The sequence below is a fragment of the Luteimonas rhizosphaerae genome, assembly GCF_002849595.1.
In the GTDB taxonomy this organism is placed as follows: domain Bacteria; phylum Pseudomonadota; class Gammaproteobacteria; order Xanthomonadales; family Xanthomonadaceae; genus Luteimonas; species Luteimonas cellulosilyticus.
Map to the genome: position 1 here is coordinate 168,593 of NZ_NRQR01000018.1, position 49,927 is coordinate 218,519.

The 49,927-nt window shown below is 69.8% G+C and carries 41 protein-coding genes, 2 pseudogenes and 1 riboswitch (1 of these 44 only partly in view); of the genes and pseudogenes, 19 read left to right on the plus strand and 24 right to left on the minus strand.

The window, feature by feature from the left end; all coding sequences use genetic code 11:
* The 3 genes and pseudogenes from ilvG to CJ022_RS09290 all read right to left on the minus strand — a co-directional run.
* A pseudogene (ilvG, locus tag CJ022_RS09280) lies at window positions 1-166 on the minus strand (acetolactate synthase 2 catalytic subunit) (it extends 1,560 nt beyond the left edge of the window).
* Window positions 166-1,170, minus strand: a complete 1,005-nt coding sequence (gene ilvC, locus CJ022_RS09285; protein ID WP_101926365.1) for a ketol-acid reductoisomerase — start codon at window positions 1,168-1,170, stop codon at window positions 166-168. The pseudogene ilvG and the gene ilvC overlap by 1 nt, the downstream one beginning before the upstream one ends.
* A 331-nt stretch (window positions 1,171-1,501) precedes the next feature.
* The gene (locus CJ022_RS09290) at window positions 1,502-2,590 is read right to left on the minus strand and encodes a DNA topoisomerase IB (protein WP_101926366.1); all 1,089 of its coding nucleotides are present in this window, start codon (window positions 2,588-2,590) and stop codon (window positions 1,502-1,504) included.
* A gap of 128 nt (window positions 2,591-2,718) precedes the next feature.
* Between CJ022_RS09290 and CJ022_RS09295 the strand changes: the two genes are divergently transcribed.
* Together CJ022_RS09295 and CJ022_RS09300 are read left to right on the plus strand one after the other, a co-directional pair.
* Window positions 2,719-3,081 carry a BON domain-containing protein gene (locus CJ022_RS09295; RefSeq protein ID WP_101926367.1) on the plus strand — a complete coding sequence of 121 codons (363 nt, stop codon included), beginning with the start codon at window positions 2,719-2,721 and terminating at the stop codon, window positions 3,079-3,081.
* An 85-nt stretch (window positions 3,082-3,166) separates the two neighbouring features.
* Entirely contained in the window at window positions 3,167-4,195 is a 1,029-nt protein-coding gene (locus CJ022_RS09300) for an SDR family oxidoreductase (RefSeq protein WP_101926368.1), read from the plus strand.
* 209 nt (window positions 4,196-4,404) lie between these two features.
* Here the strand turns inward: CJ022_RS09300 and CJ022_RS17245 are convergent, their stop codons facing one another.
* From CJ022_RS17245 to CJ022_RS17640, 7 genes and pseudogenes are all read right to left on the minus strand, one after another.
* Window positions 4,405-6,021, minus strand: a complete 1,617-nt coding sequence (locus CJ022_RS17245; RefSeq protein ID WP_199171473.1) for an efflux RND transporter permease subunit — start codon at window positions 6,019-6,021, stop codon at window positions 4,405-4,407.
* Between the two features lie 49 nt (window positions 6,022-6,070).
* Window positions 6,071-7,510: pseudogene (locus tag CJ022_RS17775) on the minus strand (efflux RND transporter permease subunit); the annotation flags it as partial.
* Window positions 7,511-7,513: 3 nt separating this feature from the next.
* Window positions 7,514-8,683 carry an efflux RND transporter periplasmic adaptor subunit gene (locus CJ022_RS09310; protein ID WP_101926369.1) on the minus strand — a complete coding sequence of 390 codons (1,170 nt, stop codon included), beginning with the start codon at window positions 8,681-8,683 and terminating at the stop codon, window positions 7,514-7,516.
* Between the two features lie 307 nt (window positions 8,684-8,990).
* On the minus strand, window positions 8,991-10,286 hold the full coding sequence (gene thrC / locus CJ022_RS09315; RefSeq protein ID WP_101926370.1) for a threonine synthase: 1,296 nt from the start codon (window positions 10,284-10,286) through the stop codon (window positions 8,991-8,993).
* Window positions 10,283-11,254, minus strand: a complete 972-nt coding sequence (locus tag CJ022_RS09320) for a homoserine kinase (RefSeq protein ID WP_101926371.1) — start codon at window positions 11,252-11,254, stop codon at window positions 10,283-10,285. Before CJ022_RS09320 ends, thrC begins: the two co-directional genes overlap by 4 nt.
* On the minus strand, window positions 11,251-13,773 hold the full coding sequence (gene thrA, locus CJ022_RS09325) for a bifunctional aspartate kinase/homoserine dehydrogenase I (protein WP_101926372.1): 2,523 nt from the start codon (window positions 13,771-13,773) through the stop codon (window positions 11,251-11,253). Before thrA ends, CJ022_RS09320 begins: the two co-directional genes overlap by 4 nt.
* 89 nt (window positions 13,774-13,862) lie before the next feature.
* A complete protein-coding gene (locus CJ022_RS17640; RefSeq protein WP_255407559.1) occupies window positions 13,863-13,985 on the minus strand; it encodes a hypothetical protein in 123 nt (40 codons plus the stop codon).
* Window positions 13,986-14,087: 102 nt separating this feature from the next.
* Here CJ022_RS17640 and CJ022_RS09330 point away from each other — a divergent pair, with 102 nt between their 5' ends.
* The 7 genes from CJ022_RS09330 to CJ022_RS09355 all read left to right on the plus strand — a co-directional run bounded on the left by CJ022_RS09330 (window position 14,088) and on the right by CJ022_RS09355 (window position 25,607).
* Entirely contained in the window at window positions 14,088-15,941 is a 1,854-nt protein-coding gene (locus CJ022_RS09330) for a methyl-accepting chemotaxis protein (RefSeq protein ID WP_101926373.1), read from the plus strand.
* 45 nt (window positions 15,942-15,986) lie between these two features.
* Window positions 15,987-16,082: riboswitch (TPP riboswitch) on the plus strand.
* A 110-nt stretch (window positions 16,083-16,192) separates the two neighbouring features.
* Window positions 16,193-18,073, plus strand: coding sequence for a phosphomethylpyrimidine synthase ThiC (gene thiC, locus CJ022_RS09335; protein WP_101926374.1), 1,881 nt, complete (start codon window positions 16,193-16,195; stop codon window positions 18,071-18,073).
* Between the two features lie 112 nt (window positions 18,074-18,185).
* Window positions 18,186-18,794 carry a DUF4136 domain-containing protein gene (locus tag CJ022_RS09340; RefSeq protein WP_101926375.1) on the plus strand — a complete coding sequence of 203 codons (609 nt, stop codon included), beginning with the start codon at window positions 18,186-18,188 and terminating at the stop codon, window positions 18,792-18,794.
* Window positions 18,795-19,279: 485 nt separating this feature from the next.
* A complete protein-coding gene (locus CJ022_RS17705; protein WP_233671468.1) occupies window positions 19,280-20,779 on the plus strand; it encodes a winged helix-turn-helix domain-containing protein in 1,500 nt (499 codons plus the stop codon).
* Window positions 20,780-20,792: 13 nt separating this feature from the next.
* Window positions 20,793-21,656 carry a TolB family protein gene (locus CJ022_RS17710; protein WP_343125137.1) on the plus strand — a complete coding sequence of 288 codons (864 nt, stop codon included), beginning with the start codon at window positions 20,793-20,795 and terminating at the stop codon, window positions 21,654-21,656.
* 52 nt (window positions 21,657-21,708) lie between these two features.
* A complete protein-coding gene (locus tag CJ022_RS09350; RefSeq protein ID WP_101926376.1) occupies window positions 21,709-22,608 on the plus strand; it encodes a helix-turn-helix domain-containing protein in 900 nt (299 codons plus the stop codon).
* A gap of 167 nt (window positions 22,609-22,775) precedes the next feature.
* Window positions 22,776-25,607, plus strand: coding sequence for a TonB-dependent receptor plug domain-containing protein (locus CJ022_RS09355; protein ID WP_101926377.1), 2,832 nt, complete (start codon window positions 22,776-22,778; stop codon window positions 25,605-25,607).
* Window positions 25,608-26,039: 432 nt separating this feature from the next.
* On the opposite strand, the gene CJ022_RS09360 is transcribed toward CJ022_RS09355, so the two are convergent.
* Both CJ022_RS09360 and ppa read right to left on the minus strand, forming a co-directional pair.
* Window positions 26,040-27,185, minus strand: coding sequence for an HDOD domain-containing protein (locus CJ022_RS09360; RefSeq protein ID WP_425490824.1), 1,146 nt, complete (start codon window positions 27,183-27,185; stop codon window positions 26,040-26,042).
* A 90-nt stretch (window positions 27,186-27,275) separates the two neighbouring features.
* Entirely contained in the window at window positions 27,276-27,809 is a 534-nt protein-coding gene (gene ppa / locus CJ022_RS09365; protein WP_101926378.1) for an inorganic diphosphatase, read from the minus strand.
* Window positions 27,810-28,009: 200 nt separating this feature from the next.
* On the opposite strand from ppa, the gene CJ022_RS09370 reads away from it, so the two are divergent.
* Window positions 28,010-29,578 carry a M91 family zinc metallopeptidase gene (locus tag CJ022_RS09370; RefSeq protein ID WP_158238384.1) on the plus strand — a complete coding sequence of 523 codons (1,569 nt, stop codon included), beginning with the start codon at window positions 28,010-28,012 and terminating at the stop codon, window positions 29,576-29,578.
* A gap of 136 nt (window positions 29,579-29,714) precedes the next feature.
* On the plus strand, window positions 29,715-30,260 hold the full coding sequence (locus CJ022_RS09375; RefSeq protein ID WP_101926380.1) for a hypothetical protein: 546 nt from the start codon (window positions 29,715-29,717) through the stop codon (window positions 30,258-30,260).
* 337 nt (window positions 30,261-30,597) lie between these two features.
* Here CJ022_RS09375 and CJ022_RS09380 read toward each other — a convergent pair whose 3' ends face one another.
* Both CJ022_RS09380 and CJ022_RS09385 read right to left on the minus strand, forming a co-directional pair.
* Complete coding sequence (locus CJ022_RS09380; protein ID WP_101926381.1) at window positions 30,598-32,649, minus strand: sodium-translocating pyrophosphatase; 2,052 nt, start codon at window positions 32,647-32,649, stop codon at window positions 30,598-30,600.
* Between the two features lie 269 nt (window positions 32,650-32,918).
* Complete coding sequence (locus CJ022_RS09385) at window positions 32,919-34,175, minus strand: 6-phosphofructokinase (protein WP_101926382.1); 1,257 nt, start codon at window positions 34,173-34,175, stop codon at window positions 32,919-32,921.
* Between the two features lie 118 nt (window positions 34,176-34,293).
* Between CJ022_RS09385 and CJ022_RS09390 the strand changes: the two genes are divergently transcribed.
* The 3 genes from CJ022_RS09390 (at window position 34,294) to CJ022_RS09400 (ending at window position 37,029) form a co-directional block, all read left to right on the plus strand.
* Window positions 34,294-34,872, plus strand: a complete 579-nt coding sequence (locus tag CJ022_RS09390) for an adenylate kinase (RefSeq protein ID WP_101926383.1) — start codon at window positions 34,294-34,296, stop codon at window positions 34,870-34,872.
* Between the two features lie 174 nt (window positions 34,873-35,046).
* Window positions 35,047-36,411, plus strand: coding sequence for a UDP-N-acetylmuramate:L-alanyl-gamma-D-glutamyl-meso-diaminopimelate ligase (gene mpl / locus CJ022_RS09395; protein WP_101926384.1), 1,365 nt, complete (start codon window positions 35,047-35,049; stop codon window positions 36,409-36,411).
* A 36-nt stretch (window positions 36,412-36,447) separates the two neighbouring features.
* Window positions 36,448-37,029, plus strand: a complete 582-nt coding sequence (locus CJ022_RS09400) for an LON peptidase substrate-binding domain-containing protein (protein ID WP_101926385.1) — start codon at window positions 36,448-36,450, stop codon at window positions 37,027-37,029.
* Here the strand turns inward: CJ022_RS09400 and CJ022_RS09405 are convergent.
* Window positions 37,009-39,015 (minus strand): bifunctional DedA family/phosphatase PAP2 family protein, encoded by a 2,007-nt coding sequence (locus CJ022_RS09405; protein WP_101926386.1) that lies wholly within the window; start codon window positions 39,013-39,015, stop codon window positions 37,009-37,011. The genes CJ022_RS09400 and CJ022_RS09405 overlap by 21 nt on opposite strands.
* A gap of 115 nt (window positions 39,016-39,130) precedes the next feature.
* Between CJ022_RS09405 and CJ022_RS09410 the strand changes: the two genes are divergently transcribed.
* Window positions 39,131-39,814 (plus strand): protein kinase family protein, encoded by a 684-nt coding sequence (locus CJ022_RS09410; protein WP_101926387.1) that lies wholly within the window; start codon window positions 39,131-39,133, stop codon window positions 39,812-39,814.
* Between the two features lie 13 nt (window positions 39,815-39,827).
* Here the strand turns inward: CJ022_RS09410 and CJ022_RS09415 are convergent, their stop codons facing one another.
* Window positions 39,828-40,466, minus strand: a complete 639-nt coding sequence (locus tag CJ022_RS09415; protein WP_101926388.1) for a hypothetical protein — start codon at window positions 40,464-40,466, stop codon at window positions 39,828-39,830.
* 120 nt (window positions 40,467-40,586) lie between these two features.
* On the opposite strand from CJ022_RS09415, the gene CJ022_RS09420 reads away from it, so the two are divergent.
* The gene (locus CJ022_RS09420; RefSeq protein WP_101926389.1) at window positions 40,587-41,405 is read left to right on the plus strand and encodes an SDR family oxidoreductase; all 819 of its coding nucleotides are present in this window, start codon (window positions 40,587-40,589) and stop codon (window positions 41,403-41,405) included.
* A 19-nt stretch (window positions 41,406-41,424) separates the two neighbouring features.
* Here CJ022_RS09420 and rrtA read toward each other — a convergent pair whose 3' ends face one another.
* Both rrtA and rhlP read right to left on the minus strand, forming a co-directional pair.
* A complete protein-coding gene (gene rrtA, locus CJ022_RS09425) occupies window positions 41,425-41,934 on the minus strand; it encodes a rhombosortase (RefSeq protein WP_143703928.1) in 510 nt (169 codons plus the stop codon).
* Between the two features lie 17 nt (window positions 41,935-41,951).
* Entirely contained in the window at window positions 41,952-42,836 is an 885-nt protein-coding gene (gene rhlP / locus CJ022_RS09430; RefSeq protein WP_101926391.1) for a rhombotarget lipoprotein, read from the minus strand.
* 239 nt (window positions 42,837-43,075) lie between these two features.
* Between rhlP and CJ022_RS09435 the strand changes: the two genes are divergently transcribed.
* Together CJ022_RS09435 and CJ022_RS09440 are read left to right on the plus strand one after the other, a co-directional pair.
* On the plus strand, window positions 43,076-44,323 hold the full coding sequence (locus CJ022_RS09435) for an acetylornithine transaminase (protein ID WP_101926392.1): 1,248 nt from the start codon (window positions 43,076-43,078) through the stop codon (window positions 44,321-44,323).
* A gap of 71 nt (window positions 44,324-44,394) precedes the next feature.
* Window positions 44,395-44,655 carry an HIT domain-containing protein gene (locus CJ022_RS09440; protein WP_233198668.1) on the plus strand — a complete coding sequence of 87 codons (261 nt, stop codon included), beginning with the start codon at window positions 44,395-44,397 and terminating at the stop codon, window positions 44,653-44,655.
* Here CJ022_RS09440 and CJ022_RS09445 read toward each other — a convergent pair.
* Genes CJ022_RS09445 through thiE form a run of 4 tightly spaced genes read right to left on the minus strand, consistent with a single transcriptional unit; the run spans window position 44,640 to window position 48,141 of the window.
* Window positions 44,640-45,260, minus strand: a complete 621-nt coding sequence (locus CJ022_RS09445) for an HAD family hydrolase (protein WP_101926393.1) — start codon at window positions 45,258-45,260, stop codon at window positions 44,640-44,642. The two genes, CJ022_RS09440 and CJ022_RS09445, sit on opposite strands and share 16 nt — an antisense overlap.
* Complete coding sequence (locus CJ022_RS09450; protein WP_101926394.1) at window positions 45,257-46,153, minus strand: ion transporter; 897 nt, start codon at window positions 46,151-46,153, stop codon at window positions 45,257-45,259. Before CJ022_RS09450 ends, CJ022_RS09445 begins: the two co-directional genes overlap by 4 nt.
* Window positions 46,150-47,445 carry a glutamate-1-semialdehyde 2,1-aminomutase gene (hemL, locus tag CJ022_RS09455; protein WP_101926395.1) on the minus strand — a complete coding sequence of 432 codons (1,296 nt, stop codon included), beginning with the start codon at window positions 47,443-47,445 and terminating at the stop codon, window positions 46,150-46,152. The genes CJ022_RS09450 and hemL overlap by 4 nt, the downstream gene beginning before the upstream one ends.
* A 51-nt stretch (window positions 47,446-47,496) precedes the next feature.
* Entirely contained in the window at window positions 47,497-48,141 is a 645-nt protein-coding gene (gene thiE, locus CJ022_RS09460; protein WP_101926396.1) for a thiamine phosphate synthase, read from the minus strand.
* 73 nt (window positions 48,142-48,214) lie between these two features.
* On the opposite strand from thiE, the gene CJ022_RS09465 reads away from it, so the two are divergent.
* The gene (locus CJ022_RS09465) at window positions 48,215-48,406 is read left to right on the plus strand and encodes a rubredoxin (RefSeq protein ID WP_101926397.1); all 192 of its coding nucleotides are present in this window, start codon (window positions 48,215-48,217) and stop codon (window positions 48,404-48,406) included.
* A gap of 16 nt (window positions 48,407-48,422) precedes the next feature.
* Here CJ022_RS09465 and CJ022_RS09470 read toward each other — a convergent pair whose 3' ends face one another.
* Both CJ022_RS09470 and CJ022_RS09475 read right to left on the minus strand, forming a co-directional pair.
* Window positions 48,423-49,262, minus strand: coding sequence for a SirB1 family protein (locus CJ022_RS09470; protein WP_233198669.1), 840 nt, complete (start codon window positions 49,260-49,262; stop codon window positions 48,423-48,425).
* 46 nt (window positions 49,263-49,308) lie between these two features.
* Window positions 49,309-49,758, minus strand: a complete 450-nt coding sequence (locus CJ022_RS09475; RefSeq protein ID WP_101926399.1) for a DUF192 domain-containing protein — start codon at window positions 49,756-49,758, stop codon at window positions 49,309-49,311.
* Window positions 49,759-49,927: the final 169 nt, after the last annotated feature.

A 49,927-nucleotide genomic window follows, 5' to 3' on the forward strand; every position in this document is an offset into this window, starting at 1 on the left:
CGTTCGCGGCGAAGGCCGCGCCCTGCTCGTGGCGGACGAGTACGTGCTTCAACGACGCGCCGTGCAGCGCGTCGTAGAACGGCATGATCGCGCCGCCCGGATACCCGAAGATCGTCTCGACGCCTTCGGCTTCCAGGGCCTGCACCAGCCAGCGCGCGCCGTTCATCAGGCGGCCTCTTTCCGCGCGTCGGGCTTGGCGGCACCGGCAGCCGCGTCGCCGTTGAGCCAGACCATCTTGGCGCGCAGTTCGCGGCCGACCTTCTCGATCGGATGATCGAAGTCGGCCTGCTTGAACTTCGTGTAGTTCGGCAGGCCCGCTTCGTACTCGGCGACCCAGTTCTTGGTGAAGGTGCCGTTCTGGATGTCGGTCAGCACGTCCTTCATGCGCGCCTTGACGCTGGCGTCGATGACCCGCGGGCCGCTGACGTAATCGCCGTACTGCGCGGTCTCGGACACGAATTCCAGCATGCGGGTGATGCCACCTTCGTAGAACAGGTCGACGATCAGCTTCAGCTCGTGCAGCACTTCGTAATACGCGATCTCCGGCTGGTAGCCGGCTTCGACCAGCGTCTCGAAGCCGGCCTGCACCAGCGACGACGCGCCGCCGCACAGCACGGCCTGCTCGCCGAACAGATCGGTCTCGGTTTCTTCCTTGAACGTGGTCCTGATGATGTTGGCGCGCGCGCCGCCGAGGCCCGCGGCATAGGCCAGCGCCAGCGCTTCGGCCTTTCCGGTCGGATCCTGGTGCACCGCATAGATGCACGGCACGCCGCGGCCGATCTCGTACTCGCGCCGCACCAGTGCCCCCGGGCCCTTGGGCGCGACCAGCACCACATCGAGATCGGCGCGCGGCGCGATCATGTCGAAATGCACGTTGAGTCCGTGCGCGAACAGCAGGCACGCGCCTTCTTTCATGTGCGGCGCCAGCACGTCGGCATACAGCTGCTTCTGGACCATGTCGGGCGTCAGCACCGCGACCAGATCGGCGTCGGCGACGGCTTCGGCGGGCGGCTTGGCGATGAAACCGTCGGCCTTGGCTTTCTGTTCGGTCGGGCCGCCTGGGCGAAGCCCGACGGTGACGTCGAAGCCGGAGTCGCGCAGGTTCAGCGCGTGCGCGCGCCCCTGGCTGCCGTAGCCGACGATGGCGATGGTGGGTCTGGACTGGGACATGGACGCGTTCCGGTTGGTGGGTGAAGGCGGGTCGGGGACTGCGGCGCGGACGAAAAAAAACCCCGCGCCTGGGGCGCGGGGTTTCGGTTCTTTCGACCTAGAGGTGATGCGTTTCTAGCTACGCACTCCCCATCCCCGCGCCTGGCTGGACGGTAATAAGGAGGCCTACGAGAAGGTTGGACGCGCGACGCGCTGCCGGGGCGCCGGAAACGGCGGCCTGCGGGATGCGGAAATGGATGGTGCGATGCGTCATGGGGACCGAGAGAACCACGCGGCAAAACACGTGTCAACAGTTACGTCGTGAACCATTGACGCGCGGGGTCACGGGCCGTCAGCGCCTGCCTGCGCTGCGATGCGCGCGTCGCAGCAGCTTGAGTGCGGCGTTTTCCCACTTGCGCGCGCCGCGTGCATCGCCGGCCGCGCGCTGCAGGCGGCCATCGCGCCACGCGGCATAGAGCACCGGATCGATATAGGCCTTGCGGCACACCGCGACGGTATTGCCGAGCGCATCGGCGACGTCGGCGACGACGATCTTCTCCTGCGTCGCGAGCGCGCGTTCGCTCGGTTCGCGACCCTGCTTGCCTTCGGGCAACGGCATCGCGGCGAAACGACGGAACGCCATCAGCGTGCCGCCCCAGGTGCGGAAATCCTTGGCCGTGAACGGCCCGCCCATCGCCTCGCGCAGGTAGTCGTTGACCATGCCGGAATCGATGCCGTGACGCTCGCCGTCGTCGTCGAGATACTGGAACAGCGCCTGGCCCGGCAACTGCTGCACCGTGCTGACGAGCTTCGCGAGCCTGGCGTCGTCGAGCGTGATCTCCTGCTCCTGCCCGCTCTTGCCGCGGAATTTCAGGCGCGCGCGTCCGGCGCGGGCCAGCTCGAAGTGCCGGTTGCGCAACGTCGTCAGGCCGAACGAGCCGTTGCTGCGCGTGTAGCTGTCGTTGCCGACGCGTACGAAGGTCTGCGCCATCAGCGAGACGACAATCGCGAGCACCTTGTCGCGCGGCAGGCCGGGCAGTTTGAGATCACGACGCAACGCGCGACGCAGGCGCGGCAATGCGGTCGCGAACGCGACGATGCGGTCGAACTTGCCGTCGCCGCGGACCTCGCTCCAGTCGGGGTGGTAGCGGTACTGCTTGCGCCCGCGTGCGTCGCGACCCGTCGCCTGCAGGTGGCCGTTGGGTCGTGCGCAGATCCAGACGTCGGTATACGCCGGCGGCACCGCGAGGCGGCGCGCGCGCGCCAGCGTGTCGGCGTCGCGCACGGCCTTGCCATCTGGGTCGCGATACGCGAATCCCTTGCCGGCGCGCACGCGCCGGATACCGGGTTCGGTGTCGCTGACCCATCGCAGGCCGGCGGCGCGTGCGATGCGTACGGGATCGTTCGAGGGGTCGGGGAGGATCGGGCGGGTGTCGGACATGCGCAGCTGGATAGCAGCGCGCCGATCAGCGTTTCGTGAACGGAATCGTCGCACTCCGGGCAGCGCTTCACCTCCCTGGCACGGGAGCGCGCGGAGACTCGGCGCCACACAACCTCTGGAGCACGACGATGAAGACCACCTTTGCCCGCAAGAGCCTGCTCGTGAGCGCGATTGCCGGTGCGCTGCTGTTCGCAGGCAGCGTGTCCGCGCAGGAAACGGCCGATCGCTCGGAGATGACCACCGCCGCGAACACCGAGTCCGCGCAGCCGATGTCCGACACCTGGATCACCACCAAGGTGAAGGCCGATCTGCTCGCCGAGAGCGACGTGTCGGGTCTCGACATCAGCGTGGAAACCGCCAACGGCACCGTCAGCCTGTCGGGCGACGTCGACAACCAGGCGCAGATCGATCGTGCGACCGCGATCGCCCGTGAGATCGAAGGCGTCAAGAGCGGCGATGCGAAGCAGTTGAAGGTCAAGCGCGGCATGTGATGCCGGCGCATGACGCCTCCCGGTCCATGAGGGTCGGGAGGCGTTTTTCATTTGTGGCACGCCAATTCGAAAAGAGGATTCCCCCATGTCATCGAACACGCCTCGAGCCGACACGTCCGCCGATGCCGCGCTGCGCGATGCGCGCCAGCAGGCCGAACGCGCGGCGGACGCGCAACGCAGGATCCAGTCCGATGCGACGGAACGCGCCCGGCAACGCGCCGATGCGGCGGAGGACGACGCACCCGTGCAGGCAGGCGCGCGCGAGCAGCCCGAGAATCCGATGCCGGCCCAGCATCTCGACAAGCCCGGCAACGAGCACGCGCTCGATCTCGCGCCGCGTTTCCTCGCGCCCGACTATCGCGGCAGCGGCAAGCTCGACGGCATGCGCGCGGTCGTGACCGGCGGCGACTCCGGCATCGGCCGCGCGGTCGCGGTGCTGTTCGCGCGCGAAGGCGCGGATGTCGCCATCGTCTATCTCGACGAACACGAGGACGCGGCGACGACCGTGTCGCACATCGAGGAGGAAGGCCGGCGCGGCCTGGCGATCTCCGGCGACGTCAAGGATCCCGCGTTCTGCCGCCAGGCCGTGCAGGCGACGGTCGATGCCTTCGGCGGCCTCGACATCCTCGTCAACAACGCGGCGTTCCAGCAGCACGTCGACCACATCGAGGATCTCGCCGATGCGCAGATCCTGGAGACGCTGCACACCAACATCGCCGGTTACATGTACATGGCGCGCGCCGCACTGCCGCACATGCGGCAGGGCGCGAGCATCATCAACTCCGGGTCGGAGACCGGCCTGTTCGGCAGCAGCGCGCTGCTCGACTATTCGGCGACCAAGGGCGCGATCCACGCGTTCACCAAGGCACTGGCGAGCCAGCTGCTGCCGCGCGGCATCCGCGTCAATGCGGTCGCGCCGGGGCCGGTGTGGACGCCGCTGAATCCGGCCGACCGCTCGGCGGACGAGATCACCGGGTTCGGCAAGAAGAGCGACATAGGCCGCCCCGCGCAGCCCGAGGAAGTCTCGCCGGCGTACGTGTTCCTCGCGTCGCCCGTGACCGCGTCCTACGTCAACGGCGTCGTGCTGCCGGTCATGGGCGGTCCGACCGGCTGATCCGCACATCCGCGCGGGCCTGTGCAACGCAGGCCCGCGTGTCGTCCGGGACCGTCTTGCAGTCGGTATCCAGTCGGTACGCAGGCGGACAGGCGGCCTGCGCGCCCGCCGGCAGCGATGCCTCTGGCGGCCACTGGACCTGCGGGACCCGCCGATCGCCGTTCCACGTCAGTTCCGAGGACGCCATCAGCCGCGTCGCGAATGGGACGTCAGCGGCGCAGCAGCGTCCCCACGCGTCCGCGCAGGCCGAGCGTCATCACCAGCAGGCACGGCAGGAACGTGAGCGTCACCACCGTGGAGCAGGCGAGGCCCGCGAGCACGATCACGCCCAGCCCCCGGTAGAGCTCGGTGCCCGCGCCCGGGATCAGCACCAGCGGCGCGAGGCCGAACAGCGTGGTGCACGTCGACATCAGGATCGGCCGCAGCCGGATGCGCACCGCGTCGGCGACCGCCTGCACCGCGTCGACGCCGTCCTCCTCGATCCGCGCGAACGCCTCCGACACCACCAGGATCGGGTTGTTGACCACGGTGCCCAGCAGCACCAGGAACCCGAGCAGGGTGATCATGTCGAACGGCTGCGACACGCCGCCCAGGCCCAGCATCCCCAGCACCCCGCCGACGCCGTTGAGCAGTGCCAGCCCCAGGATGCCGCCTGCGATGCCCAGCGGCACCGTCGCCATCACGTACAGCGGCCGGCCCCAGTGGCGGAAGATCGCGACCAGCAGCAGGTACGACAGCAGCAGCGCGATCGCGAAGTTGCCGGCCACCGCCTCGCGCGTCGCGGTGAGCTGGTCGCTGGCGCCGGAGATCTGCATGGTCACGTCGGGCGGCAGCTCGCCGTCGGCGGCCATCGCCTCGAGCAGGTCGCGGGTCACCGTGTCGACGCCGGTCTCCAGCGCGACCTCGCGCGGCGGCACGATGTTGAGCGTGACCGTGCGCCGGCCGTCGAGGCGGCGGATGCTGTCGGTGTTGGCGGACTCGCGGAAGTCGGCGAGCGCGGAGACCGGCAGCACCGCGCCCGACGGCGTCGCCACCGGCAGGTCGCGCAGCCGCTCCAGGCGCTGCTCGCTGCCGGCGCTGCTGAACAGGTACACGTCGACCTTGTCGTCGCCGAGGATCAGCTCGTCGACGAAGGCGCCGTCGCTGAGCGCGGCGACCGAGAACCCGAAGCTGTCGGCGTCCAGGCCGGTCTCCGCCAGCCGGTCCCAGCGCGGTTCCAGCTCGACCAGCGGCTGGTCGAGGCTCAGCGAGGTCGGGTCGGAGTTGATGCGCGCGCCCTCGAACAGGTCCTGCGCGCGCGCGTAGGCGACGCCCGCCACGGCATAGAGTTCGTCGAGGTCGACGCCGGAGATGTCGACGTTGATGCTGCGCGTGCCGCCGTCGTTGCTGGAGATGATCGAGCCGCGCGACGAGAACGCACGCATGCCGGGATACGCTTGGAAGCGCGCGTCGAGCGCGTCCATTACCGCATCGATGTCGGACGGTTCCTTGGGCTCGGTGATGATGCGCAGCCCCTGCGGATTCACCGACAGGTTGAAGTACGCCAGCGCCGGCATGTCGGTGTCGCCGTCGGCGAACTTGTCCGGCGATTCGTCGAGGTGTGGCAGCAGCCCGTCGCTGATCTCGCGCGCGATGCCGGCCATCTCGGTGAGGTTGTAGCCGGCCGGCGCGATCAGCTGCGAGAACGTCTTCGGCTCCTCGCCTTCGGGCAGGTACTCCGCGGGCGGGGTCAGCAGCCACAGCACGAGCGCCGCGGCGACGACGGTGCCGGCGACCAGCCGCCCAGCGGTCGAAGAACGCCGTGCCCGGCGCGTCGGCGTCGACATCACCCGTCGCCAGGCGCGCGCCCAGCGCCGGCACCACGGTCACCGCGATCAGCATCGAGGCGAAGATCGAGGCCGAGATCGCGATCGCGATGTCGGAGTACAGCTGGCCGGCCTCCTCCTCGATCAGCAGGATCGGCGCGAACACCAGGATCGTGGTCAGCGTCGACGCCAGCACCGCCTTCCACACGCGCTGCACGCCTTCGACCGCCGCCTCGAAGCGTTCCAGCCCGCGCCGCCGCGCCTGGTCGATGCTCTCCAGCACGACGATGGTGTTGTCGACGGTCATGCCGATCGCAAACGCGACGCCGGCCATCGAGATCACGTTGAGCGTGCGCCCGGCCAGCAGCAGGCCGACGAACGCGGCGATCGTGCAGATCGGAATCGCGATGACGCCGGTCAGCGTCGCCCGGCCCGAGCGCAGGAACGCGAACATCACCAGCGTCGCCAGCAGCGCGCCGAGCGCGAGGTTGGTCCAGACATTGGCCACCGAGTCCTCGACGTAGCGCACGTCGTCGCTGGACAGCGTCATCTCCAGCCCCAGCGGCGCCAGCAACTCGGCGTTGATGCGCTCGACCTCGGGCAGCGCCGCGTACTTGATGTCGATGACGTTGGACCCGGGCTCGCGACGGATCGACAGGCTCAGCGCCGGCTGGCCGTTGTTGAACGACAGGTCGCGGCGCTCGAAGTGGTCGAGCGAGACGGTGCCCACGTCGCGCAGCCGCACCAGCGCGCCGTCGCGCTCGGCGATCACCAGCTGGTCGACGGCGTCGACCTCGGTGAAGCGGCCGACGGTGCGCACCAGGTAGCGGCGCTTGCCGGCGTCGAGGTCGCCGGCGGAGCTGTCGACGTTGCGCAGCCGCATCGCGTCGCGCACGTCGGCCATCGACAGGCCGCGCGCCGCGAGCCGCGCGGGGTCTAGCTCGATCCGCACCTGGCGCTCGCTGCCGCCGCCGACCTCGACCAGGGCGACGCCGTCGACGCGCTCCATCCGGGGACGGACGTTGTCCTCGACGTAGTCGCGCATCATGTCGAGGTCGAGGTCGAGCGCGCTGTCGGCGCGGCGACCGATGCGGAAGTACATGAACGCGTTGTCGGAGAACGAGCTGGTGGTCAGCGCCGGGTCGTCGACGTTTTCCGGGTAGCCCGATACCTGGCTGAGCGCGTTGTTGGTGCGGACCAGCGCCTCGTTGATGTCGACGCCGAACGGGAACTCGAGTTCGATCGTCGCGCGCCCGGTGGTGGCCGTGGACACCATGCGTGCCAGGTTGGGCAGGGTGCGCAGCACCTGCTCCTGCTCGATCACGATCTCCTTCTCGACGTCCTGCGGCGTCGCGCCGGCCCAGCGGGTGTCGACCGAGATCGTGCGCACCTCGAGGTCGGGGATCATCTGCACCGGCACGCGCAGCGCCGACGCGATGCCCATCACGCAGACGATCAGCACCGCGACCGTGATCAGCGTGCCCTGGCGCAGGACCGGCGCGAAACCCATCCTCTAGCGCTCCGGCGCCACGCGCACCGGCTGGCCGTCGGACAGCGCCTCGTTGCCGCGCACCACCACGCGCTCGCCGGCCGCCAGCCCCTCGCCGACCGCGACCTCGTCGCCCTGGTCGCGCAGCACGCGCACGCTGCGCTGTCTCGCGACGAGAGTGCCGGGGGCGACGGCGGGCGGGGCGTCCGCGTCGGGATCGCCACCGTCGTCGTCGTTCGCAGCGGCTTGGCTATCGTTCGCCGCGCCGGCCGCCTCGACCACGAACAGGCTGTAGCTGCCGTCGGGCTGTCGCAGCAGCGCGTCGCGCGACACCGCCAGCGCGGGTTCGCGGGCGGGAAGTGCGATCTCCGCGCGCGCGGACGTGCCCGGCAGCAACCGGTCCTGCGGGTCGTCGACGAGCAGCCGCAGCAGGAAGGTGCGGGCGCCGGCGTCGGTGACGGGCACGCGTGCGCCGATCGTCGCGCGCAGCGCCTCGCCGCCGAGTGCGTCGGCGAACACGCGCACGTCGGCGTCGTCGCCGAGAGCGGTGTAGCGCTCCTGCGGCACCTGCACGTCGAGGCGCACCCGGTCGGTCGCGACCAGGCTCAGCACCGGCGTGCCGCGCTGGACCCACTCGCCTTCCTCGGCGAGCTTCTCGGCGACGACGCCGTCAAACGGGGCGGGCAGCGCGTGACGCTCGACGAGTTCGGCCTGCTCGCGTTCGCTGGCGCGCGCGGAATCGAGCGCGGCCCGCGCCAGCCGCAGCTCGGACTCGCGCGCATCGATCTGGCTGGCGGCGATGAACTGGCCTTCGCCCAGCCGGCGCGCTTCGGAGAACAGGCGGTCGGCCTCCTGCGCCGCCGCCTCCGCTTCGGCGGCCTGCGCGCGCACGCGGGCCAGGGCCTGCCGGCCCACGGCGGGGTCGAGTTCGACCAGCACCTGGCCGGCCGTGACCCGGTCGCCGGCATCGACGTGGACCCGCGCCACCAGCCCGTCGACCCGCGGGGACAGGCGGGCGTCGCGCTCCGCGGTCAGCGTGCCGGTCAGCGAGAAGCGCTCGCCGAACGTCGCCGGTTCCGCCACGGCCACGGCGACCTGGGGTGTGGCGTCGTCGCCCGATTCCTCCTCGGACGAGGTGTCGCAGGCGGTCAGCAGCAGGAAGGCGGCGGAGAGAATCCCGGTTCTGGCGGTCATGGCGTCCTGGCGGTGGCGATCGGGCGCGTGCGCGCAGCTGGCGCGGGATGCGCGTCGGCGCGCGACACGAGGTCAGCCCTCACCATACGTGGCTGCGCCGAATCCGGATGCGTTCGAGCGACACGCGGCGGACGCTGATGGGACCGCGATCATCCCGGATGGCGTGGGTGACGCGACGAGATGCCGCGGCCCGAGCGGCTGCGGCTGCGAACACATCGGACCACGATCGCGCGCGCTGATCCCCCTCTCGTGGGCGCCGTGTCCGCGGATACGCGACGCCGCGGCAGCGCCGGGGTCGCGCGGCCCCTCAGGCGTCGGGCGCCAGAAGGCGGTCGCGCAGCGCGGCGTCGTTCGCCGGCAAGGAGTCCCAGGCGGCCGGACGCGCGAGACACGCCGCCAGCGATGCGGGCACCGCGACGGGTCCGCCGATCAGCGGTTCGACGATGCTGTCGAACTTCGCCGGATGCGCGGTCGCCACGACCGCCCAGTCGCGGGTCTCGCCGGCGGCGCGTCGCGTCTCGAGCACGTGCAGCGCGGTCGCGGTGTGCGGGCAGGCGACGATGCCGTGGCGCGCGGGGGCCGCGGCGAGGGTGGCGCGGATCGTCGCATCGTCGACAGCGGTGGCCTGCAGCGCGGCGCGCAGCGCGGCATCGTCGTCGAACCAGTGCCGCAGGCGTTCGACGTTGCTCGGCGCGCCGACGTCCATCGCATTCGCCAGCGTCGCGCGCGTCGCCTGCGGCACGTACTCGGCGCCGCCGAGGAAGCGCGGCAGCGTGTCATTGGCGTTGCAGGCCAGGTGCAGGTCGCCGAGCGGCGCGCCCATGCGTCGGGCGACGAGCGCGGCACAGGCGTTGCCGAGATTGCCGGTCGGCACGATCACGTGCAGACGGCGGCCGGTCGCCGCGTGATGCCGCGCGGCGGCGTGCGCGTAGTACGCCGCCTGCGGCAGCAGGCGCCCGAGGCTGATGCTGTTGGCCGAGCCCAGCGGCCGCTGCGCACGCAGAGTCTGGTCGGACAGCGCCTGCTTGGCGAGGCGCTGGCAGTCGTCGAAGGTGCCGGCGACGCGGAAGGCGCGCACGTTGTCGCCCCAGCATTCGAGGCCGTGTGCCTGCCGCGGCGAGACCTTGCCGTCGGGATACAGGATCGCGACGCGGAAGCCCGGCCGCCGGTGGAAGGCGGCCGCGACCGCGGCGCCGGTATCGCCGGAGGTCGCGACGACGATCGTGGTGTCGGGCGCATCCGGTGCACGCAGCGCGCCGAGTGCGGCGGCGAGGAAGCGCGCTGCGTAATCCTTGAACGCCGCGGTCGGCCCATGGAACAGCTCGAGCACGTGGTCGCCGGTGCCGCGCAGGGGCCGCAGCGGCGCGTCGAACGCGAACGCATCGGCGCACAGCGCGGGCAGCCGCGCACGCAGCGCGGAGTCCGCGAGATACGGTGCCAGCACGGCCTCGGCGGTGGCCGCCAGCGTGGCGCGGGGCGTGACCAGATCGACCTGCGGAATCTCGACCGGGACGTACAGGCCGCCGTCCGGCGCGAGGCCTGCCACCAGGGCGGTATCGAACGGCGTCGGCGGCACGCCACCCCGGGTGCTGACGAACATCATGCGGCGGCTCCGGCGGGGGAAGGGCCGGGCTGCAGGGGGTCGATGACCTCGGCACGCGGCCCCGCGACCGGCGAGACGTAGGCGCGTGCGTCGACGCCGGCGTCGACGAAAGCCGCACGCATGTCGTTCGCCGCCGCGCCCGCCGCGGCCGCGCTCGCGAACCACGCGAACACGCTGGGACCGCCGCCGGAGATGCTGGCGCCGATCGCGTCGTGCGCGAACGCCGCCGCCTGCACCGCGCGGAAACCGGGAATGAGGTCTGCCCGCCGCGGTTCGACCAGCACGTCGCGCAGGCCGGCACGCAGCAGGTCGAGATCGCCGCGCTGCAGGCCGGTCAGGAACAGACCCAGATGCGTGCTGTGCGCGACCACCGTGTGCAGGTCGTACGGCGCGGCGCGCACGGCGCGCGAGCGTCGGGTCTCGAGCACCTGGTCGGGATGCACGACGACTGCGTACAGCCAGGCGGGCGCGTCGAGCCGGAGCGCGCGGTCGCTGGTCGCCAGGGCGACGCCGCCGAGCAGCATCGGCGCGACGTTGTCGCCGTGGCGGCTGCCGCTGGCGACCGCTTCGCCGTCGAGCGCGAACGGGTACAGCGCCTCGCGCGACAGCGGCACGTCGAGCAGCGCGTTCGCCGCGACCAGCGCCGCGACGCAGGACGCCGCCGAACCCCCGAGTCCCGACCCGAGCGGAATGCCCTTGTCGAGCGCGAGGTCGAAGCCGTGGTCGAGCTTCAACGCATGCTGCAACGACAGCAGCGCCTGGCCCGCGGTGTTGGCGGCCGCCGCGAGCGGCAGCCGGTCGACGCCCGCGACCGCGCCGCGGATCGCGGTGATGCGCACCTCGCGGGTCGTCGTGCGGGTCACGGTCGCGACGTCGCGCGGGCCGTCGATGACATGCCCCAGCAGGTCGAAGCCGACGCCGATGTTGCCGACGCTGGCCGGCGCGAATGCGGTGGCGCTGTGGCTCATGCGGCGCTCCGCGGGCCGGCGCCGAGCGACTGGGCGATGGTCAGCACGTCGCCGAACACGCCCGCGGCGGTGACCTGCGGTCCCGCGCCCGGGCCCTGCACGACCAGCGGATTCTCGGCGTAGCGGGTGGTGGTGAACTGCACCAGGTTGTCGGTCAGGCGGGTATGCATGCACGCATGATCGGCGGGAAGCGCCTGCACGCCAACCGTCGCGCGACCCTCGCGGTCGAGTTTGGCGATGTGGCGCAGGCCGCAGCCGGCGGCACGCGCGGCGTCGAGCCGGGCCTGCATCGGCGCATCGAGTTCGCCGGCGCGGGCGAGGAAGGTATCGACATCGACGTCGCGCAGCGCCGCCGGCACCAGGCTTTCGATCGCGACGTCGGCCAGCGACAGCGGGCGGCCGGCCTCGCGCGCCAGGATCACCAGCTTGCGGGCGACATCGAGGCCCGACAGGTCGTCGCGCGGGTCGGGCTCGGTGTAGCCCAGCGCCTGCGCCTCGCGCACCAGCGCCGAGAACGGCCGGCTGCCGTCGTAGCTGTTGAACAGCCAGGCCAGCGTGCCCGACAGCATGCCGTCGATGCCGTGCAGGGTGTCGCCGGTGTCGATGAGGTTGCGCAGCGTCAGCACGACCGGCAGGCCGGCGCCGACAGTGGCCTCGTACAGGAAGCGGCTGCTGCCGGCGCGCCCGGCGTCGACGATCGCGGCATAGCGCGCCCAGTCGCCGCTGCCGGCGTGCTTGTTCGGCGTGACCACATGGATGCCGGCGGCCAGCCAGCCGGCGTACTTCGCCGCGACCGCGTCGCTGGCGCTGCAGTCGACGATCATCGCGTGCGGCAGATGCCCGGCGCGGACGTGCGCGGCGAAGGCGTCGAGATCGCAGGGCACGGCCTCGTCGGTCTGCAGGTGCGTCGCCGCCGCGGCCGGGTCCATCGCCCGCGGCGCGAGCACCATGCGCCGGCTGGAGGCGACGCCGCGCACGCGCAGGTCGACGCCGGAGCGGGCACGCAGCCCCGGCAGCACCTCGGCCAGCTGGGCCAGCAGCGCCTTGCCGACATGGCCCGGCCCGATGACGCCGACCGACACCGTCTGCGGCGACAGCCAGAACGCCGCGTGGGCCGCCCGGAGTGCGCGCGTCGCCTGCTCCTGGGCGATGACGACCGAGATGTTGCGTTCGCTGGCGCCCTGGGCGATCGCACGGATGTTGACGTGGGCCTGCGCCAGGCCGGCGAACAGGCGTGCGGCCACGCCCTGGCTGCCGACCATGCCGTCACCGACGGCGGCCAGCACGCACAGATCCTGCTCGATGCGCACGCCTTCGACCTGGCCGCCGGCGATGGCATCGGCGAAGGCCGCCTCGATCGCCGCCCGGCCGCGCCCGGCCTCGTCGCGTCGCACGACGCAGCAGATGGAATGCTCCGACGAGCCCTGCGAGATCATCGTCACCGAGACGCCGGCGCCGTGCAGCGCGGCGAACAGGGTTTCGGCCACGCCCGGCACGCCGGCCATGCCGCTGCCGGTGAGCTCCAGTACCGCCATCGCGTCGACGATGCTCAGGCCCTTGACCGGCGAACGCGCCGGTTCGCCGTGGCGATCGATGCGCGTGCCCGTCGTCTCGGGCGCCAGTGCGTTGCGGATCCACAGCGGAATGCCGCGCGCCTGCAACGGGGCGATGGTCCGCGGATGCAGCACCTTGGCGCCGAAGTACGCCAGTTCGCAGGCCTCGGCGTACGACAGCGACGCCAGGCACACCGCATCGGGCACCAGCCGCGGGTCGGCCGACAGCACGCCGTCGACATCGGTCCAGATGGTCACTTCGGTCGCATCGAGCAGGTCGGCCAGCAGGGTCGCCGAGTGGTCGCTGCCGTTGCGGCCGAGCGTCGTCGCGTGCCCGTCGGGCGTGCGCGCGACGAAGCCGGTCGCGACGACATGCCGCTGCGGATGGCGCGCCTGCCAGGCGTGCAGGCGTTGCAGGCTGGCATCGCGGTCGACGTGCATGCCGATCTCGCCGGCGCGCACGACCAGCACGTCGCGCGCGTCCAGCCGTGCCCAGCCGGCGGCCTCGCCGCCCAGTGCGGCGTGCATCAGCCAGGCGCTGCACAGTTCGCCGTGGCCCCAGATGCGTTCGGACAACCGCGCGACCGCGTCGCCTTCGGCCTCGGCCAGCGCGGCGAGGTCGCGCCCGAGCGCGGCCGCTTCGTCATCGAGCCGCGCGCGCAGCGCATCCGTGCCGTCACCGCCCAGCGCGACGGCGGTCGCGCGGTGCCGGTCCTGCAGCGCCTGCAAGTCTGATCGCCAGCCGGCGCCGGCGCGGGCGGCGTCGACCAGGGCGACCAGCGCATCGGTGACGCCCCGCATCGCGGACACCACGACCACGCTGCGGTCGTGACCGGTCGCCGTCGCGAGGCGTGCGGCCGACGCGATGCGGGCGGCGTCGGCCAGGCTGGTGCCGCCGAACTTGTGCAGGTGCAGCCGGGCGGACGGAGAGGGCGGTGCGAGCGGGGAAGACGGGACGGCGGACATCGTGGGCTCCTTCGATCGAGAGGCCCCGCGGCGCGTTCCGGGTCAGGCGGCGTGCCCGCACCCGGTTCGGGTGCGGAGCGGCGTGCTGGTCAGTCGGACACGCCCGTCCACACCCGCTGGCGGGTGGTACCGGTCGTAATGGTCGTCGCGCGCGCGCCGGCATCGGCCGCCGGAGCGGCAGCGGAAGGCAGGCGGGTGGCGGTCGACATCATGACCCGAGCTTCCACCCCGATGGTGCGCCGCGTCAAGCGTCAGGCTCAACGTGGCCGGATCGCGGCCGATACCGGAAGCGGGATGGGCGCGGGATACGGGTGATGGCGGAGATGCAGGACACGACGCAAGCAACGGCGGACACGCCGGTCGCGACGCAGGCGCAGGCCTTGCCGGACGCGCCCGTGGGCCTCCTGCGGCTCGACGGCGAGGGTCGCCTGGTCGCGGCGAACCGGGTCGCGATCGACGTGCTGGGGCTGACGCCCGATGCACTCGACGGGCAGGCCTGCGGCGTGCCCTGGGGGCTGGCGGTCGAGGCGCTGGCCGAGGCCGACGGCGTGTGGATCGCGCCCGGCGACGACCCGGCGGCCCGCGTGTACTACCAGGCCGATCGCGACCAGGGCGGCTGGATGCTGTCGCTGCCGCATCCCGACACCGCGGCGCTGCTGCGCGAGACCGCGGCCCTGGTGCGTGGCGACGGCGGTGCCACCGTCACACTGTTGCAGCCGCTGGCGCGCGAGCTCGACGACGCGCGCACCGCGCGGCGACTGCTCGACGGCATCGGCGGCCTGCTGACGCGCTGCGATCTCGACCTCGCCGCGCTCTGCGATGCCGACGACGACGATCCGCAGATCCGCCGGATCTCGGCCGGCTTCGGCAACCTCGCCGAGGCGATCCGCCAGGCGGTGGCGCTGTCGGTGCAGATCGCCGACGAGGTGCCGCGCCTGGTCGGCGACAACGACGAGCTGGTGCGCCAGTCGCAGGCACAACTCGACGCCCTCGTGCCGGTACAGGACGCGAGCCGGCGGCTGCTCCAGGACCTGCAGGCGGTGTCGGGCGAATTGCAGGCGGTGCGCGACGTCGCCGGGCGCGCCGATGCCAGCGCCCGCGACGGCATCGAGGCTTCGCGTGCGCTGGCCGAGGCGATGGCGGCCGTGCAGCAGCGTTCGGCACGCGCCAACGAGGTCATCGAAGTCATCGACACGGTGGCCTTCCAGACCAACATCCTGTCGATCAACGCCAGCATCGAAGCGGCGCACGCCGGGGATGCAGGCCGCGGCTTCGCGGTCGTCGCGGCCGAGATCCGCCGTCTCGCCGACCAGGCCGCGAGCGCGGCGCGCGACGTGCGCGGCATCGTCGGCGAGACCATCACCGCCGCCGGCGAGGGCGCGGCGTCGGCGCAGCGCACCGGCCAGGTGCTCGACGGTATCGGCGATCTGCTCGGCGGCGCCGGCCGCGCGATGGCCTCGGTGGCCCAGCGTATCGACGCGCAGAGCGGCGAGATCGCCGCCATCGACCAGGCGGTCGAACAGGTGGTCGACCTCGGCCGCAGCAATCTCGATCACGCGGCGCACGTGGCCGAGCGCAGCGACGCGCTGGGCCGCAACGCGGCGACGCTGCACGACGGCGTCGGCCTGTTTCGCCTGCCGCCCGATCCGCTGGCGACCCCGCGGCATGCCTGCGTGCTGGATCTCGCGCAGGCCGCGGCATCGCGCATCGGCGACGCGCTGGGGCAGGCCGCGCGGCGCGGCGACATCGCGGCCGATGCGCTGTTCTCGCGCGACTACGTGGCGATCGAGGGCGTCGCGCCGGCCAAGTACCGGACCGCGTTCGATGCGCTGTGCGACGAGGTGCTGCCATCGCTGCAGGAGCCGGTGCTGGCGGCGCAGCCGTGGATCGTGTTCGCGATCTGCGCCAATCCCGACGGCTACGTGCCCACCCACAACCAGCGTTTCAGCCAGCCGCTGACCGGCGACCACGCGCGGGATCTCGTCGGCAACCGCACCAAGCGCATCTTCGACGACCGCGTCGGCCACAGCGTCGGCGCCCATACCGATCCCTGGCGCCTGCAGGTCTACCGGCGCGACACCGGCCAGATCATGTTCGACCTGTCGGTGCCGGTGTACGTGGCCGGTCGGCACTGGGGTGGCTTCCGGGTCGGCTACACCCTGGAGTGACGCGCACGCCGGCGCTGGCATCGCCCGGGGCTTCGCGGTCTAATGGCCGCGAAGCGGGGGTACCGGCAGTCGCCGGTTGAGACAGTCCCTTCGAACCTGATCCGGTTGATACCGGCGTAGGGAAGCTTCGCAGCACGTGATGCGTTGCCCGGGCGCCAGCCGACCTCCGCTGGCCTGCGACCGTCCCGTCTGCGCCTTCGCTTCGTTCGCGGCGCGCGAATCCCTCGCGGCCCAGCCACAGGACGAACGCCATGAATGCCGTGCCTTCCACGCTGCTGCAGCAGACCGACCAGCTGTCCGAATCGGTGACGCGCCCGATCCCGGGATCGCGCAAGATCCACGTCGAGGGCTCGCGCCCGGACCTGCGCGTGGCGATGCGCGAGATCGTGCAGACGCGCACGCCGACGCTGTTCGGCGGCGAGGAGAACCCACCGATCACGGTCTACGATCCGTCGGGTCCGTACACCGACCCGGACGTCACCATCGACCTCGCCGCGGGCCTCGCGCCGCTGCGCGCGCGCTGGATCGAGGAACGCGGCGACACCGAGGCGCTGTCGGCATTGAGTTCGGCATTCGGGCGCGGCCGCGAGCACGATCCGAAGCTCGCGCACGTGCGCTTTCCGTCGCGCACCTTGCCGCGCGTCGCGAAGGCCGGCGCCAACGTCACCCAGATGCACTACGCGCGCCGCGGCATCGTGACGCCGGAGATGGAATACGTCGCGATCCGCGAGAACCAGCGTCTTGAACTGGTGCGCGACGCACTGCTGCGGCAGCAGCATCCGGGCGAAGCGTTCGGCGCGCACATCCAGCAGGTGATCACGCCGGAATTCGTGCGCGACGAGATCGCCCGCGGCCGCGCGATCCTGCCCAACAACATCAACCACCCCGAAAGCGAGCCGATGATCATCGGCCGCAACTTCCTGACCAAGATCAACGCGAACATTGGCAACAGCGCGGTGTCGTCGGGCATCGCCGAGGAAGTGGAGAAGCTGGTCTGGTCGATCCGCTGGGGCGGCGACACGGTGATGGACCTGTCGACCGGCAAGCACATCCACGAGACGCGCGAGTGGATCATCCGCAACGCCCCGGTGCCGATCGGCACGGTCCCGATCTACCAGGCACTGGAGAAGGTCGACGGCCGCGCCGAGGAACTCACCTGGGAGATCTTCCGCGACACGCTGATCGAGCAGGCCGAGCAGGGCGTCGACTACTTCACGATCCACGCCGGCGTGCTGTTGCGCTACGTGCCGCTGACCGCGAAGCGCGTGACCGGCATCGTCTCGCGCGGCGGCTCGATCATGGCCAAGTGGTGCCTGGCGCATCATCGCGAGAGCTTCCTCTACACACACTTCGAGGACATCTGCGAGATCATGAAGGCCTACGACGTGGCGTTTTCGCTCGGCGACGGCCTGCGCCCGGGGTGCATCGCCGATGCCAATGACGCCGCGCAGTTCGGCGAGCTGGAGACACTGGGCGAGCTCACGAAGATCGCGTGGAAGCACGACATCCAGACCATGATCGAAGGCCCCGGCCACGTGCCGATGCAGCTGATCAAGGAGAACATGGACAAGCAGCTGGTCGAGTGCGGCGAGGCGCCGTTCTACACGCTCGGGCCGCTGACCACCGACATCGCGCCGGGCTACGACCACATCACCAGCGCGATCGGCGCCGCGATGATCGGTTGGTACGGCTGCGCGATGCTCTGCTACGTGACGCCGAAGGAGCATCTCGGCCTGCCGAACCGCGAGGACGTGCGCGACGGGATCATGGCCTACAAGATCGCCGCGCACGCCGCCGATCTCGCCAAGGGTCATCCCGGTGCGCAGGCGCGCGACAACGCGCTCAGCAAGGCGCGCTTCGAGTTCCGCTGGCAGGACCAGTTCCACCTCGGCCTCGATCCCGAGAAGGCCGAGGCCTTCCACGACGAGACCCTGCCGAAGGACGCGCACAAGGCCGCGCACTTCTGCTCGATGTGCGGCCCGCATTTCTGTTCGATGAAGATCACCCAGGACGTGCGCGAGTACGCCGACGCGCAGGATGTTGCCGCGGATGCGGAGGCGCTTGCGGCCGGCATGGCGGAAAAATCGGCCGAGTTCCGCGCGGCAGGCGCCGAGGTCTACCATCGCGAATGAGGGGGCTGAACCGTTCATCCTGCCGTCGCATCCGGTCGACGGAAGGCTGCGTATGTTCAGGACAGGTATCGGGCGCCACTGGCAGTGTCCGCCTACAACTGGGAGAACCGAAATGAGCAGCAATCTGAACAGGTCACGACGCCTCGCCGTCTGGCTTGCGGGCCTGTGCGCACTGGTGCTGCTGGCCGGCTGCGCGACCGGACCGCGCATCACCACCGAAGCCGATCCGCGCGCCGACTTTTCCGCCTACCGGACGTGGTCGTTCTACACGCCGCTGGCGATCGAGAAGGAAGGGTACGAAACGCAGACCAGCGAGGTCGCAAAGGCGGCGGTCCGCGCGGAAATGGAACGCCGCGGCTATCGCTACACCGAAGCGGACCCGGACCTGTGGGTCAACATCAATGCGTACATGGAACGTCGTACCGACGTCAGCAGCTACCCGACTGTCGACTACGCGTACTACTACAGCTATCGCGCCCGCGGTTACTTTGCGGTGCCGTACTGGAACGAGCGCACCAACGTGTACCGCTACACCGAGGGCACGATGAACGTCGACCTCGTCGATGCGGCGCAGAAGCGGCTGGTCTGGGAAGGCATCGCAGTCGGTCGCGTGTCGACCAACCGGACGCCGGAGGAACGCGCGGGACGGATCAACGGGACGATCGCCGAGATCTTCGCGAACTATCCGCACCAGGCGGGTGTGCGCGGGACGGCGATGTAATCGCGGTGGTGAGATTTAAAAAAAAAGACGGGCCATCGGCCCGTTTTTTTTTTTGGCCAGAGCAAGCGGCATGCTCAAGATCGGTTCGCGGGACAATTGCGGATTCCATCTGTCGAAGAACTCATGATCTTCTGGGGAAGGCCTGCTGCAGTCCGCAGGATAAAAAGGCGAAAATTTCGCTGCCAGCCGGGACGGGGCGGGTGCCGCAGACTCATTTGCGCGTGATTTCGGGATACGCAGCGCATCAGACGCTTCGCGCGAAGAAGGCCGGAGCGACCCCAGCAAGTCTGTCCGAGGCCAGGAATCGCATCGACCGTGTCTCAGCCGCCCACGCGGTGGGCTGTCTCGGGAGGGGGCAGTACAGAAGAAGGTGACGAACGCCACCGCTGGCAAGTGCCGAACGTGCCGAATGTGGCGGTTGCTTTCACGCGGTTCAGCGAACCGTTCTTACCATCGCGGACTGCATCACCACGAGAGCTTCCCCGTTGGACACACCCGCCACTGCGTTCGGTGAAGTCGACCGCTTGCAGATCGGCGATGCCATCGTGGACATCCCGACCCGGGAGATCTTCATGCCCGGCGCGCGTGGCACGCGTCGCGTGACACCCAAGGCGGTGGCGGTGCTGTGTCTGCTCGCCGAGGTTCCCGGGCGCGTCGTCAGCCGCACCGACCTGCTCGCCCAGGCCTGGCCCAACACCCTGCCGTCCGACGATGTGCTGACCCAGGCGGTCACCCAGCTGCGCAAGGCGTTCGGTGCCGGCGCCATCGGAACCGCGGAAGGCTGGGCATACATCGAGACCATTGCCAAGACGGGCTATCGGCTGACCGTGCCGGTCCGCGTGATGGACGCACCGGCGTTGCCGATACCGGATGCCGGGGTTGCGCCTAATGCCGACGCCGATTCCATGTCGCTCGCCGAAAGCCCTGCAGTGCCGTCCACGCCGGAAGCAGCGCTGGTTTCCGCGCCTCTGAGGCCGGCCAGACGCGTCCGCGAGCGCATCATGCTGGCGACGACATCGCTGCTGCTCGTCGCGGTGGTGCTCCTTGGCCTGATGCTGGTCAACATGCAGGCGCCGTCCCGAGCACCCGGGGCCTGGGAGGCGGGTGCCGGTCTCGAGAAACCTTATCGTCTGATCACCAACGCGGCCGGCTTCGAACTATCGCCGACGTTGTCTCCGGATGCATCGATGGTCGCGTACGCCGCGACCGGGAGCAGCAATGACGCCCGCTCGGGTGACGGTGCCAGCGCGATTCTCCTGCAGACGACAAGTAGCGCCCCCCCGCGGGCGCTGACGTTCCCGGGTCCTGGCGTCTCGGACGACCTTCCGGTCTGGTCACCGGACGGGCGCGATATCGCATTCGCACGCTGGTCGCCCGATGGCAGCTGCCACATCATGCTGGTGGCTGCGGTCGGCGGCGGCGACGAGCGCGAGATCGCCCGTTGCGATGGCAGTGAGCTGATGAGCTTCGACTGGACCCCGCGGGGGGACGCGTTGATCGTCGGTTCGATGACCGGCGATGCGGAGGGCGGTGGCATCAGGCTGCTTGATCCGGGCACGGGCCGCTGGGCGGCGCTCGCATACGAGGTATTCCCCCGACGGCGAATGGATCGTGTTCATCCGGAATCCGCAACTGGGCGATCTGTGGCGAATGCCTGCCGGCGGCGGTACTCCCGAGCGATTGACGCACGTGGAAGCCGAAATTCGCGGATGGAGCTGGATGGGAAGTGGGGATCGGCTCGTATTCGGAATGCGCGTCGCGAGCCAGTCCCGCCTTTACGTTCTCGACATTGCATCGGGCGCCATGGAGGACATCGGGATCGAGGATGCACAGGCACCGACGGTGTCACGGCGTGGCGAGATGATGGCCTTCGTTCATCGGAATCCCCAGTTCGGCATCTACCGCTCCGGCGCAGATGCCTCCGCTACCACACGGCAGTTGTTCGCGTCGTCCGGGCGCGATGGGCAACCGACGGTGTCCCCTGACGGGGCCCAGATCGTGTTCACGTCCAATCGTGCGGGGCGATTCGAGCTTTGGTGGGCGGATCTGGCGCGCCCGGATACCTTGCGGCCGATCGAGTCGCTGCGTCCCGACACCGGCAGAGGCCCTAGCTGGTCCGCTGACAGCCGCCACGTGCTGGTATCCGCGAGCCGAGCCGGGGGCCGTACCGCGATCTACGAGGTGTCGCCGGCGACAGGACTGGTCGAGGAATTGCCTGCGCCCACGCCGCGCCCGTTGCAGGCCCTTTATCTTCCCGATCCAACCCGGATGCTTCTGCTCGAAGGCGGGCAGGACGGCGGTACGCGCCTCGTGCTCTACGACCGCAGCGCGTCGCCTTGGCAAGCACTGGGTGCGATCGAGGGCGTCACGAATGCGCGGGTCGATGCGTCGCGCAACAGCATCCTGTTCACGCGGCTCGACAGTGACGGTCTGTGGGAAGCGGATCTCGCGCTGGACGCGGGAACGGTCCGGGCGGTGGCGGACATGCCCTCGCGCTGGCTCTATCGGAACTGGGCACCGGTCGAAGGCGGGGTCGTCTACCTGCACGCGGCCGAGGGCTGCCGGTCGCAACTGAGCTTCCTGGATCTGGCCACAGGCTCGGCCGCTGCCCTGCGCTGTGTCCATGCGGAAGCACGCAGCAGCAACAACGGAATCAGCGCAGACGCCGCCGGTCGCCAGTTCTTTGTCGCCCTGGCCGAGGAGGACGGCAGTGATATCGGCTTCATGGCGATCCCGAAAAAGAGCGATGGCCCTAGTACACTCGCGGCCAAGTGGTTGAATGGATTGAAAAATCCCGCCTCGCAGTTTTTTCGGAAGTCTCCCGTGACAATTTCGGCAAACTTCCGGCCAGACATCGGGTAACCCCACGCCACATTCCGCATAACGGTCGCCTGTTTCCTCCAGGCGATTCGTCATGCAGCACCACGTGTCCTGGGCCGATCGCGGCCAACTGCTCCAGCTCGATGGTCCCGGCGAGGGCGATGCGCCCGGCGCGCAGCCGACGCGCCATGTCGGCTGTGCCCATCTGGGTGTCGTCAAGGTGACGGCGCCCCAGTTCAACGTCTGGATGCAGATCCGGGGCGACGGCTGGATCGAATCGAGGGAAGGACGCTTCCGGATGCGTCGGGGCGACTGGATGGCGTTCGAGAAGGATTCGTCGCCTGTGATCCAGAGCGGCGCCCAGGGGATCTGTCTCGGCCTGCTGATCGATGCCGAGACCCTGCAGTCGCTCGAGTCGTTGAACGGCAATGCGCTTTACGCCGGTCGTGGTCGCCTGCCCCTCCGCGAACTGCGAACGGTCGTACGCGTCTGGCGCGAAGCCGCCACGACGAATGCCGTCGATGGCCTCGCCATCCGGCCCCTGCTGCTGCAGCTCGCCGGGATGCAGCGCGATCTCGCGGCCCGCGTGCGGCGCTGCCCGGGACGCTCGCGGATCCGCAAGCGCCAGGTCTTCGGGCGCATGCAGCGCGCGAAGCTCTATCTGGAAGGACACAACGATCGCGTCGTGCGGATCAGCGAGCTGGCCGACATGACCAGCTTCTCCAGCTGGTACTTCTCCAAGGCCTTCCACAGCCTTTATGACGAGAGCCCGCAGGCCCTGTCGGTCCGCCTGCGACTCGAGCGGGCTGCCGATCTCCTGAAGAACTCGTCGATGACGGTCGGTGAAGTCGCGGCCGCAAGCGGCTTCGACAACTGCTGCAGCTTCGCGCGTGCGTTCAAGGCCCGCTTCGGAGTGCCTGCGACGCGCTATCGGACGGCGGCCCTAACCGTTACGCGGAGCGGTGCGGACAACGCGTCTTCGACCCGGACTTAACATTCCCGCGTGACATTGATCGCGCTCCCGCCCCAATTCAGGCGATAACGCCAGATTCGGCAAAGCCATCTGGCGACCCCTGCAAAGCGGAATCATCCCCTCCGGCCTTACCGTGCTGATGGCGTCTTAACGCGTCACTAACGCAGCACACTCTGGAGAGAGATTTGATGAACCTTCGCACTCCCGCGATGCGCAAGGGCCTGTTGCCCGCCGCCATCGTGTTCGCACTCGCCCCGGTTGCCGCTCATGCGCAGGACCAGGCGCAGGGCCCCGCTACCACCGAACTCGACCGCATCCAGGTCACCGGCTCGCGCATCCGTGGCGTCGAGATCGAGAACTCGCAGCCGATCCTCACCGTGTCGCGTGAAGAGATCGCGCGTTCGGGCCAGGCGACGGTCGCCGACCTGCTGCAGAACATCTCCTCGGCGGGTTCGCCGGCCATCTCGCGTTCCGACGCCCTGGCGTCCGGCGAGAACGTCGGTGGCTACTACATCGACATCCGCAACCTGGGCGCGAACCGCACCCTGGTGCTGATCAATGGCGTTCGCCTCGGCGCGACCACCGGCGGCTTCCAGGACCTGAGCCAGATCCCGGTCTCGGCGATCGAGCGCATCGACATCCTCAAGGACGGCGCCTCGGCCCTGTACGGCTCCGACGCCATCGCGGCCGTCGTCAACGTGATCACGCGCTCGCGCTTCGATGGCGCGGAAGCCTCGGTCCAGTACGGTCAGTTCACCGACGGCGACGGCGGCGAGACGATCTACTCGGCGACGTTCGGCACCAGCAACGATCGCGGCGGCATCACGATCTCGGCCGAGTTCATGGAGAACGATCCGGTGTTCGCCAAGGACCGCGATTTCAGCGCGTTCGGCAATGCCGGCCCGGACTATCCGGGTTCGGGCTCCAGCCCGGTCAGCGAGAATGGCTCGTACTTCGACGAGGCCAGCGAGCAGTGGCTGACGCTGCGTCCGGGTGGCAACCCGGCCAACGCGGCTGACTTCGTGCCGCACGACGCCAGCTTCAACGCCAATCCGAACCAGCAGATGATGCTGCAGACGGGTCTCGAGCGTAAGTCGGTGTTCACGAACATCAACTACGATCTGACCGATCGCATCACGTTCAACAGCGACATCCTCTACAACAAGCGTTCGACCGACCAGCAGATTGCCGGCTACCCGTATCAGTCGGCGGCATTCGGCACGCTGCTGTCGGGTGACAGCGTGTTCAACCCGACCGGTGAAGATGTCCAGTTCCGCCGTCGCCTGTGGGAAGCGCCGCGCACCACGCGCAGCGAGCTGACGACGTTCCGCGTCGTTGCAGGCCTCAGTGGCTACTTCGAAGTCAACGAGCGTCCGTGGGACTGGGGCGTGAGCTACGCCAACAACCGCAATGAAGTGACGAAGACCGGTTTCGGCGACGCCAGCCTGCTGGCCACCGGGCCGGCGCTCGGCCCGTCGTACCTCGACGCCAACGGCGTCGCGCGCTGCGGCACGGCTGCAGACCCGATCGACGGCTGCACGCCGTGGAATCCGCTGCTGCCGTTCGGCGTTGCGGGTCAGGGCTCGCTGGCCAACGCTGATGTACGCGACTTCCTGTTCCCGACGTATACCGATACCGGCGAAACCAGCAGCAAGATCTACTCGGCCAACCTGAGCGGCGGCCTGTTCGAGCTGCCGGCCGGTGACCTGGGCTTCGCGGTTGGCGTCGAGCGTCGCGAAGAGACCGGTCGATTCGTGCCGGACGCGTTCAACCAGAGTGGCAACTCGACCGGCCTGCCGGCGACGACCACCCAGGGCGAGTACGAGGTCAACGAAGCCTACGCCGAGCTCAACATCCCGGTGCTGTCGGACATGGCGTTCGCGCAGGAGCTGACCTTCAATCTGGCGTCGCGTTACTCCGATTACAGCAACTTCGGTGACACGACCAACTCCAAGGCCAGCTTCATCTGGCGCCCGATCGAGTCGGTCGCGGTTCGTGCCACCTGGGCGCAGGGTTTCCGCGCCCCGTCGATCGACAACCTGTTCGGCGGCATCGGTGGCAGCTTCGAGGACTACACCGATCCGTGCTCGGTCGGTGTGTCGGGCAGCGTCGCCGGCAATGCGGCGTGTACGGCGGCCGGCGTCTCGCCGACCTACGTGCAGCTGGGCCAGGGTCTCGAGCCCTGCACGGCGTGGCCGTGCCAGACGCCGGACCAGTTCCTGTCGGGTTCCAACCCGGATCTCGGCCCGGAAGAGTCGATCAGCAAGACCGCCGGCATCGTCTGGAGCCCGGGCTTCGCTGAAGGCCTGACGCTGAGCCTGGACTGGTACAACTACAAGCTGTCCAACTTCATCATCTCCGACAGCGTCGACCGCATCCTGCGTGACTGCTACGTGCTGGGCAACGCCAGCCGTTGCGACGGCATCACCCGCGCGGCGGACGGTCACATCACCAACATGTTCTTCGGCCTGACCAACCTCGGTGAGCTCGAGACGGAAGGCTGGGACGTCGGTGCGCGCTACCGTCTTGCTGACACCGCGATCGGCGGCTTCAACTTCGACTGGCAGACCAGCTACCTCGCCCAGTACGACACGCTGGGTCAGAACGCGGACGGCGATGACATCTACATCGGCGGCGCGGGCGATCCGGGTTACTTCCGTATCCGTTCGACGTTGAGCACCAACTGGGAAATCAACGAAGAGTGGAACGTCACCTGGAACATGCGCTACTACTCCGGCATCAACGACGGCTGCGTCACCAACCGTCCTTGCTCGGATCCGGACCGCTTCCAGAACGGCGAGACCGCACCGCGTAACCGCCTGGGCTCCAACACGTTCCACAACCTGCAGGTGGCCTACAACGCGCCGTGGGATGGCACGGTGTCGGTTGGCGTGGACAACGTGTTCGATCGCGAGGCTGCGATCATGTTCAACGGCGGTGGCGTGAGCACGGCGTTCCCGTACTATCCCGAGTTCGACATCGGCCGCTTCATGTACATGCGCTACACCCAGCGTTTCTGATCGATTCTTCGATCTGAAGCACTAGAAGAGGCGGGCCGAAAGGCCCGCCTTTTTTTATCGGTCGGATGGAAGAGGCGGCCTCTGAACGAATCCGGGGCACGGATCGCGCGTCGATCACCGTCTGAGCGCAGTCGAAACAGACGGAGAGCAGGGCCCATGCCGTCTCGCGGCAGAGGGCTTATTCCGCAGCACAGCAGCTGCTGGGAAGACGGCCACACGGTAGATGCGGCCCGCCACGCATGGATGGCTCATACGGGAATCCGCACCCGTCGCATCGCGTTGCCCGGACTGGCGTGAGACGTCTGGCTGCATATGCTGCGCGGCTCAGCGCGCGGCATGCGGCTGTCACGCCGTGTGGGCCGCTGCAGGGGTCACCGAAGTCACGCCATCAAGCTGCGAGCCTGATCGCGCCGCGGACAATGACGAATGGATCTATCGCCCGGCGGCAGACGCGTCGCGTTCCAGCAGCCGCTCCGCATGCGACTGCCAGCCGTCGAGCTTGTCGAGCACGCCGGTGCGCTGCAGATATTCCGTCTGCACGGGATGGCCGGAGACCAGCGAGGTCGCCACGTGGACCGCGCCCGTGACCCAGAAGCTGCGGGTGCCGCTGCGCGCGGGGTCGCGCTGGAAGGCGACCGCTTCGATGATCGGCATCGGCAGGCCCCACAGACCGAGCAGGTAGGCGCCGGCCTCGGTGTGGCGGAGCGCGTCGGCGTTCGCCTCGCGGTCCGTTTCGGCATCCCCCAGTTCGTCGCGGACACCGGGCAGCAGCAGACCGATGTCGGCGAGCAGGGCCGCCGTCGCGCCGAGTTCTGCGCTGGATTCGGGCAGCATGCGCCGCGCGAGCTGGGATGCAAACAGGGCGCGGCGTTGCAGCGCCACATGGTCGATCGTGCGATCGTCGGGGCGCGAGAAGACCTCGCTGGCCAACACCAGGTCGCGCATCGTCGACAGGCCCAGGCGGGTCACCGCCGTGCGCAGGTCGGAGATCGTGCGGCCCGCGGAAAAATAGGCGGAATTGCACAGCTGCAGGACCTTGGCCGCGATCGCGGGATCGGCGGAGATCAGCTGCGCGATGTCGTTGGCGCTCGAGTCCGCATCCGATTCCAGCGCGTGCATCAGCGCCAGGTAGGTCTGCGGCGGCGACGGCAGCTGCTCGATACGGCCGATCCGCTCGCGCAGCTCCGGGTTGTCCAGCAGCTCGCGCAGCTCCTCGAGACTGCCGATGGCTTCCAGCAGCTCCGCTTCGCCGAGCGGCAGCGGCAGGAAGCGGTGGGCCAGCGACAGCACGCGCGCGGACGGCTGGGTGCCGATCAATGCGATACGCGAGGTCTCCGGACGCAGTGTCCGGATCTGGCCCAGCAGGGTCGCGGGCGTCATGTCGGGCAGCGTCGGTGCGACCACGACGACGTCCTGCGAGACGTCGGCAGCCAATGCGATCGCCGTCGTGCCGTCGCCGACGGACTGGACGTCCCAGTCGTCGTCCATGCCGGCGACGAGTTCGATGAGATCGGACGGGAGACTGTCCTCCCCCCCAATAAACAGAATGCGCAAGTCCAAGCCCCCTGAGACCGGCAGCATCAACGCTGCCGACGCATGATGTTAGCAACCGTCCGGCACCAGGCGACCGCCGTCGACGCGAAGCGCGACGGCGGGCACGCTACGGCCTCAATTTTCGCGCTTGTACTGCGCGATCGAATCGACCAGTACCTGCTTCGCCTCGGCGGCGTTGCCCCAGCCGTCGATCTTGACCCACTTGCCCTTCTCGAGATCCTTGTAGTGCTCGAAGAAGTGGCCGATGCGCTCGAGCCAGTGGGCGGACACCTGGTCGATGTCGCTGATGTGCGAATAGCCGGCGAACACCTTCTCGATCGGCACGGCGAGGATCTTCTCGTCGCTGCCCGCCTCGTCGCTCATCTTCAGCACGCCGACCGGACGGCAACGGATCACCGAGCCCGGGATCAGCGGCAGCGGCAGCACCACCAGCACGTCGGCCGGATCGCCATCGCCGCACACCGTCGACGGCACGTAGCCGTAGTTGCACGGGTAGCGCATCGGGGTCGACAGGATGCGGTCGACGAAGATCGCGCCGCTGGCCTTGTCGACCTCGTACTTGACCGGCTCGGCGTCCTTCGGGATCTCGATGATGACGTTGATTTCTTCCGGCGGGTTCTTGCCGGTGGGAACGGAGTCAAAGCCCATGCTGCAGCGCGTCCAGTGGTTCGAAGAGGCCACGAGTTTACGCGGATCGATGCTGCGACGCAGCGCGCCGCGGCGCGACGGCGCGCGGTCGTTTCGGTCGAAACCGCGGTGCGGCGCCCCGCCCTCGGGTACGCCCTAGTTGGTCGGCTCCATACGGAGGCGTACACATGGCACCTGACTTCACTCCCGCAGGCCGCGCCATGACCGTTTCCTTCGACAGCTCGACGTCTTCCGCCACCGCGAACGCCGCCGCCCAGCGCTATTGGGACAACCCGCTCGCCCCGCCGCACACCCATGGCCCCGACGGGCATGGCACCGGTACCGTCGGCACGGGGGAGGCGCCGGGTCTCGAGGGCGGTGTGGAGGTGTCGACCGCCGATGCACCGGACGTGAGCCGGCAGGGAGCGATCGAGATCGATGGCAACGCGACCAATCCGACCGAGCAGAGCACCCGCAGCACGCCGGACGGCAAGCCGATCCAGATCGACCCGCTGCATCGCGACGACCAGGTGTCGGTGGCGCGCGAGCGCACCAATGCCGGTGGTTACGTCAGCAGCGACCAGGTCGTCTTCACGACGGGCAGCGGCGACGACGCGGTCGGCGTCAGCCAGCGCGACGACGGCACGCTCGACGTCAGCGTCAACGGCGAAACCTACGAGGTGCGCCTGCAGCAGGGCCAGGAACTCACCCTGCGCACCGGCAGCGGCAACGACACCATCGAGGTCGCCTCGAACGTACAGGTCAACGTGGTGGTCGATGCCGGTGGCGACGACAACGACATCTTCGTGGAAGGCGATGGCGACAACCGCATCACCAGCGGCGACGGCGACGACGTCATCCGCCTGACCGGCAGCGGTCGCAACGATGTCCACACCACCGGCGGCACCAACGAGATCCACGGCGGCAGCGGCGTCAATGTGATCTACGGCGGCAACGGCGCCGACACGATCCACGCCGGCACCGGCACCAACTACATCGAGGGCGGCGCGGGCAACGACGTGCTGCGCGGTGGCGGCAGCTACGACATCCTGTCCGGCGGCACGGGCGACGATGCGATCGAGGTCGGCGACGGCCGCAGCACCGTGTATGCGGGCGGTGGCGCCGATACCGTCGACGGTGCCAACGCGTCGACCACGGTCTATTCCGAGGTGGCGGACGTGATCAACGCCGCGACCGGCGCGCGCCCGACCGTGATCAACGTCGAGATCGACAACACGCTGGGCGACCGCGGTGTCAGCGTCGAAGGCTCGGACGCCTTCGTCCAGCGGATGGAGTCGGAACTGAACTTCCTGCGCTCCTCGCCGGCCGGACAGCAGATGCTGGCCGAGTTCGACAAGGCCGCGGAAGCCAAGGGCAATGTCGTGACGATCAAGGAACTGTCGAACGAGCAGAACGGCTACGCCCAGACCTTCAGCAACGACGCCGACATCATCAATGGCCGGCCGGGTGCGGGTGGCGACGTGACGATCAGCTACAACCCGTCGTTCCACATGGACGAGTTCCCGGCGCCGTCGGTCGTGCTGTTCCATGAGATGTCGCACGCCTACAACGGCGTCAACGGCACCTTCCTGCCGGGCACGTATCGCGGTGAAGGTCCGGACAGCGGACGCGTGCCCAATGCCGAGCGACAGGCCGTGGGCCTGGAGACCAGTGCCACGCCCTATGACTTCGACGGTACCGGTCCGCTGACCCATAACCCGATCCCGCTGACCGAGAACGGCATCCGTCGCGAGCTGGGCATGCCCGATCGCCCGAGCTACGCGCTCTGATCGCCCGCACGGCGACGACGGCCTGACGTGGCACCCGACCGGCCTGCAGCGGATGCAGGCCGGTCGCGTGTGGCAGGTGTGATCGCCCCCCGCGGCGCGCCGGTACTCTTTCCTGCTGCCGCCGCGTGAGATCCCCATGGCTGAATCGACATCCTCCACGACGCGCATCGCAGAGGCACAGGCCAGCCTCGACGTGGATTTCGCCACGCCCGCGGCGGGCGTGCTGCAGGTGCGCTATCGGTTGCGCAATGGCGGCGCGGAGGCGATCGCGGTCTTCGATCGCGGCAACCGGCACGCGGTGCTGACCGGGCAGCAGGTTCGCGGCGCGGTCGGCATGCCGCTGCTGCGCGAGGACGCGGACGGCCGGATCATCCTGCAGCACGTGGCGATCCGCCTGCCGAATCCGGCGCCGACGCTGCCGCCGACTCCGCTCGCGACGCGCGTGGCGCCGGGCCACGCGCTGGAAGACGGCTTCACGTTTTCACGCTGGCTCGGCGATCCGCCGCGTCACGTGCGCTGGTGCCTGGGCGTGGCCCCGTTCGACGCCGCCGACTTCCACGCCCCCGACACGGTCGACGGCATCGAAATCTGGCAGGCATCGTTCGCACTGGCCGACCGCCAACGGCTACTCTGCACGCCGTGGTTCGACGTGGCGAACGGTGTCTTTCTCTCGCCGGGCTGACCGCGCACGGTTGCCGCGCGCTTCTGAAACCGGGGGTAAGTGACCGGCTGACAGGAAAGCCCAACGGCCGTCGCGCTGCTCGAGCTTCCGACGTGTCGCGCGTGTCGCGAGCTGGCGGCCGCATCTGCGACGACCGGGTCGGGCTGCCGAGCCGATTTCGCTCCGCACGCGGGAGCGGGCGCCGGTGCGCCGAACGGCGTGCGGCGCATCCGAGCTCGCGACCCGCAGCACCGCGACGCTGGCGACGCTGGTGATCCGCCGCTCGGATGCGCTCGGACCGTGCACCCCTCTCCCATTGCGGGAGAGGGGCGACGGTGCCGCGCGGGGTCGGCGCCGGTCAGAGCAGGGGAACGAGCAGCAGCGCGACGATGTTGATGATCTTGATCAGGGGATTGATCGCCGGGCCTGCGGTGTCCTTGTAGGGATCGCCGACGGTGTCGCCGGTCACCGCGGCCTTGTGGGCTTCGCTGCCCTTGCCGCCGTGGTGGCCGTCCTCGATGTACTTCTTGGCATTGTCCCAGGCGCCGCCGCCGGTGGTCATCGAGATCGCGACGAACAGGCCGGTGACGATCGTGCCGATCAGCAGGCCGCCGAGCGCGCGGATGCCGGCGCCTGGTCCCATCAGCGCGTTCATGCCGAGCGCGACGACGACCGGCACCAGCACCGGCAGCAGCGAGGGCACGATCATTTCCTTGATCGCGGACTTGGTCAGCATGTCGACCGCACGCGAATAATCGGGCTTCGCGGTGCCGGCCATGATCCCGGGGATCTCGCGGAACTGCCGGCGCACTTCCTCGACCACCGCGCCCGCCGCGCGGCCGACAGCTTCCATCGCCATCGCGCCGAACAGGTAGGGAATCAGGCCGCCGATGAAGAGGCCGATGATCACCGCCGGATCGGCCAGATCGAAGCGGAATTCGGTGCCCGGATACTTCGCCTCGAGGTTGTGGGTGAAGTCGGCGAACAGCACCAGTGCCGCGAGTGCGGCCGAGCCGATCGCATACCCCTTGGTGACCGCCTTGGTGGTGTTGCCGACGGCGTCGAGCGGATCGGTGATCGCGCGGATTTCCGGCGGCAGGTCGGCCATCTCGGCGATGCCGCCGGCGTTGTCGGTGATCGGCCCATAGGCATCGAGCGCGACGATCATGCCGGCCATCGACAGCATGGCCGTCGCCGCGATCGCGATGCCGTATAGCCCCGCGAACGAGAAGCACGCCCAGATCGCGAAGCACACCGCGATCACCGGCATCGCGGTCGACTTCATCGACACGCCGAGGCCCGCGATGATGTTGGTGCCGTGCCCGGTCGTCGACGCCTGCGCGATGTGCTTGACCGGCGCGTACTGCGTGCCGGTGTAGTACTCGGTGATCCAGACGATCGCGCCGGTCAGCACCAGGCCGATCAATGCGCACCAGTAGAGATTGGTCGCACCGTGCGTGTTGTCGGCCATCAGCTGCATCGTGATCGGCCAGAACAGCACGGCCGCGATGACGCCCGACACGATGACGCCCTTGTACAGCGCGCCCATGATCGAACCGCCCGCCTTCACCTTGACGAAGAACGTGCCGACGATCGATGCCAGGATCGACGCGCCGCCGAGCACCAGCGGATACAACACGCCGTTCGCACCGACCGTCGGTGCCATCAGGAAGCCGAGCAGCATTGTCGCGATGACGGTGACGGCGTAGGTCTCGAACAGATCCGCCGCCATGCCCGCGCAGTCACCGACGTTGTCACCCACGTTGTCGGCGATCACCGCCGGATTGCGCGGATCGTCCTCGGGAATACCGGCTTCGACCTTGCCCACCAGGTCCGCGCCGACATCGGCGCCCTTGGTGAAGATGCCGCCGCCGAGGCGCGCGAAGATCGAGATCAGCGAGCTGCCGAAGGCCAGGCCCACCAGCGCGTGCAGCGCGGCTTCGTCGACGATGCCGAAGCGCGGCAACAGCCACCAGTAGCCGGCCACGCCGAGCAGGCCGAGCCCGACGACGAGCATGCCGGTGATCGCGCCGCCGCGGAATGCGACGTCCATCGCCGGCCCGATGCCGCGGCGCGCGGCCTCGGCCGTGCGCACGTTGGCGTGAACCGACACGTTCATGCCGATGTAGCCGGCCGCGCCCGAGAGCACCGCGCCGAGCAGGAACCCGATGCCGGTGGCCCAGCCGAGGAACAGACCGATCAGCACGAACAGCACCGCGCCGGCGACCGAGATCGTCAGGTACTGCCGGTTGAGATAGGCGCGTGCGCCTTCCTGGATCGCGCCTGCGATCTCCTGCATCCGTTCGTTGCCGGCAGGTTGCCGGTGGATCCACGCGGCGGAAACCACGCCGTAGAGGATTGCGATGGCGGCACAGAGCAGTGCAAGCCATAAACCGTGTTGCTCGAGCATGAAACCCCTCCCAGAGTTGTGATGCCAAACAGGACAGCGGTGGTGCGCGCCGACTATCGCACAGGGGCGGGAGGCTGGATATCCGGGGTCGCCCGGGTGGAGTGGGCCGCGGGTCGGGGCCAGGCCCACGCGAAAACCGGGGCCGAGGCGACGATCGCCACCGGCCCCGACGACGCGTCATGCCCGCGCCGACGCGCACCCCGCTGTAGTCGGGTTCCGATGGACCTGGACGGCACCCCCGGGCTTTTGCCCGCGCCGGGATCGAAGGATTATTCGTCCCAGGCAGGCAGCTTCTTCGCCACCGCGACGTTCTTCAACGTCGCGTACGCCGGAATGCCGTCGCGTCCGTATGGCGGATAGGCCTCACCGCGGATCAGCGGTTCCAGATAACCCCGTGCGGCGGCGGTGATGCCGTAGCCGTCCTTGCGCAGGAAGCCCGCCGGCATCTTCTTCTCGTGGTTGGCGACCTTGTGCAGCGGCGCGCTGTCGATCTTCCAGCGGTACGGCGCCTCCGACGTGCGGACGATCACCGGCATCGTCGCGTTGCGCCCCTCGAGCGCGAACCGGACGGCGGCCTCGCCGACCGCCATGGCCTGGTCCAGATCGGTCTTCGACGCGATGTGGCGGGCGGAGCGCTGCAGATAGTCGGGCAGGGTCCAGTGCACCTTCATGCCCAGCTGGTCCTTGACCCGGCCGGCGAGATACGACGCCACGCCGCCCAGCTGGGTATGGCCGAACGAATCCGTGCCGCCGCCGGCATCGGCCACGAAACGGCCGTCGGCGGTCTGGATGCCTTCGCTGGCGACGACGACGCAGTAGCCCACCCGCGCGACGATGCGCTGCACGTTGGCGAGGAAATCGGCCTCGTCGTAGGCGCGCTCCGGAAAGAGGATCAGGTGCGGCGCCTCGTCCGGCCCGTTGCCGGCCAGGCCCGCGGCTGCGGCCAGCCAGCCCGCGTGCCGGCCCATGGCCTCGTAGACGAACACGCGGGTCGAGGTCTCCGCCATCGCGGCGACATCCAGCGCCGCCTCGCGGATCGACACCGCGGTGTATTTCGCCGCCGAACCGAAGCCGGGGCAGCAGTCGGTCACCGCGAGATCGTTGTCGATGGTCTTCGGCACGCCGATGCAGGTCAGCGGGTAATCGAACTCCGCGGCGAGCTGCGAGACCTTGAGCGCGGTGTCGGCGGAATCGTTGCCGCCGTTGTAGAGGAACCAGCGCACGTCGTGCGCGCGCAGCACCTCGATCAGGCGCGCGTACTTGGCGCGGTCCGCCTCGACCGACTTGAGCTTGTAACGGCAGGAGCCGAAGGCGCCGCCGGGCGTGTGCGCCAGCGCGCGGATCGCGGCGACCGGCTCCTTCGACGTGTCGATCAGGTCTTCGCGCAGCGCACCGAGAATCCCGTTGCGGGCCGCCAGCACCTTGATGCGCCGTGCGCGGCCTGCCTGCAGCACCGCCGAGGCGGTCGCGTTGATGACGGCGGTGACGCCGCCGGACTGGGCGTAGAGCAGGGTTCCAGAGGACATCGCAGGGCCTCGCGGGGTCGGCAGTGGCGGGATACGGTAAGCTGACGCGGTCGTTTACCGCGCGCCAGGCAGTGTACGCCGGGCGGCAGACGGCCCCCACACAAGGCAGGAGCGTTCGATGCGTTTGGTACTTCTCGGTGCGCCCGGTTCGGGCAAGGGCACGCAAGCGGCCCGGTTGAAGGAACACCTGCAGGTGCCACACATCTCGACCGGCGACCTGCTGCGCGCCGAAGTCGCCGCCGGCAGCCCGCTGGGCCTGCAGGCCAAGGAAGTGATGGCGCGTGGCGATCTGGTGTCCGACGACATCCTGCTCGGCATGCTCGAAGACCGCTTCTCGCGCGACGACACCCGCACCGGTTTCATCCTCGACGGCTACCCCCGCAACCTCGCACAGGCCGCCGCGCTCGATGCGCTGCTGGCGAAGCTCGGCCAGAAGTTCGACGCCGCCGTGCAGCTGGAGGTCGACAACGAGCAGATCATCGACCGCCTCGCCGGCCGCGCGCAGGCGGAAGGCCGCGCCGACGACAGCCCGGAATCGGTGCGCCACCGCCTCAACGTCTACGACCAGCAGACCGCGCCGGTCATCGCTTTCTACCGCGACCACGACCAGTTGACCGTCGTCGATGGCGTCGGCTCGCTGGACGAAGTGTTCCAGCGCATCCTCGCCGCGATCGGGCGGGACCAGGCGGCCGCCTGAGGCCGATGCGCCGCGCCGACGATGCGCATGCCGGACGGTTCCTGTTGTTTCAACGTGCGGTGACGCGTCGATGACGCGCCGTCACCCCAGTCATTCGTCCGCACGCCGGCGAAGGGCGTTGGTGCCAGGCGCGGACCGCGCCGTCGAGGGCACCCCCATGTTCGGGAATTCGCGATCTTGAAACTTCATATCCTGGGTATCGCCGGCACATTCATGGGCGGCGTCGCCGCACTCGCGCGCGAGCTGGGTCACAGCGTCGAGGGCAGCGACCAGGCGGTGTATCCGCCGATGTCCACCCAGCTCGAGCAGCTCGGCATCACGCTGCGGCAGGGCTATGCGCCCGGTCACATCGCCGACGATGCGCGCCAGGTCGTCATCGGCAATGCGCTGTCACGCGGCAACCCGGCGGTCGAAGCCGTGCTCGACAGTGGCCGCGCCTACACCTCGGGCGCGGAATGGCTGCGCGACCACGTGTTGCCGGGACGCGACGTGCTCGCCGTTGCCGGCACCCACGGCAAGACCACCACCAGCACCATCCTCGCGTTCCTGCTGGAGGCCGCGCAGCGTGCGCCCGGCTTCCTGATCGGCGGCGTCGCCGAGGATTTCGGCGTCTCCGCGCGCATCGGCGCGGGCCGCGAATTCGTCGTCGAGGCCGACGAGTACGACACCGCGTTCTTCGACAAGCGCAGCAAGTTCGTGCATTACCGGCCGCTGGTGGCGATCCTCAACAATCTCGAATACGACCACGCCGACATCTTTCCCGATGTCGCCGCGATCCAGCGCCAGTTCCACCACCTGGTGCGCACCGTGCCGGGACGCGGCCGGCTGATCGTCAACGGCCACGAGCCGCGCCTCGACGAGGTGCTGGCGATGGGCTGCTGGACGCCGGTCGAGCGCTTCGGCTTCGATCCCGCCTTCGACTGGAGCGCCGAGCGCCTCGCCGCCGACGGCAGCACCTTCCGCGTGCGCCGCGCCGGCGTCGAGGTCGGTACCGTCGACTGGCCGCTGGTCGGTGACCACAACGTGCTCAATGCGCTGGCCGCGCTCGCCGCCTGCGCGGCCGTGGGCGTCGACGTCGCGACTCTGCTGCCGGCGCTGGCCGGGTTCCGCAGCGTCAAGCGCCGGCTCGAAGTGCTGGGCACGGCGCGCGGCATCACCGTCTACGACGACTTCGCCCATCATCCGACCGCGATCGCGACCACGCTGGCCGGCCTGCGGGCCAAGGTCGGCGACGCGCGCATCGTCGTCGCGATGGAGCCGCGCAGCAATTCGATGCGTCTGGGCGCACACGCCGAGGCGCTGGCCCCGTCGCTGGCGCTCGCCGATGCGGTGGTGTTCCTGCACCGGCCGGAACTGGCCTGGGACGCTGGCAGCGTCGTCGATGCCGTGCGCGGCAACGCCCAAGCCGTGCCTGATGCCGACGCCCTGCTCGCTGCGCTCGCCGCCATCGCCGGCGCCGGCGACCATGTCGTCTTCATGTCCAACGGCGGCTTCGACGGTGCCCCGCGCCGGTTCCTCGCGCAGTTGGGCGACGCCTGACATCGCGCGGACGCGGCGCCGCCTAGACTGCGTGGCATGACCGACGCCGATGACGCCCTGCCCCTGTTCCCCCTGCGCACGGTACTGGTGCCCGGGGCGGCGCTGGGCCTGCGCGTCTTCGAGCCGCGCTACCTCGATCTGGTCCGCGACTGCGGGCGGCGGGGCGGTGGTTTCGGCATCTGCCTGATCCTCGAAGGCGGGGAGGTCGGCATGCCGGCAGTGCCGGCGCGGTTCGGCACCGAGGCGCGGATCGAGGATTTCGACACCGGGCCCGATGGCCTGTTGACGCTGCAGGTGCGCGGCGCGCGACGGTTCCACGTGCGGCGGACGCGGGTGCGCGACAACGGTCTGGTGATGGCCCAGGTCGACTGGTGCGCGCCGGATCCGGTGACCGACCTGCAGCCGCAGCACGCGCTGCTGGCGGTGGTGCTGGAGAAGATCCTCGAGCGCATCGACGGCGCCGACCTCGCGTTTCCGAAGCAGCATTTCGACGATGCCGCGTGGGTCGCGTGGCGGCTCGCGGAGCTGCTGCCGATCTCGCCGGAGCAGCGCCAGACGCTGTTGCAGCTCGACGATCCCGACGAGCGGCTCGAGACGCTACTGCACCTCGTCGACTGACGCGGGCGCGGTGCGCAGGCGCAGCACCGGCACGCCGGTCTGCGGATGCACCGCTTCGCGCGCGCCGAAGCCGTCCAGCAGGGTGCGCAGATCGACGTGCACGGTCTGCGTGTCGGGCTGCGGCTGCCACAGGCCGAACAGCCCGAAGGGCTGCGTGTAGCGCAGCGTCTGGCTGGTGCCCAGCCACAGCGCGGTGCCGTCGTCGAGCTGCGCAGGCGCCGGCCACAGGCGCAGCACCTCGACCCGGCCGTCGCCGCTGTCGCGCCGCATCAGCAGGGTTTCGGCGACGGTGTCGAGCGTGGCCGGCAGCACCGGCTGCTGCGCCTGCGGCACGTCGTCGTCGAGCAGGTGCAGCATCGCCGACCAGTCGGCCTGCGGTTGCGCGCGCCAGCCCTGCGCCTCGAGCCGCTGCTGCAACGGTGCGAGCGGGCCGGCGATCTGCAGGTCCAGCGGCCAGCGGTGCGCGGGGTCGCGCTCGCGCAACTGCCCGGGCAGCCGGGTCCAGTCGTCGCGCCACCAGCCTGCGGCCGTCAGCGTGACGTGCGCGGGTGGCGCGGCGAACTTCGCCAGCAGCGGATCCACCGCGCGCGGCGCATGCCACAGCGCAGCGACAACGAAGGTGACGTAGAAGATCAGCGCGACGGGGCGCATCCAGAACGAGCGCTCGACGTGGCGCCGGTAGGCGATGCCCAGCACCAGCAGCCAGACGATGCCCAGCAGCATCCCGCCGACGATGTCGCTGAGCCAGTGCCCGCCGAGATACAAGCGGGCGAAGCCGAGCACCGCGACGACGACGCCCGACACCAGGTACGGCCAGACGCGCGAGCGGCCCGGCAGTTCGCGCGCGATCAGCACGGCGAAGAAGCCGAAGGTGATCGTCGCCATCGTGATCTCGACCGACGGGAAGCCGAAGCCGCCGTGCGCGGTCGGCGGCCGCGGCATGTCGATCACCGCGCCCAGCAGCGCGGTCAGTGCCATGCCGAACGCCAGCGCCGCCAGCCAGTGCGCCGCGCCGAGCCAGCGCCGGCGCCACATCAGCCACAGCAGGGTCAGGCCGACCGCCGGCGCCAGTACGTGGACATCGCCGATCGACGCCAGCGCCGCCATCAGCCGGTCCGCCAGCGGGTTGCGCAGTTCGTACATGAACTGGAAGACGGTCTGGTCGATCAGCAGCGGCTCGCCGCGCATCAGCACCGTGGCCAGCAACGCAAAACAGGCCCAGCCGATCGCCAGCAGGCACACCGCGAGGATCGCCAGCGACGCGGATTCCGGCCGGTTCGGATCGATCAGTGCGGTGGCGTAGCGCCCCAGCAGCGGATGCGCGCGGGTCCAGCGCAGCGCCCGCGCCAGCAGGCTGTTGGCGTGCGCGTCGAACCAGCGGTAGCTGTAGACGACGCTCGCCCAGGCCAGCGCCAGCACCAGCAGCAGCGCTCCGAGCACGATCGCCAGCCGGTCCGCGACCGCGGCAACCGCATCGTAGGACGCGCCGAACAGCCAGCCCGGCGCGAGGAACAGCGCCGCCCACGACACGCAGGCAGCGATGTTGACCGGCAGGTAGCGGCGCATCGGCATGTGCGCGATGCCGGCGATCGCGGGCACGAAAGGCCGGATCGGCCCGACGTATCGGGCGATGAGAATGCTCTTCACCGCGTTGCGCCGGAACAGCAGTTCGCCGCGGTCGAGCAGCTGCGGATACTTGCGGAACGGCCAGACCCCGCGCAGGCCGTTGCCCCAGCGATGGCCGATCCAGTAGCTGATGCCGTCGCCGGCCATCGCCCCGAGCGCGGCGCAGATCACCGCATAGGGGCCGGACACTTCGCCCAGGCCGATCAGCACGCCGATCGCGAACAGCAGCGGCAGCGCCGGCACGATCGCGCCGAGCACGATCACCGAATCGGCGAAGGCGATGAGAAAGATGACGATGCCGGCGGCGACGGGATGGTCGCCGATCCAGCCGACGACGCTGTTGAAGAAGTCGCTGAGCATCGCCGCATTATGGCAGCGCGGCCTGCGCCGATCGGTGTGCGGCGTGTCGCGGGTCGGGCGCGGGACAGGTCGCGGTCGCCGGCGTCGGGGCGGCCGCGCGACTTACAATCGGCCGATGTCCGAATCGTCTCCCGCCCCCGATCCCGCCGCCGCGACCGAAGTCCAGGCGCTGAAGTCCGACAGCTTCGGCCGGATCTCGCTGATGCGTGGCCGCGATGGCCTGTTCGTGCGGCGCGATCTGCGTCACGTGCCGCTGTGGCTGCGGTGGCCGGCCTGGGCGCTGGCGCGGCGCGAGGCACGCGGGCTGCGCCAGGTGGCCGGGCTCGCCGACACGCCCCAGCTGCTGGCCTGGGACGGACGTCGGCTCGACCGCAGCTACATGTCCGGCGCGGCGATGTACCAGCGACCGCCGCATGGCGATCTCGCGTACTTCCGCCGCGCGCGACGCCTGCTGCAGGCGCTGCACCGGCGGGGTCTCGCCCACAACGATCTGGCCAAGGAAGCGAACTGGCTGGTGCTCGACGACGGTCGCCCGGCGATCATCGATTTCCAGCTCGCCGTCGTCGGCCGGCCGCGCTCGCGCTGGATGCGGTTGCTGGCGCGCGAGGACCTGCGCCACCTGCTCAAGCACAAGCGCATGTACTGCCGCGCCGCGCTGACGCCGGTGGAAAAACGGGTGCTCAAGCGCACCTCGTGGCTGCGCGACGTCTGGTTCCGCACCGGCAAGCCGGTCTACCGCGTGGTGACGCGCAAGATCCTCAAGTGGGAAGACAACGAAGGCCAGGGGCCCAAACCCTGAGCGCCGATGCGGCTCACTCGATGCCGATGACCCGGCGCCCGCTGAAACGCCGCGCCTCGTCGAAGTCGTAACCCATCCGCAACGTGCCGACATCGGCGCATGCGCGGCAGGTCCGCATCGGCGTGACGAACAGCAGGCGCACGCCGCCGCCAGCCAGCGCTTCGCTGCCGTCAGGCTGGGCCGGCGCGACGGGACTCGCATCCGGATGCGCACGACGGAACGCGACGAGATCCTGGCGCCCGGTGTCGACATCGGCCAGCGGGTCGTCGTCGACGTCGATGACGCGCCCGGCGGCGTCGACCAGCCAGGTGCCCTGGTTGGTGTTGGCGCGGAAGGGATACTCGGGCGTCGCGATGCCGACGCCGTCCGACTCGCGCCACGCCGCGATGTAACCCGCATCGCCGCGATCGGCCACGCGCGCGTTCGCGGCCAGCGCGGCCGGCGTCGCCTCCGCATCGCGCATCGTGGTGCGCAGGCACTCTTCGACCGGCACGTCGCCGGTACGGCAGGCCGTGACGTCGCCGCGCCACACCGCATCGGGGCCGAGCGGCAGCGCGGTGTCGAACGCGCCCGCCGTCTCCGGCACGATCGCGGGCGGTGCATTGCAAGCGGTCAACGCGAGCAGCAGCAGGATGCAGGCAGCACGTGGCATCGGTCGATCCGGGCGGGACGGCCGTCCAGTATTGCCGCTGCGACTGAATCCCGCCTGCAGCGGCGGGCTGCGCGCCGCGCCGCATAATGCCCGGCCATCCGCAGACTCCGGAGCGATCGCATGTCGACCCTGGCCGGCAAGACCCTCTTCATCACTGGCGCCTCGCGTGGCATCGGCCTGGCGATCGCCGAACGCGCTGCGCGCGATGGCGCCAACGTCGCGATCGCCGCCAAATCCGAGGTCGCCAATCCCAAGCTCCCCGGCACGATCCACAGCGCCGCGCGCGCGGTCGACGCTGCGGGCGGCCGCGGTCTGGCGCTCCGGTGCGACATCCGCGAGGAAGACCAGGTGCACGCCGCGGTCACCGCGACCGTCGAGGCCTTCGGCGGCATCGACATCCTCGTCAACAACGCCAGCGCGATCTGGCTGCGCGGCACGCTCGACACGCCGATGAAGCGCTTCGACCTGATGCAGCAGGTCAACGCGCGTGGCAGCTTCCTGTGCGCGCAGGCCTGCCTGCCGCATCTGTTGAAGGCGCCGGACCCGCACATCCTCACCCTGTGCCCGCCGCCGTCGCTCGATCCCAAATGGTGGGCGCCGCACACCGGGTACACGCTGGCGAAGATGGGCATGAGCTTCGTCACGCTGGGGCTCGCGGCCGAGTTCGGACCGCAGGGCGTCGCGGTCAACGCACTGTGGCCGCGCACGCTGATCGGCACCGACGCACTGAACATGATTCCCGGCGTCGAGCGCGGCAATGGCCGCAACCCGACGATCATGGGCGACGCCGCGCATGCGGTCCTGGTCCGCGACGCCGCCGGCTTCCATGGCCGCTTCCTGATCGACGACGACGTGCTGGCCGAAGCCGGCATCACCGATCTCGACGCCTACGCGCTCGATCCCACGCAGCCGCTGCTGCCAGACCTGTTCCTGGACTGATCCGCGCGCAACGCGCGCATCAATGGGCCGGCCGGTGCCGCGCGCGCCGCGCAACCGGCAGCGCCAGCGCGGCGCCGACGAGTGCGCCGGCCAGATGTGCGGCATGGATCACCGGAAACGCGGACGCCTCCGCGGCCGGCGCCCAGTGCTCCCAGACGAGCTTGCCGGCCAGCAACAGGGCACCGATCGCCGCGACACGGCCGCCACGGCGCAACAGCAGCCAGGCTGCCCCGCCGTGCAGCAGCCCTGACAGACCGGCGTACCACTGCAGGTCGGGTATGGCGAGCAGCAGCCCGGCCGCAGTCAGCGGCATCATCGACAGCGACGCGACCAGCAGCGGGCGCAGCTGTCGCATGCGCGCGGCGATCAGCGTCATCAGCACCAGCGCGACCAGGTTGATCGCGGCGTGGCGCAGGTCCAGATGCATCCAGTGGCCACTCCACAGCCGCCACAGCTGGCCGGCGAGCACCGCGTCGCGGTCCAGCACCAGGGCGTCGAACACGCGCGCCTGCAGCATGGACGGCGACACGGCGTCAGGCCGGGCGATCAGCCCCGGCGCCGCGCCGCGAGCAGCAGCGCGAGCGCGCCGAGCAGCGCGCCCAGTTCCCACAATCCGAGGCTGCCGCCGCCACCGCGGCCGCGCCAGCTACTGCCCGAACGGCGGTCGACCAGCTTCACCTGGCCCTCTTCGCGTACGCGCGTGCTGAAATCGGCGATCGCCACGTCGAGGTTCGTGCTCATGTCGTCCATCGCGGCCTGGAAGCCCTCGCGTCCGAGACGCTCGCGGGTGTCCCCGACGCGGATCGCGGTGGAACCCGCGTCGCGCTGGTCCTGGCCGGGCGCGCGCAGCAGCAGCGTGCGCGAGGCCACGTCGAACACCGTCGTCTCGACGAAGGTGCTGACCTGGTTGCGCGTCGCCGGCACGGTGTACGCGCCGATGATGGTCCAGTAGAGAAACGAGGCGGCGGTCTCGCCGGTATCGGCAACCTGGTCGTAGGACACCAGCGCGACGATATCCACACCCTGCAGGCGGGCGATCTGCTCGAGGTTGTCGAAGCCACCCTTCGGGCGCAGGTAGGTGTCGGGGATGATCTCGATGCGGTCGATGAAGGGCTGGGCCTTGAACGTGTCCCGCACCTTCACCAGCAACTGCTGGCGATCGGCGGCGGTCAGGCCGGCCGGCTCGCGCGTCGACGGCACGAACATCAGGCCCACGCGGGCGGGCAGCCGCACTTCCGGCACGCCCTCCTGCGCCGGCTCGAACCGGGTGCCGGCGGGATACAGATAGTCGACCACGCTGCTTGAGACACCGGCGCGGTGGGTGGGGCCGTCGAAGAACGAGGCGCATCCGCCCAGCGCGGCGAGCGTAACAACGAAGGCGACGCAGCGGAGCGTGCGGCGGGCGGTGGCGGAGATCGGGTGCGTGTCCATACGGGTCCTTGGGTCGGGCGTCCGCCAACAGCGGACGCAGGACTATAGCGGGCCGGTCGCGGGATGCCGACGGGGCTGCCGCGCGCAGTGGCAGTCTTGCGGAGCGTTCGGCCGCACGCGCGCGGGCGTGCGGCGCGGCGCTATCGCAGGCAGTCCGCGCGCTGTCGTTGGCGGCACGGGCGGGTGGCCCGATAATGCGGACGCCGGCGACCGCCTGCGCTTCCGATGGACCCGACCCCATGACTGCCTCCCTGCCGCCAACCGGCCACGCCGCCGATCTCATCGCTCTCGCCCAGCGTCACGTGCTGCCGGTCTACCGGCCGCGCGAGCTCGTGCTCGAGCGCGGCGATGGCGCCCGCGTCTGGGACAGCGAAGGCCGCGAGTACGTCGATCTGTCGGCCGGCATCGCCGTTTGCGGCCTGGGCCACAACGATCCCGATCTCGTGGCTGCACTGGTCGAACAGGCCGGCAAGCTGTGGCACACCAGCAACGTGTTCTTCAGCGAACCGCCGCTGCGGCTGGCGGCCGAACTGGTCGCCGCCAGCGGTTTCGCCACGCGCACCTTCCTGTGCAATTCCGGCGCCGAAGCCAATGAGGCGGCGATCAAGCTCGTGCGCAAGTGGGCCACCGCGCAGGGCCGCAGCCCGGATCGCCGCGTCATCGTGACTGCGCGCGGCAGCTTCCACGGCCGCACGCTGGCCGCGGTCACCGCGACCGCGCAGCCCAAGTACCAGGCTGGCTACGAGCCGCTGCCCGGCGGCTTCCGCTACGTCGACTTCAACGACATCGCCCAGCTCGACGCCGCGATGGCCGACGGCGATGTTGCTGCGGTGATGCTTGAGCCCGTGCAGGGCGAAGGCGGCGTCATGCCGGCCGCCGATGGGTATCTCGCTGCGGTGCGCGCGCTGTGCGATCGCCATGACGCGCTGCTGGTGCTCGACGAGATCCAGTGCGGCATGGGCCGCACCGGCACGCTGTTCGCGCATCCCCAGGATGGTGTCGTGCCCGACATCGTCACGCTGGCCAAGGCGCTCGGCGGCGGCTTCCCGATCGGCGCGTTGCTGGCCGGCCCGAAGGTCGCCGAGGCGATGCAGTTCGGCGATCACGGCACCACCTTCGGCGGCAACCCGCTCGCCGCGGCGGTCGCGCGCGTCGCGCTGCGCAAGCTGGCCTCGCCGGAAATCGCTGCCAACGTGACGCGTCAGTCACGTGCGCTACGCGATGGTCTCGCCGCGCTCGATGCCGAGTTCGACCTGTTCTCCGAAGTCCGCGGCCGCGGCCTCATGCTCGGCGCCGTGCTGCGTCCCGAGCATGCCGGCAAGGCGGCGACGATCCTCGATCATGCCGCGCTTCATGGCCTGCTGATGCTGCAGGCCGGCCCCGACGTGCTGCGGTTCGTGCCGGCGCTGAACATCACCGACGCCGACATCGCCGACGGCCTGGCACGATTGCGCGCGGCGATCGTCGATGTCCTCGCCGCCGGCTGAGTCCGCCGCGGACGGCTGCGCGTTCTGCGCGATCCTCGCCGGCACGCTGCCCGCGAGCTTCGTCTACGAGGATGCGCAGGTGGTCGCCCCGCATCGCACGCGCGGCCGATGCGGTCTTCGCACCCGACGGCCTCAACCTGTGGCAATCCAACCGCGAGGCCGGCGGGCAGGAAGTGCCGCACGTGCATCTGCACGTGCAACCGCGCAAAACGGGTGACGGCCTGCTGCGGATCTATCCGGACGCGCCGCCAGCGCCACCGGCACGCGCCGTCCTCGACGCGCTCGCGACGACGTTGCGCGCCGCGCTCGACAGGCCTCAGGCCAGCCCGTAGCGACGCAACACCGTCCGCATCGAACGCGCATCGATCACCGTCTCGGCGTGCAGGCCGGCGGCACGCGCGCCCTGTACGTTGACGAACACGTCGTCGACGAACAACGTGTGCTGCGCGGGCACGTCGAAGTGTACGAGTGCCCGGTCGAAGGTCGCGCGTTCGGGCTTGCGTGCACCGAGCGCGCCGCTGCACAGCACGCGCCCCTCCAGCGCCGGGAACAGCGGCGCGACGATGCGCCGGATCGCGTCCGCCATCAGTGCGCCGTTGTTGGTCAGCACGCCGATCGGCAGACGCGCGGCGACGCCCGTGGCCAGCGCGAGGACGGCCGGGTCGACGCGGCTGCCGGCGATGCGCGCGTCGATCCACGTGTCGGCATCGAGGTTGCGGCCAAGCCCCGTTCCGAGTTCCTGCAGATAGGCCGACGTCGTGAGCAGGCCGCTGTCGTAGGCACGCTCCAGTCCGGAGTCGAACAGGGTGGCCGCGACCTGCGCCGGCGCGCAGCCTGCGGACTGCGCCAGGGCCGCGATCCGCGCATGGCGGTCGTAGTGCGCCAGCACGCCGTCGAAGTCGAACACCACCAGCCGCAGCGGCGGCGGCGTTCTCACGGCGCGGATTCTTCCTGCGGCAGGCCGGTGCCGCAGCGGCGGCAATGCCAGGCTTCCTGTTCGTGGTCCCGCAGCCCGCATTCGGGGCAGCGCACGTTGCGGCGTTTCGGGCGCAGCGTACTGGCGAGCTCGGCGGTGTAGATGCCGGTGGGGACCGCGATGATGCTGTAGCCGATCAGGATCAGGATCGACGTGATGAAGCGGCCGAGTGGCGTGCCGGGCGAAATGTCGCCGAAGCCCACGGTGCCCATCGTCACCACGGCCCAGTACATGCCGGTGGGAATGCTGGTGAATCCGTGCTCGGGACCTTCGATGACGTACATCAGCGCGCCGAAGATGACGACGATCGTGATCAGCGCGGACACGAAGACCAGGATCTTGCGCCGGCTGCGGGCCAGCGCGGTGATCAGCACGCCGGCCTCGCTGGAGTACTGCACCAGTTTGAGCACGCGGAACACGCGCAGCAGCCGCAGCACCCGGATCACCAGCAGGTACTGGCTGCCCGCGAAGAGCAGCGAGAGGTAGCTCGGCAGGATCGCCAGCAGATCGATGACACCGAAGAAGCTGGTCGCGTAGCGCATCGGGCGGCGCACCGCCCACAGCCGCAATGCGTACTCGATGGTGAAGACGATCGTGAACGCCCACTCGGCCGCGACCAGCGCGCCGTGCCAGCGCGCCTTGATCGACGGCTCGCTGTCGAGCAGCACGACGATCACGCTGACGACGATCGCGACAATCAGTGCGATGTCGAAATTGCGTTCGCCGGCGGTCTCGTGGTGGAACAGCAACCGGTACATCCGGTTGCGCAGGCCGTCGGGACAGGCGGGCCGCAGGTCGCGTTCGAACGGACTCGCGCTCTGGTCCGCCCCGTCGTCCCGCGGCCCGTCGCTCATGTGCCGGCGACCCCGGCGAAGGCATCGCGCGCCGAGGCCAGCGTCGCGTCGATGACCTCCGGCCCGTGCGCGGACGACATGAAGCCGGCCTCGTAGGCCGACGGCGCGAGGAACACGCCGCGTTCCCGCATCGCGTGGAAGAACCGGTTGAACGCCGCGCTGTCGCACGCGATCGCCTGCGCGTAGGTGTCCACGTCGGTCGCGTCGGTGAAGAACAGGCCGAACATGCCGCCGACGCGCGTCGTCGTGAACGGCACGCCGGCGGCGCGCGCGGCCGCTTCGAGACCGTCGCACAGACGGTTCGTGCTGTCCTCGAGCGCGTCGTGGAAGCCCGGCGCGGACACCAGATCCAGCATCGCCAGGCCGGCCGCCATCGCCACCGGATTGCCGCTGAGCGTGCCGGCCTGGTAGATCGGCCCGGCCGGGGCGATCTGCTCCATCAACGCGCGGCTGCCGCCATAGGCGCCGACCGGCATGCCGCCGCCGATGATCTTGCCGAAGGTGCTGATGTCCGGCATCACGCCGTAACGCGCCTGCGCGCCGCCGAGCGCGACGCGGAAGCCGGTCATCACTTCGTCGAAGATCAGCAGTGCGCCGTGGCGCGAGCACAGGGTGCGCAGATGCTGCAGATAGCCCGCGCGCGGCGGCAGACAGTTGGCGTTGCCCACGACCGGCTCGATGATCATGCCGGCGATCTGGTCGCCGGCCTTGTCGAACAGCGCGGTCGCGGCGTCGAAATCGTTGTAGGGCAGGGTCAGCGTCAGATCCGCGAGCGCCTTCGGCACGCCCGGCGACGTCGGCACGCCGAACGTCAGCGCACCGCTGCCGGCCTTCACCAGGAAGGAATCGCCGTGGCCGTGATAGCAGCCTTCGAACTTGACGATGCAGCTGCGCCCGGTCGCGCCGCGCGCGAGGCGGATCGCCGACAGCGTGGCCTCGGTGCCGGAGTTGACCATGCGCACCATCTCGCACGACGGGATCAGCGCGGTCAGGCGTTCGGCCATCGTGACCTCGGCCGCGCAGGGCGCACCGAACGACAGGCCGTCGCCGATCGCGCGCTTGACCGCCTGCCGCACCTCGGCATGGTTATGGCCGACGATCATCGGTCCCCAGGACCCCACGTAATCGATGTAGCGGTTGCCGTCGACATCGAACAGGTAGGGACCATCCGCGCGCTGCACGAAGAACGGCTCGCCGCCGACCGACTTGAAGGCGCGGACCGGCGAATTGACGCCGCCGGGCAGCAGCGCCTTGGCGCGCTGGAACAGGGCTTGGGACTGGGACGATTCCATCGGAACTCCAACAGGAAGGGGCGGCACACGCGGCGTGCCGCCAGGCGGCGCTCAGATGTCGGCAGCGTCGAAACAGGCGCGGTAGGCGCGCGCGGCGGCGGGGGGATCCCGGGCGTCGAAGACGCCGCTGACCACGGCGACGAGATCGGCGCCCGCGGCCACCAGGCTGCGTGCATTGTCCGGGGTGATGCCGCCGATCGCCACCCGCGGCACGCCGAGCGTGGCGGCGTCGGCCAGCAGCGCGGGCGACGCGCGGCGCGCCAGCGGCTTGGTGGGCGACGCGAAGAATGCGCCGAACGCGACGTAGCCCGCGCCGGCGACGACCGCCGCGCGCGCCAGGGCGCCGTCGTCGTAGCAGGAGGCGCCCAGCAGCGCAGCCGGACCCAGTGCCGTGCGCGCCTCGGTCAGGGCCCCATCGTGCTCGCCCAGATGCGCGCCATCGGCGCCGAGCGCGGCCGCCAGGCGCCAGTCGTCGTTGACCAGCAGCGGGACGCCGGCAGCCCGGCACAGCGGCAGCAGCGCCTCGACCTGGGCGCGTCGCAGCGCCGCATCGGCCTGTTTGTTGCGGTACTGCAGCCATGTCGCCTGCGGCAGGACCGCGGCGACCCGTTCCAGCAGGCGGGCCGTGTCGGCGTCGTCCGGCGTCAGCAGGTACAAGCCGCGGGGAGGCGACGCATCAGGAGTGGGGGACGACATGGGCGTGGGTTCCGGTACGGGAGCGGGGGTGGGACAATGCAGCGCTCCCGCTTCCGCTGCCCCGGCATTATCGATGAACGAGTCCACCCAGCAGGCCGCCTTCCGCACGTGGATGTGTGTCGTCTGCGGTTTCATCTACGACGAAGCGGACGGCATCCCCGACGAAGGCATCGCACCGGGCACGCGCTGGGAAGACGTGCCCGAGACCTGGACCTGTCCGGATTGCGGTGTCACCAAGGACGATTTCGAGATGATGGCGCTCTGAGTCGCGTCGTGGCGGCTCAATGCCGCCGTGCGACCGCGCGTCCGCTTTCGATCAGCTGGGCCCGCACCTGCGCTGCGTCGTCGGCGTCGGGATGGCGCATCAGATAGCGCCCCAGATCCTCGCGCGCACCGGGTAGATAGCCCAGCTGCAGATACCCCTGGCCGCGATCCCGTAGCGCGTCGGGAGCGTCCGGCACCAGCTTCAGGACGCGATCCGCGCAGCGCACCGCGCGCATCCAGTCGCCCTGTTCGCGGTAGGCGCCGTGCAGGTTGCGCAGCATGCGCGCCAGCATGGTCCGGTGCGACGCGGGATGCAGGATCTGCGACAGCACGTCGTCGTCGGGCACATCGCCGCCGAGGTGGGGCCGGGCGCGGTCGCGCAGCTCGTCGATGTCCAGCGGCCGTCCATTGTTGAAGGGATCCATGATCAGCATCCCGTCGTCGACCGGCAGACGGACCAGGAAATGGCCGGGAAACGAGATGCCGTCGAGCGGCACGCCGAGCCGGCGCGCGACTTCCATCTGGATGGTCGCCAGCGAGATCGGATTGCCGCGCCGCCGGTCGAACACCTCGTTGAGATAACTGTTGCGCGGATCGTAGTAGGCGTCGTGATCGCCGGTATAGCCGAGCTCGTCGAACAGGTGCCGGTTGATCGCCTGCATCTTCAGCGGCGAATACGCGATCGCGTCGACTTCGACGGCCAGGTGCGCCGCGTGCGCGTCCAGCACGGCGTCGTAGTGGCCGGGATCGAGGTCGGGATATTCGTCCTGCGCGATCAGCAGCGCGACCTGCAGCAGCGGCAGTGCATCGTCGTCGACGCCTGCCAGCGCATTCCAGTCGGGTCGTGCGGTGCTCATGAGCATGAGCCTGCCGCGCGGCCTGAACGGGTGCAAGTCGAACGCGTCATTCCGTGGCCGGGATGTTCGACAGTTCGAGGAGCGCGCCATCCTGCAGATCGATCCGCCGGGCTTCGCCTGCATTGAGCTCGAGCACGTAGCGCGCCGGCGCGCGGCTCGGATAGACGGGGCAGCGGTCGCCACCGGAACACGGCGGCACGTCGCGCTGCTGCGACACGAGGCGCAGTGCCTCGTCGAAGTACAGGATGTCGAGCGCGATGCGCGTGTTCTTCATCCAGTAGGCCAGCGGCGCTTCGGCGTCGTGGATGAAGAGCATGCCGTGGCCGTCGTCGAGGCGGTCGCGGAACATCAGGCCGCGCGCACGTGTTTCGTCGGTATTGGCGATTTCCACGACATAGCGCTGCCCGGCCAGTTCGACGGACGGTGCGTTGGAGGCGCAGGCAGGCAGCAGAAGTGGGAGCAGCAGACAGAGGAGCGCGACGCGGAACTGACGCATTCGGGATGACCTGTAGTGGGGAAACGAGGAGAGGAACACCATCGTGACGCGGCTCGCGAGCGTCAAGCGCAAGTCATCGAAAAAAAGCTTTGCGAATTCGATGTTGCCATGCACAATGCGCGCCCCGCTGAGGCGAACCGGTTGACTGGTGGCGCGGCGGGGTTCGAAA

Excerpts from the sequence above, each read along its gene's own strand:
- ilvC (WP_101926365.1), bottom strand. The coding sequence starts at position 1,170 with ATGTCCCAGTCCAGACCCACCATCGCCATCGTCGGCTACGGCAGCCAG.
- CJ022_RS09350 (WP_101926376.1), top strand. The coding sequence starts at position 21,709 with ATGCAGCACCACGTGTCCTGGGCCGATCGCGGCCAACTGCTCCAGCTC.
- CJ022_RS09355 (WP_101926377.1), top strand. The coding sequence starts at position 22,776 with ATGAACCTTCGCACTCCCGCGATGCGCAAGGGCCTGTTGCCCGCCGCC.
- thrA (WP_101926372.1), bottom strand. The coding sequence starts at position 13,773 with ATGTCCGCCGTCCCGTCTTCCCCGCTCGCACCGCCCTCTCCGTCCGCC.
- CJ022_RS09330 (WP_101926373.1), top strand. The coding sequence starts at position 14,088 with ATGGCGGAGATGCAGGACACGACGCAAGCAACGGCGGACACGCCGGTC.
- CJ022_RS09435 (WP_101926392.1), top strand. The coding sequence starts at position 43,076 with ATGACTGCCTCCCTGCCGCCAACCGGCCACGCCGCCGATCTCATCGCT.
- CJ022_RS09470 (WP_233198669.1), bottom strand. The coding sequence starts at position 49,262 with ATGAGCACCGCACGACCCGACTGGAATGCGCTGGCAGGCGTCGACGAC.
- CJ022_RS09440 (WP_233198668.1), top strand. The coding sequence starts at position 44,395 with ATGCGCAGGTGGTCGCCCCGCATCGCACGCGCGGCCGATGCGGTCTTC.
- CJ022_RS09415 (WP_101926388.1), bottom strand. The coding sequence starts at position 40,466 with ATGCCACGTGCTGCCTGCATCCTGCTGCTGCTCGCGTTGACCGCTTGC.
- CJ022_RS17245 (WP_199171473.1), bottom strand. The coding sequence starts at position 6,021 with ATGTCGACGCCGACGCGCCGGGCACGGCGTTCTTCGACCGCTGGGCGG.
- thiE (WP_101926396.1), bottom strand. The coding sequence starts at position 48,141 with ATGTCGTCCCCCACTCCTGATGCGTCGCCTCCCCGCGGCTTGTACCTG.
- ppa (WP_101926378.1), bottom strand. The coding sequence starts at position 27,809 with ATGGGCTTTGACTCCGTTCCCACCGGCAAGAACCCGCCGGAAGAAATC.
- CJ022_RS09320 (WP_101926371.1), bottom strand. The coding sequence starts at position 11,254 with ATGAGCCACAGCGCCACCGCATTCGCGCCGGCCAGCGTCGGCAACATC.
- CJ022_RS09290 (WP_101926366.1), bottom strand. The coding sequence starts at position 2,590 with ATGTCCGACACCCGCCCGATCCTCCCCGACCCCTCGAACGATCCCGTA.
- CJ022_RS09405 (WP_101926386.1), bottom strand. The coding sequence starts at position 39,015 with ATGCTCAGCGACTTCTTCAACAGCGTCGTCGGCTGGATCGGCGACCAT.
- CJ022_RS09475 (WP_101926399.1), bottom strand. The coding sequence starts at position 49,758 with ATGCGTCAGTTCCGCGTCGCGCTCCTCTGTCTGCTGCTCCCACTTCTG.
- CJ022_RS17640 (WP_255407559.1), bottom strand. The coding sequence starts at position 13,985 with ATGATGTCGACCGCCACCCGCCTGCCTTCCGCTGCCGCTCCGGCGGCC.
- CJ022_RS09295 (WP_101926367.1), top strand. The coding sequence starts at position 2,719 with ATGAAGACCACCTTTGCCCGCAAGAGCCTGCTCGTGAGCGCGATTGCC.
- thrC (WP_101926370.1), bottom strand. The coding sequence starts at position 10,286 with ATGATGTTCGTCAGCACCCGGGGTGGCGTGCCGCCGACGCCGTTCGAT.
- rhlP (WP_101926391.1), bottom strand. The coding sequence starts at position 42,836 with ATGGACACGCACCCGATCTCCGCCACCGCCCGCCGCACGCTCCGCTGC.
- CJ022_RS09340 (WP_101926375.1), top strand. The coding sequence starts at position 18,186 with ATGAGCAGCAATCTGAACAGGTCACGACGCCTCGCCGTCTGGCTTGCG.
- CJ022_RS09380 (WP_101926381.1), bottom strand. The coding sequence starts at position 32,649 with ATGCTCGAGCAACACGGTTTATGGCTTGCACTGCTCTGTGCCGCCATC.
- CJ022_RS09400 (WP_101926385.1), top strand. The coding sequence starts at position 36,448 with ATGACCGACGCCGATGACGCCCTGCCCCTGTTCCCCCTGCGCACGGTA.
- CJ022_RS09450 (WP_101926394.1), bottom strand. The coding sequence starts at position 46,153 with ATGAGCGACGGGCCGCGGGACGACGGGGCGGACCAGAGCGCGAGTCCG.
- CJ022_RS09310 (WP_101926369.1), bottom strand. The coding sequence starts at position 8,683 with ATGACCGCCAGAACCGGGATTCTCTCCGCCGCCTTCCTGCTGCTGACC.
- CJ022_RS09385 (WP_101926382.1), bottom strand. The coding sequence starts at position 34,175 with ATGTCCTCTGGAACCCTGCTCTACGCCCAGTCCGGCGGCGTCACCGCC.
- CJ022_RS09420 (WP_101926389.1), top strand. The coding sequence starts at position 40,587 with ATGTCGACCCTGGCCGGCAAGACCCTCTTCATCACTGGCGCCTCGCGT.
- CJ022_RS09410 (WP_101926387.1), top strand. The coding sequence starts at position 39,131 with ATGTCCGAATCGTCTCCCGCCCCCGATCCCGCCGCCGCGACCGAAGTC.
- CJ022_RS09375 (WP_101926380.1), top strand. The coding sequence starts at position 29,715 with ATGGCTGAATCGACATCCTCCACGACGCGCATCGCAGAGGCACAGGCC.
- hemL (WP_101926395.1), bottom strand. The coding sequence starts at position 47,445 with ATGGAATCGTCCCAGTCCCAAGCCCTGTTCCAGCGCGCCAAGGCGCTG.
- CJ022_RS09370 (WP_158238384.1), top strand. The coding sequence starts at position 28,010 with ATGACCGTTTCCTTCGACAGCTCGACGTCTTCCGCCACCGCGAACGCC.
- thiC (WP_101926374.1), top strand. The coding sequence starts at position 16,193 with ATGAATGCCGTGCCTTCCACGCTGCTGCAGCAGACCGACCAGCTGTCC.
- CJ022_RS09300 (WP_101926368.1), top strand. The coding sequence starts at position 3,167 with ATGTCATCGAACACGCCTCGAGCCGACACGTCCGCCGATGCCGCGCTG.
- CJ022_RS09465 (WP_101926397.1), top strand. The coding sequence starts at position 48,215 with ATGAACGAGTCCACCCAGCAGGCCGCCTTCCGCACGTGGATGTGTGTC.
- CJ022_RS09390 (WP_101926383.1), top strand. The coding sequence starts at position 34,294 with ATGCGTTTGGTACTTCTCGGTGCGCCCGGTTCGGGCAAGGGCACGCAA.